The organism is Flavobacterium frigidimaris (genome assembly GCF_002217275.1).
Lineage (GTDB): Bacteria > Bacteroidota > Bacteroidia > Flavobacteriales > Flavobacteriaceae > Flavobacterium > Flavobacterium aquidurense.
Map to the genome: position 1 here is coordinate 57,672 of NZ_MUGV01000017.1, position 57,671 is coordinate 115,342.

The following is a 57,671-nucleotide window of genomic DNA, read 5'->3' on the forward strand; positions in this document are numbered from 1 at the left end:
TTTCAGTATTATCCTAAATAGTTTCTCTGATTATGAAATTCTAAAGAAATTACTTAAAGTTAAGCTTCAAATAAAGTTGCTATTTTTCTATTTTAAAGCTAATTATATAAAAAAACATTATAATTATTTTTTATCGCAACACTGTCTTGTTAAAGTAAAATCTATTTTAAATTATTCTCCACGAATCATCTCAATATGCGGAATATCATCTTCTAAATACATTTCGCTTGTCTGAACAAATCCATGGCTTTCATAGAATTTTTTCAAATACAGTTGTGCACCAATTGTGATTTTATCCTTTCCGAAATTTGCTTTTATTCCGGCGATAGCTTCACGCATTAAATCATGTCCCCATTTTTTATCACGGTAATTGGCATCAACAACTACTCTTCCGATAGAAGCATTATCAAAACTAATTCCGGCATCGAATAAACGGGAGTATGCTACTATTTTTCCATCATATTCACCAATTAAGTGCAGCGCTTTCTTGTCTTTGCCATCAATATCCAAATAGACGCAATTTTGCTCCACTACAAAGATCTCGCTTCTCACTTTAAGCAAATCGTATAACTCATGAACCGTTAGTGTCTCAAACGGCTTTATTTTCCATTTTAATTCCATTGTGAACTATTTATTCTAATTTGAAGAGCAAAATTAAATTTAAAATATCACAATTACACTTACATTCAAAAAAAGAAATCCCGATTACGTAAGCAATCAGGATTTATATCTTTAATCTCTAGTTATAAATTAGGATTCTTATTTCCTTGTCATTGTAATTTCCATACTCTTATACTCTTCTCCATTTTTAGTATCATACATTTCCATTTTACGGGTATTTGCATCAACAAATGTATAAACTTCACGATACGGTGTTTTTTTACCATTTAGTGGGCTCACCATATCACCTTTTAAATCTAGTTTTTTGGTGGCTTCGTCGTATTTCCCAATCGCAACCATCATACCGGTGCCCATATTATCAATAAAGGTGGTGGTAAATTCTTTACTGGCATTATTATAAGCCAAAGTTGCTTTTCCTTCAAATGGCTGTCCCATCATAGTTCCCTTATAATCGGTTTCCTGATAACGTCCCCCATATATCATTTTAACATTTGCTGTAGAAGTGGCATTACTAGGTTTTCCATTTGGTTCTTCCCAAAAAGTCATATCGCATTTCCAGGTTCCGGTTTCATCAGCCATCATTTTATGTGCATTTCCTGGCGTAGCATATGCTGTCCATAATTTCATTTGCGTTGCAGAATCTAAAGGCTGCTCAGCAATTGGTTCTTCTGTTTTCACGCTATCCGTAACTGTAACGGCTTCCGTTTCTGGTTTTACTTCTTTTTTACAAGAAACAAAACACAGTACCAACATTGATAATCCTACATAAAAACTTTTCATAATATACTGATTTAATGTTTGTTAAAACAAAAGTATGAAAAATATCGCAAACTATCTTTTATCAATTTTAACAGATTTAATAATAGCTTCTAACTCGAGCATTAAATCTCTTTCCTGATTGGATGGGGAATAACAAAATCCTTCAATTACTAAAATACGTTTGTTGGCTTCATCCACAATTGCATAATTGATAAATGGCCCTGTCATGAAATCGTTTTTCAACTCCCAGGTTCCTTTGGTTTCAAAAGTCTTTTTTCCATCTAAAGAAATAGTCGAAAAATAAGGTGCATAAGCTTCTCCGGTAATCATTTGCGTGTTGGGTTCACGGCCTTTAATGTAAAGTCCGACTGAGTCACGCATTTTGATGATATTGCCCACAATGTCTGAACTTTTGGTCAATTGTTTTATGGGAACCTGATAAATAAGAAGGCTTGTATTACCGCTAATAATCTCTTTTTTCAGCCAAAGAAAATTCTTTTTGTGCAACATATATTCATACCCGGTCGGGATTTGCACATCAATATGAAATTTATTCTTAAGCACCGCAGGGTTTAATAGCGCTTTGCTATTGTCTTGTTGGATTTTTTCGATTTCGGCATCACGAATGAGTTTAATAATTTGCGATCCGTTCATTTCGAGACTACAAATAATATCATCTACTGATTTTCCGTAAATGCGGAATGTATTGTGAGGTAAAGCTTTACTTCGTATGATTTCGAATTTATCTGTAGCTGCTTTTTTTACTACAATAATGCTTCGGCTATCGGTAACAAAACCTTCTAGTAATTTGGCAGGATATTGATTGATTGTAAAAAGTGGTTCTTCCTGAGTAAGGCCCCAAACTGGCGAAGCGAATTTGTTTCTGATGCTATCGCCCACTTCTCCGTACCACAACTGATCGTCTATAATAACTGAAATGGTATTGGTTTTACCCGAAACAGGTTCAGGTTGTTTTTCGGTTTTTAAACACGAAATCAACAGAAACGGGATTAGTACCAATAAAAAATGGGTTTTATTCATTTTATTAATTTATGAAATAAAACCCAAATTTAAATGATTTTTTTTTATCCGTTTATTTTGAGCTTCATTCCCGGTTTTAGATCTTCATTTTTAATACCGTTCCATTTTTTAATATCCGAAATTGTAACTCCGGGATATTTTTTTGAAATACTATATAATGAATCTCCTTTTTTAACGTAATAATCTTCACCCAAACTTTTTGCAGAAATTGTTTTCTTTTTGAAAGAATCAATTGAGGCATTTGAAACAATAGCTGTATTAACTGTAGCCGCTTCTTCAATTGCCGGAATTGCTTTAGAAATTACTAAAGTTTTCCCTAAACCAATATTGTTTGAAGCTAGATTATTAAGCTCTTTTAGATCAGCAATAGTCGTACCGAACTTTTTAGCAATGCTTCCTAAATTGTCTCCAGCCGCTACAACATATTCTTGTCCCTGACCTGCTACTTTATCTTTATCATCAACAGCAGCAATGGCCTCTTCTGATTTTTTATCTATGGCAGGAATAGCTTTAGTGTCTTTTGAAACTTTAAGCGGATCAACATCAGATTTTATTTTTAATGTTCTTCCCAGTGCAACCGAATTTGATTTAAGATTATTCCATTTCTTTAAATCGGTTATGCTAACATTATATTTTTCAGCAATTGCACCTAAATTATCACCTTTTTGAATTTTATATAACTGAATATCCGTATCGATTATTTTGCTTAATTGTGCTTTTGCTTTAGGTGTCACTTTTAGAGCCAAACGACTTGGCATCGTTTTATTTTCTAATTCATGTCTTACATAAGCATAAATCTTGTCTTCGTTGGTTACAAAAGTTGCGATTTTATCTTTCGGTAAACGAATAAAATGATTTTCTCCCTGATAAAAAGGAACAACATTTAATTTATAAGAAGGATTTAAAAGCTGAATTTGAGATTGTGGCATGTCTAACAAATCGGCAATTTGTTTGAATGTCATTTCGCTTTTAACATTAACTGTATCTGTCTCGAAGTTTTTAACGACAGCTCTTTCAGGATTGATTCCGTGTTCTTTATGATATTCAAAAAGATACATTGTTGCATAAAATGCAGGGACATAACCTTGTGTTTCTTTTGGAAGATTGTTACGAATATCCCAGTATTTTGTCTGACCACCAGAACGGCGAATTGCTTTGGTAACATTTCCGGGACCTGAGTTATAAGAAGCCAAAACAAGCTCCCAGTCGCCGAAAATAGTAAACATTTTAGAGAAATAATCTGAAGCTGCGGCAGTAGCTTTCAATGGATCACTGCGTTCATCGACATAAGAATCGATTTTAAGAGCATATTGTTTTCCGGTTCCGTACATAAATTGCCAGAGACCCGTGGCGCCCATTCTAGAAACTGCTTTAGGATTTAAAGCAGATTCTACAATAGCTAAATATTTAATTTCTAAAGGAATATTTTGTTTGGCAAAAGCTTCTTCAAAAATTGGGAAATAATATTCTGATAAAGCCATCAATCGGGAAAACGATTTTTTACGATTCTTAAGAAATGACTTTATTATGTTTTCTAATCCCTGATTGTATTCAATATTAAAAGGAGATTTCTCATTCATTGCCTGCAAGCGCTGTTTTAAAAGCTCTGTTGGCAATTCGGCATCAACATCCTGATCTGTATTTAAGGTTTGAACATCTTTTGAAAATTCATTGTAGATGTCTAAACTCAAACATTCCTTCATCCAAAGGCTGTCTACTTTTGCAGCTACCTCGTCCTTTTTGAAAGAACTCTTTACTGAATCAAGATACGACAGCTTTACTTCTGGTTGTATATCCAGCGAAGTTGTTGCAGTTTCCTGCGCAAACATCGTTATCGAAAAAAGAGCTGTAACCGCTAAGGAGATTTTCTTTATAATCATATAACATTTTTTTAAAATTCTATAAATCAACGAAATATAGAAACCTTACTTTTGCAAACTTAGAGAGATTACCAATGAAAAATATGCAAAAAAATGTTAATTGTGATTTTTTAGTCTAAAATCGCAGCGATTCCAGGTAAAATTTTTCCTTCTAACATTTCAAGCATTGCCCCACCACCAGTAGAAACATAGCTCATTTTGTCTTCAAAACCGAACTGTTTTACAGCGGCAACAGAATCGCCACCACCTACTAATGAAAAAGCACCTTTTTCAGTTGCTTCAGCGATATAATCACCTAAAGCGATCGTTCCTTTTGAAAATGTTTCCATTTCAAAAACACCTAGCGGACCATTCCATAAAATAGTTTTAGATTCTAAAATTACTTTTTTGAAATTTTCCAATGATTTAGGACCTGCATCAAGACCTTGCCATCCATCAGGAATTTCTTTTACATCTACCACTTTTGTATTGGCTGTATTTGAGAAATCATCAGCAGCAATAACATCAACCGGAATATGAATCTGAACCCCTTTTTCTTTAGCCAATCTTAAAATTTCAAGCGCTAATTCCTGTTTATCATCTTCACAAATAGAATCACCAATTTTACCACCAAGTGCTTTAACGAAAGTAAAAGTCATACCTCCACCAATAATCATGTGATCTACTTTATCTAAGATATTTTCGATAACCGTGATTTTTGAGGAAACTTTAGAACCTCCAAGAACAGCAGTAACTGGTTTCTCGCTATTTTTAAGAACTTTATTTAAACTTTCGATTTCTTTTGCCAATAATGTTCCGAAACATTTTTCAGTTGGAAAAAATTGTGCAATAATTGTTGTTGAAGCGTGTGCTCTGTGAGCCGTTCCGAAAGCATCATTTACATAAATATCTCCAAGAGACGCTAATTCTTTTGCAAAAGCAACATCTCCAGCTTCTTCTTCAGCATGAAAACGTAAATTCTCAAGTAATAAAACTTCACCTGGCTTTAAAGCTGCTGCTGCAGTTTGAGCTGGTTCTCCAACACAATCAGTAGCAAACTTAACTTCAACACCTAAAATTTCAGAAGCTGTTTTTAAAATATGTTTTAATGAATATTTCTCTTCAGCACCTTTTGGTCTTCCTAAATGCGACATCAAAATTACACTTCCGCCCTGCGCTAAGATCGCATCAATTGTTGGTTTTGCAGCTTCGATACGAGTTGCATCCGTTACATTAAAATTTTCATCCAATGGCACATTGAAGTCAACACGGATGATTGCTTTTTTATTTTTAAAATCGAAATCGTTTAAAGTTTTCATTTGATAATTTTTTAATTTTTTGAAAGAAAAACAAATATAGAACTTTTAAAGTAGTATTAAATTTGAAATATGTAAAAATAACCTATCAATAACAACGAAAACGATGTAAATTATGAAAAAAAACAAATTTATAATTAAAAAAGATAAAAATGGTTGCTTATACCATTATGAGTTAAAAGATACTGCAGTAAAAATCTTCTTTAATTTTATACGAAATAAAAATGAAAACCCAGACTGCAGTACTTTCAATTATTTAAGTTTTAGTCGTGAACAGGGCCTTGTGTACAAGGACAGTTACTGATAGCCTGTAAGAAATCGAATCCGATAGTAACTACGTGCGTACCGGTATTGTAGTTTCCAAGATCATTGAACATTACCTGGTACGAATATCCGAAGTAGAATTTAGACTTCATGAAACCCGCCATAGGTCCAACTGATAATGGTTTAGGAAACTGGTCGTTTAAGAAACGGTATGAAACTCCAATCCAGTAATAATCTTCGTAACGGTTGTAACGTCTGTATTTGAAGTTAAAATCGGTTGTAGAACGTTTATCACTTGCAAAATATTGGTAGTAAATTGATGGTTCATATTCAATACGGCTATTTTCTCCGTCCTTAAAAACCATTCCGGTATACACCTGATAATTAGAAAGTAAATTAGGTTCTACTCCACGATATTTATCGGTATTTTTCTTTAAAACGTTATTCGCATTAAAACTCACATAGAAATTCTTGTTACGATACAAGGCACTAATATCAAAGTTATTATTAGCTGTATAACGATTATCTGTCACAGCCGGATCTAAAATAGGATGCTCAATCGTATTATTAAATTCATCAACATCAATTCGGAAACTATTGAAGTTATACGAAAGTCCGAAGGATAAATATTGTTTCGAATAATAATCTAAAATGATATGGTGCGCAAATGAAACCTTTGCACCAGTTTGTCTAGTGTAACCGTTTTTATCATTATAAAGCGAGATTCCCACCCCGGAACGATCCAGGACTCTAAAATCAGCATAAAGTGACTGATTTTCGGGAGCATCTTTGATTCCGACCCATTGAGTAAGACCGTTGGCACGAATCCTAAGGTTGTCTCCAATACCCGCATAGGCTGGTGAGAGCACAAAAGGGTTATCAGCTAAATACTGGGTAAACACTGGTAGGTTTAACTCTTGGCTGTAACTTGTTGTTACAGCCATGAGTACTAAGGATAAAAATAATTTTTTCATTGTAATAATTTTTTTAGACAACATAATAAGGGGCATTATTTTGTTATCTGTATAAAGTGAAATGTCCAACAAACTCTCTTGCATCTTTCTCGTCATTTAGTTTAAGAACATACCAGTAATCACCAGAAGGCAATTCTTCACCGTTGTATCTTCCATCCCATTTTTGACCATAGTGATATTTAGCAATTACACGACCGTATCTGTCGAAGATTGAGAAATCAAGGTTGTTGTAAATATTTGTACAACCAGGACCCCACGTATCGTAAACACCATCTCCGTTTGGAGTAAAGTAATTGTCTAAACAAACATCAATGTAAACCATTGGAACTGTAATTGTTGCCGTACAACCATTCTGATCTCTAACTACAACTACATAATCTCCAGATTTGTAGATTTTATAAGTATTAGAAGATGTAAACGGTTCTCCGTTGAAACTGTATTCGTAAGCTGGAGCTCCACCTGTTCCTGTAACAGAAATTACATTCATTTCAGGTTGTCCTGCAGATAATTTAATTCCAAGTGGCGTGTATGCTTTAATTTCAAAACTAGCAGTTGGCATTTCACAACCATTTGTATGTCTAGCAGTCACATAGTGATTACCAGGAGCAAGATTTGTAAAGATATTACCTGCTTGGTAAGTACCTGCTCCGTCAAGAGCATAATCTACATCAGCAAGATTCGTGATACTAGCATCTATAGTAATAGTAACCATGTTAGCTTGTGTATTGTTAACACATTCATATGATACCTCTGCAGTTGGATTCATATCTACCGGCTTCGGTACATCAACGTCTAATTCCTGAGGACAGTTTCCATTATCTTTCACGAACACCGTATGGATACCTCCTGCAAGATTTTCAAATGTATGTTGTGTTCCGGTAACCAATTGGTAAGTACCATTAAGATTATCTAAACTAACCATATATGGTGGTGTACCACCGGCAAAGTCAATTGTAAATGCACCATTAAGGTCTCCAACACACTCTTCAGGCATAGTCATTCCAGGCGTTTCAACAATTGAAAGTGGTGCGCTTGGTTGTTTTACCTCAACTAATTCCGTATCATAACATCCATGTTCATCAGTTGCTATCACTGTGTAGAAACCAGCTTTTAATTTCTCAAAAATGTTGCTGTCGAAGTATTGATCGTTTCTTGGTGAAATAGAGTATTTATAACTTCCTGTTCCACCTTTACCGATTACTACTATTTGTCCATCATTTCCACCAAAACATTTAACTGCAGTTGGAATAAATTCAGCTGAGAATACTTCTTTCGGCTGATCAATCTTAACAGACTCAGGTAAAGTTTCACAATCACCACTTTTCACAACTACCTTATAATCACCCGCTAAAAGATCAGAAAATCTACCGTCTGACTGTGGTCCTTTTAGTATGTTTCCAGCACCATCTTGCAAGATGTATTGATAGTTTCCTAATCCGCCTGAAGCTTTCGCAACAATTACTCCACTTAGATCTTCACGACATAATACTACAGCGTTTGTTACATCTAAATTAGCTAACAATGGCTCAACAGCACTTATTGTGATTTCATTAGAAACAAAATCAACACATCCGTTTGCATCCTTAACATAGTATTTGTATGCACCGGGAGCAACATCAAACGAAACAGAAGTTGTAAATGGAACCGTTGAATATGTTACGTTATCACTACTATAAGTGTATGGAGGCGTACCGCCAATAGCACTTAAAGTAAGCTGAGTATCAGTACGACATGTTCGTTTTCTAGACTCTATCAAACTTGGTTTAACTTCAGAAGGTTCCTTAATTGTTATTGGAGCTGACACTCCACTACAATTGTATCCATCAGTTACAGTTACCGTATAAGTACCTGCACCTAAACCAGCAAATGAAGGTGTAGACTGAGGTCCTGTTGATCTTACGGGAGTAACTGAAGTAGTATTTAAAGTATATAAATAATTACTACCCTGTCCACCTGTTACTAAAGTCGCAGTAATAGTCGCGCCCAAATCTCCATTACATAATAATAATGTTTTGTCTGATAGAGCTGTAACCGCAATTGGTGTTGGAACTACTAATCTAACCTGATCAGTATCAATACAACCACCAGCATCTTTAACAGAAACTGTATACAATCCTGCTTTTAATCCTGAGAATATGTTTTGAGTAGAAAAATCTACTGTCACCGGACCATCTAATTTATATAAATAATCGCCAGACCATCCGCCTTGAGCGCTTATTCTGATCTCTCCATCATCATTACCTGATACACAAGTAATGTCTTTTTTAGAAGCTTTAATTTCTAATTCTGTAGCTGGACCAGCAATTCTAAATTCTGTTTTAACCTCACAGAAAGGAGAATCAAGTAATGTCGCAACAACTGTATACTTACCTCTTTTTAGATTCGAAAGTTTTAATTCTGTTGTTGTCGTTGCTCCGCTTTGAACTGTTCCAGATTCATGAGTAATAACATAACTAAATCTACCTGCTTCGTCTTTTGGAGTTGTAATATTATCGACTAATGTCAATGTTATTGCTCCATCAGCATCTGTAAAACATGTAATGTTTTTAATGTTTGATGCAACAAACTTAAATGTGTTCGGCTCATTAACAATGTGATATCTTTCAATACTACAACCTGTTAACGGATTAGTAACAACAATTTTATAATTACCTACTTTTAAGTTAGCCCACAATCCGGTTGCACTTGGTGTTAACGGATACGGATTACCATCTGTTCCAACTATAGTATAAGTTAGCGTTGGCAATGTTCCGCTTGTTGCAATTGCAGTTACCTGAATAGCTTCGTCATCTTTACAATTAATTGATGTAACATCAATTTTAAGATCAGCAATACCAACATAAGGATCAATTGTAACTGTAGCGTATGAACCTTGACAACCTGAAGTATCATAAACATTAATTATATAATCACCACCTAAATAATCTGTTTCAGTAAAACTGTTTCTAGTATCATTTTGAACCTGAATACCATCTCTGATAAATTCATATCTAATATAGCTATTAGAACCTCCTGTTACAGAACCCGGCGCTATAGTAATAGTTGCATTTAAGGCAGTATTAGTATCTGTAGCACAAGTGTATTGTGTTGTATTAGGTTTTGCAACTACAATTGGAGCAGGCTGCGCTACTACTATCGATGGAGCAGTACCAATACATCCTCTTCCTGAAGTTACCGTTACCGTATAAGTACCAAATGGTAAATCATTGAAAATTGGGGATTTTTGCTTCGCTCTAACTACTGGTCCAGAAAGACTATACCAGTAAATTGGATTATCATTTGATGTAGCGATTTCGACAGAAATACTTCCATCAGCATAACCGTTACAAGATGTTGGAGTTGCTGTTGCAACAATTCCTGTAACTGGTCTCGGAACTTCGATTTCTATAGAAGTTTGTAATTCACATGTTGGCGATGTTCCCGTATCTCTTACCTTAAAGATATAAGTTCCCGGAGCTAATCCGCCAAATACTGGGCTTAAGCTTATGGTATTCCAGTTATCTCTTGTGTAAACATAACTTGGAGGAGTAGTCGCAGAACCACCACCAGCATATAATGTAATTACACCATCAGCAGCTGTACAAGTAGACATTGTAGTTACTTCTCCACGCAATGTTAAAGGATCTAACACTTTCACCGGAGTCGTTGCTTTAACTTCACACTTGTTTTTATCTCTTACAGTAACGGTATAATCACCAGCTGAGAACACTGTAAAGAAATTATCAGCCTGAAATTGTATACCATCTAAACTATATTCCAGAGGACCTACTCCGTTCGCTGCAACATCAATTCTATATCCAGCTGTACTGTAACATTGACTAGCAACCGTTACATTCGTAATAACCGGCATAGGATCAAGTGAAACATTTACTGTTACATGCGCAGGACAATCATTTTTATCTTTTACATAAACATCCCAAGCGTCAAATAATGGAGCTGTTGTAGCAGTTACAATTGTTTTGCTAAGGTCTGCTTTGTAATCTCCAGGTAGTGGAGCTGTACCAGCAGGAACAAATGCGAATGTAAATCCGCCGCTGCCACCTTTAATTGTAGCAGGATCGACTGTGATTACCGCGCCAGCATTTCTACAATTTTGATTTACTACAGTCGCATCAAAATCTATTAAATCTATTACATCAGGTTGTGTAATAATAACATTATCTGAATCTATAGTACAGAATGGATAATTCGTCTCAGTAACACTTACTGTATAAGCAGTTCCAGCTACTAAACCTGTTGGAATAGTAAATGGATTAATTGTCGCAGAATCTCCACTTCCAGGAACAGTCAATAAAGGAATTCCAGCATTGTAAATTTGGTAGGTATAAGGTCCTTTATAATCTGTAATACTAATTGTAATTTTTCCATCCGCATTTCCAAAACAGCTTACCATTTCAGAAGGAGATGCAATCACTTTAGCAGTATTAAATAACGGAACTGTATAAGCATCAGAAATAATGAAACAGCCTGTATTTAAGTCATTTATTTTTAAATGATATATATGACCTGCTAATGGAGCAATATAAGTGAATGAATTTCCAGTAACTGTCGTTGCAGGAAGACCAAAAGCACCACCATCAACAGAAACCTGATAATTGAAATTATAAGGAGTTGAACCACCTTTAATTTGAACATTAATTTCTTCACCTGAATTGCCACAAGCAATTTGTGTAACTCTTGTTAATGTAGGAGTCTTCAATGTTGGGAAAGGATCAACCGTGATTTGATCACTGTCAATACAGCCATTTGCATCTCTAACGTAATACGTTAAAGTTTGTGGCGACTCGTTATCTATAACATTAAATTTATTAGTCGTTTTCCAATGCGTTCCATCTTCACTATAAGTGTAATCGCCCAATGCACCTGAACCTGCGCCTCCAACACCCGTTACGGTAACTACAGTTGCATTTAAAGTATTTGCAGGGCTCGCACAAGTAAACGCACCTGCGGTAGCAGTTGCAACCACTAACGAAGGATCATTAATAGTAACCGTAGTTGGAGCACCACAGTCTCTTCCAGACGTAACATTCACAGCATAAGTACCCGCAATTAAACCGGTAAATAAAGGTGTGTCTTGCGTAACCAAAGGACCAGCCGTTGGCAACGTACGCTGAATTGAGTACGTATATTTAGGATCAGCAGTCGATGTTAACGTAAATAAGATCGAACCGTTGCTTATATTTCCTTGTGACGGAGCACAATAAGCTGACGTAGGCGCTGCTGTAAATACAACCGGAGCTGGTGCGGTCATTACGATTGCCGGTATTGGGTATGAACAATCTCTTGAATCATATACTGTAAATACATAGCTTCCTGGATTTGCTGCAAGCACTGGATAATCAACGAAAGAGAAACCTGCTCCAAATGGAATTTTAGCAGATGTAACACCATTATAAGTTACAGTATAACTGTAATCAGGGTAACCTCCAAGAGCGCTAACTCTAATAGTTCCGTTGACAGTACCTGTACAGAAAATGTCTTTTTTATTCTCAACCGAAGCAAAAAGCTGCGATTTGATTTCAGTACTAGTTGCAGCCGATTCACAACCATATTGATCTCTAACTTTTACCAAATACGTTTTCGGAGTTAATTTATCGAATGTATTTGATGTATGCCATGTATCTCCGTTATCAATAGAATATTCAAACGTTACTGGGAAAGTAGATGTACTAGCTGCAGTAATTACTAAAGTCGTTGAATTTGTATTGTAATAACAATAATCAGATGTAGTTGCAATTGTTAAAGTTGGTTTAGGAGCAACAAGCAATTCAAATGAATCTGTTACCGTTACCGTACAACTGTTAGCATCTTTTACCGAAACATCATACTTTCCTGGCTGAATAAGGTTTTTGAAAATCCCATCAGTATTAGTTATTGTAGTATTGTCGGGTTGTGTTAAAGTATACGTATAGTCACCCCATCCTCCAGCTGCTGTTAAAGTAACTGCACCAAATGTAGTACAACCTAAAGGTGTAACTACAGATGTAGCTAAAACTAAAGCTGCAGGCGGCGCTGCGATTGTAAATGTTATTAATTTATGACAATCCGTTTCACTATCGAATACCTCGATATCATGTGGTCCTGCAGCTAATCCAGTTAAATTAATTATTGGATTAGTGTGAGTACCAGCAACTGTTGCGCCATCCACTTCATAACGATACGTTCCTATACCTGTACCAAATCCTGATACATAGAAACTTGCTTTTCCATCAGCTGCAGTTGAACAAGTAATACCAACTGTAGACTCTTCTTTAATATCAATATTGATATAATTGTCAATTCTAAGGTTTTTTTGAACAGTACATTTATTAGCATCTGTTACCTGAAATACATAATCAACATCTGGCAACAATCCTGCGAATGTGTCAGTACCATTATCTTCAAATGTTGGAGAAATTTTTTGGTAAGAAACTGTTCCAGCACCACCAATAACTAAGGAAATAGTAGCTGTTGTAGTTGCTCTAGTACAAGTAATTGCAAGTCCTGGTGTAAGGGTAAATCCTTTTGGAGGAGTTAATGGTGCAATGGTAACTGAACTAAACACTTCACAACCATTTGAATCTTGAATTCCGTATGGAATAACCTTACCTGCATCAGCCTCGTTAACTGTATAAGTAGGGTTGAAATCAAAAGCACTGTTGTTAAAGCTAAATTTATATGGAGCTGTGCCGCTTCCAGCAAGAGCTACTAAAGTAACCGTCGCAGATTGAGGAGCATTTGCCGGACCACAGCTAAGTGGTACAATAATCGGAGCGTCTATTGCTAAAGCAGAAGGCGTTCCTAAAGTTCCAGAACCTGACACTTCGCAACCTAAAGCATTTCTAACTTTGTAGGTGTATGGACCAGCTACAACAGGATAAAGCGTTTGATCTGTAAATAATGAACCGTTAAACGAATATTTAAAAGGTCCTTCACCGCTAGTTACACCTATTTCTACAGAACCAAGTTCAGCAACACCATTACAAAGCGGCTGAATTTCGATAGGGGTAGCAAGAACAGTAGGTACAATTGCATCAACCGTTACCGGTGCAGTAACAATTGAACATGTATTTACATCTGTAATTCTGAATTGATAAGTATCTGCATCAGCTTCCGCAACGGTATATGTAATCGTAGTCACACCTGCTGCTACAGTAGTAGTTGCTGGAGTAAACGCAACATAGGAGCCGGCTGTACCTTTTTTAACTTCATAACTGTAAGCTGGTGTACCTTTTTCAATTGTTATTGTTATGGTAGCATCTGTCACGGCATTTAAAGGATTACAATTTAATACTTTAGTTACTTTCGCACTTGCAATAGGTGTTGGAGTAATTGTAATATTATCTGTATCCTGACAGTCGTTAGAATCTTTAATTATAACATTTACAGGGCCAGAATTTAATCCTGTAATTGTATAAGGGAATGGTATTGCGCCTGTAATTTTTGTCCAATTACTACCGTTTACACTAATGTAATAAGGCGCAACACCCTGAGTTGTCATTGAAACTTCAACTTCAAATGCACCTTCAGCAGCACATTTGTTTACAATCACTAATTTATCGATTACAGGAACTGGATCAGGATCAACTGTAACAGTAGTAAAATTAATACAATCGTAAGCGTCCTTCACCCAAACGTAATAAGAACCTGCTTCAACATTAAATATATTTGCATTATTTGCACTCCACGCAGCAGTTACTAAAGGTGGTGTAGCCGATTGATTAATAATATACTTGAATGGACCTGTTCCTCCATTTGGAGTTGCAACTACCTGACCAGCATTGTTTTTACAATTGTCATTTTTAGTAGATTTTGCACTTACTGTAAGAGCAACAGATGATTCCGTTACAACAAAAGGAAGTGATGCCGATGTACAACCCAGGCTTGAACCATCAACCTCTGTGAATTTCACATAATAAGTACCTGTTTTCAAACCTAATACTTTAACAGGAACTGTAGTCGGCATTGTAATTGTACCTGTTACTCCAGTAGAAAGATCAGAATTATCAAAGAATATTTCATACTGCACCTGAGTCGCAGTTGTACCACTTAAGCTAATATTTACCCCTCCTGTTTTAGTTCCTTTACAAGCTACCGGAACAGAGGTCGCTACACTAGCTAAAGAAGTTAAAGGATCAATTGGACCATTCGCTTTTTGAAAATAATAACAATTAGTTGTTGGGTCATATACCACAAAAGTATAAGTAACCCCAGGTGTTAGTCCTTTGAAAGTATGTCTCATCGGGAAACCTGTATCAGGAGGTAATAAACTAGTTGTGAAAGGTGCTGTTGGCAGATTATAAATACCAAACTCATAAAGTGGAATTGCAGGAACAACAAGCGGTTTAACTTCAACAATAATTGTAGCGCCATCTGCACAAGTTACAATTGGTGTCGACAAATCAATGTCTAGTTCATTTGGCGGAGCAAGAATTTTAACATCATCTTTAAAATTACTACAGCCGTTAACATCAGAAACTGTCAATACAAAATCTCCATAACTTAAATTATCAAATTTATATGGTGTAATTCCATTCTGACCTGTAACAATAATACTACCTGTAACTGCATTTCTTAATTCATATGTATAAGGACCAACCCCAGTGGTAACGGCACTAACCGTAAGAGAACCTAAAGATGGGCCAGGACATAACATGTCTACAGTAGTATATGCAAACTGAATTTGAGCCGGTTCTGTCACCTTAGCGTAAGCTACATCGGATTGGCAGCCTTTACTATCAGTAATAGTATATGGATAACCTAAACCTGTAGAAGCGGCTAAATTAGAAAATGTCGCGTTAGTCGTTGGGGTACCATTATTAAAAGTATACGTAAAAGGTCCTTCTCCGGCTGTTGGAATAATTGTTACAACACCATCAGCAGATTGATAACAGCTTAAATTAGTAACATCAGCATTAGCCGCTGGTTTTATTGGATTTGTAACTTCAAAAACTACTGTAGATTCAGCCTCACAATCATCTGAGATCACATTAAAGTAATAACTTCCAGGCGCTGATGTATAAAATTCATTTGTACCTGCTGGCAATATAGGAGTAAAAGTTCCAACTGTACCCAGCCTATATCCGTAAGTGTAGGTACTATTACCACCGCCAGCTGATAAGACAACTTTTGCATTTATAGTTGCAGGTAATGTAGCAGTACAGGTTACATCTTTAATTGGTGTAACAGTAAGCGTTAATTGGTTATTTACATGTAAAGTCTTTTTGGCTTCACAACCGTTATTGTCTTTTACACTTAAAACATAATCTCCAGGAGCTGAAATGGTTTTAATTGGATTAGTATTATAAACACCGTCAATTCCATATTGAATTGTGCTGCCGACATATACTGTACCATCTATGGTTACTGTAATTGGAGTACCACCAGCTTTAAAACAAGTCACTGCCGGATCCACAATTGTCGGCACATCATCTCTAACAATTGTAGCAGTTGTTGTAGCCGGACAGCCATTAGCATCTCTTACATACACATCATAAACTAAACCGTCAACAAGAGTATTTTTAGGGAATGTTTTTGCAGTAGTATAGTCTGTTGGGTAAACTGGTGCTGGTGTTGTTCCCCCTTTAACTACAGCATAGTATAACGTTCCTGTCCCGCCATTAGCGTCCACAGTAATTGTTGTATTATTTCTATCACAAAATACTTTAGGGCCTGTTGCGCTAACAATGTTAACCGCATTTGGATTTGCAAGGACTATAGTTTCGTGAGCTTCACATTTTGTCAGGGTGTTTGTAACACTAAATGTATAGGAATCTGATTTTAATCCTGAGTAAGTAATTACATCACCTGATTTAGAAACACCAGTTGTAATTGTGCCAGTAGCAGCACCTACTAAGCTATAAGTATAACCAGTAGTTCCGTTAGTGTTTCCAGAAACTGTAAAAATAAGTCTACCATCAGATAAACCAGCACATGATACAGGCTTATCAATTTTACCAACTTCCTGAATAGAAACTACAGGATCAATTGTTTTGCTGCCTTTTACAGTACATCCGTTATCATCTGTAATGGTAAAATTATAAGTACCCGCTACTAAACCATTAAAAGTATAAGTATTAGCGTTTACATTTGTTGCAACTAGTCCTCCTGTTGGTGCAGCAGTGGCTGTATAACTTGTAATTTCATATTTCAATGGCAATTTACCGCCAGTAACATCAACTTTTAAATTCCCAGTTGTAACATCACACGTAATAACTGGATTAGAAAAAGCTAAAGCCGATGGAGGAGTTAGTGCAGCAACAGTTGCTGAACTTCCTACTGTACAACCATTCGCATCTGTAACTGTAATGTTTACAAGCCCTGGAGCATTAATCGTAAATGTATTAGAAGCCGTTAAGGTTATTGTTGTTAATGGATTTCCAGTATTATAGGTATATCTGTAAGGTCCTCCAACTGTAAAAGGAGTTCCTCCTGTAGCCACAACTGTAATAACAGCAGCTTGAGAAGCATTATTAGCGCCACATTTCAAGTCTTTTGTAACTGTCGCAGAGGTTACTGTCAATGCAGCAGCTGGTCCATTTACCGTTATTGGTTTGTTGACAGCACATTTTGTGTTAGTATCTCTAACATAAATAGTGTAAGAACCTGCGCCTATTCCTAAAAATTCATTAGACGCCTGCCAAGCAGTTCCATCTTTACTGTATTCGTAAGTTCCAGAAGCTGGAGTAGCAGTTACCGTAATTTTTCCTGTTAGTGCTCCAAAACATTTAACGTGAATAGGATCAGCAGTAAAATCTGGTGTTACTTTAACCGCAACATTTTCTGTGAATCCGGTTTTACAACCTTTGCTGTCTAAAATTTCAAACACATAAGATCCAGAAGTTGATGCAGGATAAGTAAACGTACTTACTCCCGTTCCAACTGCTGTGTAAGCTGTAGGGAAACCAGCTCCGTTTATATTTACTCTATATCTGTAATCAGGATATCCGTCACCAATTGTAACTGAGATAACAGCATCTTGACTCGAGCTGCAATCTAATTTTTTAGTTATTTTATGATCTGTAACTACTACCGGATTAGCAACTACTTGTTTGGTTAATTGTATTGAACATCCCGTAGAAATATCTTTTACTGTAACGATATATTCTCCAGGAATCAATCCTGTAAAAGTTCCGTTGTTTTTAAATGTACCATTGTTGATGCTGTACATATAATTTGTCTGCATATTTGGAGTCACTGTAATCGTTGCTCCTGCACCGCCTGCACATAAATCAGTTGCGGACGCATCTATAGACGCCACTGGATCAACTTTTGGAGCGATTGTAAATGTTGTGCTAATTTCACAGCCATTTAAATCTTTAACCAAAACACTATAATCACCAGCATTTAAATTACTGAAAAGTTTAGTAGTTTGCTTGATCGCTATTCCGGCTATCGGAGATGTTTGTGTTACTGTATAGTTATAAGTTCCCCAACCGCCCGAAACATTGATCGTTGCTGTTCCTTTATTATCACAAGTTACAGGTGTTAATACAAAAGCATCAAATTTCAATACTGAAAGTGGTGCAGCAATAGTAACTGGTTCAGTATCGAAACAAGTTGTTGCAGTATTTGTAACGGTTATGGTATGCGTTCCTGCCGCTAAATTTGGTATAGTAATATCAAATGAAGTTCCAGCATTAGGAGATGTTCCTGTTCCGCTTGGTCCTGTTGTTCCAACTTTATAAGAATAAGCGACGTTATTACCCATTCCTGTAACTGTAAATACAGCACTTCCATCAGTAGAACCTAAACATGAAATATTATTAGAAGATTTCACTGTTACTGTAATAACAGGCAATGCTTTTATTTCAAGTGTTTTTTCGTAAACACATTTGTTAGCATCTCTTACTTCAAAAGTATAAGTAATTCCAGCCGCTAATCCATTAAAAGTATTGCTTGTTTGATATGTCGTTGTACCTGGAGGTACAGGAAGTTTTATTCTGTATTCTAAACCAGCTGTTGGCACAGGATCTCCTGCTGCATTAACAACATTCGTAATTACTGCATTCGCAGTATTACTTGGGCAAGTAACAGCCGTAGGCGTAATATCCATTCCTTTTGGAGGATTCGGTGCTACAATTGTTCCCGCAGCTACTGTTTTAGAACAGCTTTTGCTGTCTGTAATAGTAACCGTGTAAGTTCCTGGAACTGTTAAGCCGCTAAATATACCTGTAGTGTTTGTTGCAACAATAGCTGTAGTGCTAACTGTTGTGTTTTTTAAGTCATAAGTAAATCCTCCAGTATTTCCACCAGCTGTTACTTTTGAAGTAATTGTTGCTGCATTTGAAGTACAATCGTAAGGAGTTGTAATTGAAGCATTAGCTACAATATCTGCCGGCTGAAATACTTGGAATGTGTACTCTTTAGTACATTCTGTAGCATCTTTTACAATAAATGTATAAGTTGTTCCCGCAACAGATCCTGCTAAAGGACCATAATGAGTTGTACTCGTAAATGCACCTGTTTTATTAAACTGGTATGTAAATGGTGCAGTACCGTTTCCTGCAGTAATATCAACATAACCATTTCCTGCATTAAAACAAGTTACATTTTCGGCTTTAAACGTTGCTGTTGGCTCCTCTTTTGCATTAACTGTTTTTTCTATTTTAATTGGACAGTCGTTTATGTCTTTAATTTCAAAAACATAAGTGGCTGCGGTCGCTGCCGGATAAGTAAAACTTGGTCCTGCAGTAGTACCGTTACTCACTAATACAGCATTTGTTGCTTTATTTGTTACTGTGTACGTATATGGAGCTGTACCACCATCAATCTTAACTTCGATAGTTGCATTTGCAGCAATTCCGGTTTTACAAGTTAATGGAGCTGTGACGTTAGCTGTAGCTGTAATTGCTTTATCAATTTTTTGACTTACCGCTATAGCCTCACAATTGTTGCTATCCGTAATTAAAAAGTCATATGTTGCTGGCGCAGCTGCAATATAAGTAAAGTTAGGCCCATCAAAAGGTGTACTAGAAGCACTATATGTAACACCTCCATTTGTACTTACCTGATAGGTGTATTTACCTACTCCACCTGTAATTTTTATAGTGATTTTAGCATTTGTACCAAAACATAATCCAGAGTCTTTAACTACTTCTGCTGTAGGTTTTACAGGATCTAAAATAATCAAATCAGTATCTCTGGCATCTTTACATCCATTTGCATCAACTCCAGATACAATATAGGTTCCCGGAGGAATATCTTTTAAGATTCCATCACTTGGAAAAGTTTTACTAAACGTTGAATTTACATCTTTAATTGTTAAAGTGTAAGAACCTGTTCCTCCAACAGCTGTTGCTGTAACAGTCGCACCAACTTTACATGTTGCTGTTGTAGCATTAGCATCTACTACAAATGCATCAGGTGTTGTAACTATAGTTGGTATAGTAAAATTACAAGAAGCAGCACTATTATCATATTTAACTCTAATATCATAAGTTCCGGCTGCTTTATCTGTAAATACAACAGGAGAAGTAGTCGATTTTACCCACGTAGGAGTTGTAGCTGAACCGTTTAAAGTATACCAGAATCCGTTTGTTGTATCAAAGTTTTTAGCGACAATACTGAAGGTACCGTTTGCATCATCTTTACATTTAACTCCATTTAGATTCGTTACCTCTGCTGTAAATGCTTGTCCGCTTTGAACTTTTAGATTTAAAGTTTTATCCTGCAAACATGATTTTGGCAACTGACGTACCCAAATATCGTCGATCACTAAATCGTTTCCATTAAATACTTCACTTCCGGAACGTACCACAAAAGTTAAATTAGTGTTTGCTCCAGGATTCAATTTAATACTAATCGGAACCCATTTTTTTCTATCAGGATGGTTCAAACCAGGCGCAATTTCACCTGTATCATCTCTCGCTACTACTTTACCATTAGAATCAATTAATTCAATTCTAATAATTGGAGCAGCACTATCATAAGAAGGCATTAATAAATTACCTATATAAAAGTCGACAATAACGTCTTGATTAGGTATAACATCTACAATTGGTTTACTGTATAAAATACCATATTTTCCAGCTGCGTTACCAACGTTTACTAATAAATATCTACCATTAGGATCTCCCGTGTTATCTAAGTTATTAGGGTTTGTTGTATGATCTTTAAAGTGGAACCATGCGCCGCTATTATTTGACAGCTTATCATCTCCTCTCCAGAAAAAACTAGCAACGGAGTAGGCATTATCTTCTACAGATTGACTTGGTGTTCCATCAGGGAATTTACATAGATATGGTGGATCAACTCTTTGATCATTAAAACAGTATGCTGAAGCAATTCCAGGAGCTGTCGTTGGAGGTCCGCTTCCAAAATCCTCTTTTAGTAAATTACTATAAGTTGGAGCAGATACTAAATTGTACTCTACTTTAATTTTATAATCTCCAACAGGAATATCTTTAAAGATATTAGACGGAGAATTTGTATTTAAAGTATAAATGTAATTAGCAGGATTTGCCGGATCCGGTTTACCTAAATAGTACGAATAGTTATAATTTGGACTTGCATCGGCATTAACCGTTACTGTAGCTGTCCCTTCTCCTTTACAATTATAAGATAAGACAGGATCACTAAATGTAGGATCAGCCGGTTTTTCGTCTAAAATAATACCTGACATTGGGAAAATACATCCCGCAGCATCTTTAATATATAATGTAAGTGGAGTTGTGCTTGGGTTTATGTAAGCAAAATTATCTGTAATATAAGTGTCTCCTCCATCAAAACTATATCTGTATAAATTTGGTGCAGGAAAAGGTACACCTCCCTGAGGATTGGTAATTCTAACCATTCCTTGTTTAGTATTCCCTGTAGGGCCGCAACCTGATAATTCAGCTACACCTGCAGAAGCAGTTAGCGTAGCTCCAGGCCCTGTGATCTTAATTATTTGTTCCGGGTCAGTACATTCTACTCCATTTATTGCATATTTTACTGTAACCTTATAATCTCCAACAGCTAAACCTGTTGTAGGTAAAGAGGTATACGCACCACCGGCAACTCCGGCAACACTATAAGAAACGGTATAACCAGAATCTGCAGGAGTAACTGTCATCGAAATTTCTCCTTCTTTTGCATTGTAACAACTTAAATTTTTCGAATTTATAGTAACCGTTGGTTTAGCAATAGGATTTACAGAAAATGTTGGAATTGTATAGGTACAGTCATTACTGTCAGCAACTATAATGCTGTAGCTACCACCTGGACTTTTAACTGTAATTTTATCATCAGAAGAAACATATGGCTGCCCATTTACAGAATAAAAATAAGGTGACGTACCACCTTTAGGGTTTATTGTAATTTCTCCATCCTCACATGCGGTTAATGATTTTACATCATAAGTCGCTGTAAGTGGATCCGGTGCAACTATCTGTATATTACTATCATTACTACAGCCATCAGCTGTTGTTACCGTAAGTACATAATCGCCCGCAAGTAAATCGAATTTTGCGGTATTTTGAGAAATTGGTCCAACGCTTTGTACTGTTGTACTACCTTGTTTGATAACAAAAGTATAATTTGGATTTACATTATTTGCGGCAACGTCAACACTACCCTTAGCACCTGCACAAAGAGGTTGTTTTATTACTGTCTTAACATCAATATCTCTTTTTCTGATAAGAATGTTTTCAACTGTAAAATCACATGGAAAAGTAGTTACATTAGTTTGTCTAACATGTACAGTGTAAGAACCAGGAGTACTTATTGGAAATACATTACCTGGCTGATAGGCACCGATAGTTCCATTTGGATCCTTACTGATTGCGTACTCATATCCGTCTGGAACACCTTCAACAGTAATACTACCGTTTGTTGAACAAATAATATCGGTGTGCTTTTCTGTTGGAGTTAAAGGATTTTTATAAACATCAAAATAAAAACGATTGAAACAAACTCCGCCTTTATAGGTAACCGTTAATCTGTATTTTCCTTTTTCACTTGCACTATAATCAGATCCTGTTCCTACTTGCTCCCATTTACAAAATTCATTCGGGTTTCCGGTACTTGTCAATGCTTCATTCGGACAGTTTTTTCCTGTCGTTACGGTACAGCTACCTTCAACGAAACGCTCCCATACTATATTGGACGCATCTGTGATACTTGTTTTTATTTCTTTTTTAGCATTACCACCACACAAATAAATGTTTGGAAACGGTTTTCCGTTGTCAGCACACGTTACAACCTCACTGGCGAATGGTATCACAGGATTTGTACTTGTACTTTTAAAACGAGTTACCACAAAAGATTGTGAGATAGATCTACATGGTGCTTTTGCTAAGTTATACACATAATATGTTCCTTCTTTGGTCACATTAAATGGATTTCCTTCACCAATTTTATTTGTCATTTTAGCATCACTATACCACGTGTACGTTTCATATCCTTTTGCTGGAATAAGATCAACACTATCTGTACATAAAGTTACGTTCTCTGTATATTGACAACCATCTACACCTACTAAAAAGTTTGTGGCTTTTGGTGTTACAGCACATCCGTCAGTTGAATTAACACTTCCTTGCGGAGCTGTTTCATCGATTGAAAAATTGGCGTTTTCTTTACCTTTGTAAGTAGCAAAGGCCTGGTTATCGATACTGTTAGAACAAGCATCACTTAACGAACGACAATCAGGAACAACCTGAACTTTAAAAGCAATAGTGCTTACAGTAGGATTATTCTTTGTTATTAATTTAGGATCTGTTACCTCAAAAACAATTTTTCTTGTAATAGGATCATAAGGTGTCTTAACTATTATTCCTGCTGGTAGAGGAAGTAAGTCTTTTGACTGATCAAAAATTACGTTTATTGGCAACTGGTCCGTAATAAATAATGAAGTTGCATCATCATTACCTTTATTTTGAATACTAATTTCATAACGCAGCTGCTGACCAAGTGTCACATTCTTTCCTCCGATATCGTTTCCGTCTGTGTCTTTTACAATTTTTGTCAGCGCAATTTGAGGAGCTATAACTTCTACGTTAAAAGCATTGAAATAAACACCATAACCATCGCCACTGGTCGTTAATTGTAAATCAGCTTTTTTATCGCCATTATTAATAATAGCATTATTGGCGTTATTCAAATTGATAATACCTGCATCAAAACCAAGTGTATTTGTACTGGCTGGTCTTCTTGCAAGATTGTTTCCTGAAAGATCATTGATTACACTGCAAAAGAAATTGTTTGTTTTGCGCTCGGTAGTATAAACCGGTTTAAGATTTACGGAATAAGTATCTCCTGTTGTACCTGCATCTCCTTCTAAAGCGGCAAAAGCTAATTTTACTTTTACATTCCCTGATGGAATGGTTTTAAAACCTGAAACAGAATAAGTCAAAGGCTTGCCACCAGCTTGAATCCAGCTAAATCCGTCGTAAGCTGTAATGTATTTTGCGCTAGAGTTTGGATCTTCGTAAATAACAAATAAAGACCATCCTGCTGCATATCCACCATTACTCAATTTACCGCGAGCAGAATTAATATTTGCTACCGTATATTCTCCTTCAGGATTTTTTGAAGCTTTTAGCAGGTCTGTTACATTAGAATAATAAGCATAGGGTACTTGATCTCCATTTGTATTCTTAGGAGTACCATCGTAATAATCATAAATTAACGTTCCTGCAATTTTATTATAAGTTGTTTCGTTGGCGAGCTTAAACTTTATATTACCTAACTCACTTCGCTTTACTGTGTTGTTATCTAGAGAAGCTTGCGTATAAACACCTGACCAATACAATCCCGCATACACAATTTTGTAACAAGCTCTGCTCGCATTAGGAACCGATAAAGATGCAGCACTTGAACTAAAAGTATCGGGATCATTATCAATATCAATATATTGCATGTTCTCCGCGTTATTATCTGTAGTTCCGGTAAAAGCATCGTTCGGAGTCTCCTTTGTTGTGGCGTTAACTCTATTAACAATGTTATTACCGACGAGCATCATATCTCCTCTAATACTTGTCTCAAACCTTGGTGTAAAATTTACAAAGGTTTGTTGTCCAAGCATAAAATAACTTTGTAATAAAAACAAAGTCAATAAAATCAATCTTAGGTTAGTAGGCTTTCTCATAATCTTTTTTTTGTTTACTTACATTTTATTCTTTAAGGGGCATTATTGAATAAAACACTTCGTATGCTATAACATTTATTATTATTACGTCCTCCCAAAAAAGAGGACCGACTTTCACTCTATTAATTCTCAACTTTTACAATTGCCATTTTTCCATTATATGGCTTGTTTCCTTTTGCTTCTAATGCCTTAGTTGCTTCAGATAAACCATCAAATTTCTCGTAGTAGATATAATATTTACTTGTCGCGATATTGTAAAAGAAATTCACATCTGAACGTCCTGCAGCAACTGCTTTTGTAAGGAATTCATCTCTTTTTTCAACACTGCTATGAACGGCAATAATCATATAATATCCGTTATCAGAATTTTTAATATTCTTGATGATCTGCATATTGGACTGGTCTTCACCAAAATCAAAATCGCTTGCTGTTAATGGTGTACTACTTACTTTTGTAGTTTCTTTTATACGTTTAAGAGCCGCAAGATCCTGAGCATATCTTCCCTGGTCATTTTCGTATGCTGCACGTTTAATTCTACGTTTTTTCTCGATCTCAGTTTCCGCTTTAATACGTTCTAAATTCGCCAGTAATGCCGCACTATCTTGTTCCATTTGTAATTGAGACGCTTTTAATTGGTTTATCTTTTCAAGATAAGCTTTGTTTAAAGCATCATTTTTATTTGGAACTTTTCTTAATCTTTCGTTATATAAATTGGTAAGCTTTGCAAGCTCCTCTTTTGATGTTCTGTTTGCATCAGCAAGTTGTACTTTGAAAGCCTCTAACTGACTGTTTTCTGCAGCAACACTTTTAAACGGCTTCGGTTCTCTGTAGATTCCTTTTTCACTTAAATCATTTTCTTCTCTAAGATCATCCAGGTCTTTTTGCTTTTTGGCTACTGTTGTTGTAAACTGTGCATAAAGCTCTTTTTGCGACGTAATAGCTGCTTCAATAGCTTTAGATAAAGCCTCGATCTCTTTTGCCGAATCATCTTTTGGTGTTGCTGCCAATTTTGCTGCTGCATCTGCATCGGCCTTCGCTTTTGCATCAGCTGCTAATTTGGCTTTTAACTCAGTTTCTTCAGCAAGTCTTGCTTGTAATGCTTCTGCATCGGCTTTAGCTTTAGCATCTGCTGCTAATTTTGCCTGACGTGCTTCCTCATCTGCTTTAATTTTAGCGTCTGCTGCTAATTTAGCTTGTAGGACGTCGGCATCAGCTTTTGCTTTAGCATCAGCAGCTAATTTTGCTTGTAATGCTATTGCATCGGCTTTCGCTTTTTCGTCTGCAGCAAGTTTTGCTTTAAGAGCATCTGCGTCGGCTTTTGCTTTGGCATCTGCAGCTAGTTTAGCGTCTGCAGCTTGCTTCGCTTGTAATGCTTCAGCATCTGCTTTGGCTTTTGCATCGGCAGCAAGTTTTGCTTTCACAGCATCTGCGTCAGCTTTTGCTTTAGCATCTGCAGCTAGTTTAGCTTGTAATGCTTCTGCATCAACTTTCGCTTTGGTATCGGCGGCAAGTTTAGCCAGACGAGCTTCTTCCGCTAATTGTAATTGTTTAGCTTCGGCTTCAGCTGCCAGTTTAGCAGTGGCTTCGGCATCCGCTTTTACTTTAGCATCCGCTAATAATTTTGCTTGTAATGCTACCATATCTGCTTTTGCTTTCGCATCGGCAGCTAATTTTGCTTGTTGTGCTTCTGCATCAGCTTTTGCTTTCGCATCGGCAGCTAATTTTGCTTGTTGTGCTTCCGCATCCGCTTTTGCTTTCGCATCTGCAGCTAATTTTGCTTGTAATGCTTCTGCATCCGCTTTGGCTTTAGCATCTGCAGCTAATTTTGCCTGTAATGCTTCTGCGTCCGCTTTTGCTTTAGCATCTGCAGCTAACTTAGCTTGTAATGCTGCTGCGTCCACTTTTGCTTTGGCGTCTGCTGCTAGTTTAGCTTGTAATGCTTCTGCATCCGCTTTTGCTTTAGCATCGGCAGCTAATTTTGCCAGGCGCGCATCTTCTTCTTCTTGTAATTTTTTAGCTTCTGCATCGGCTTTCGCTTTAGCTGTTGCTTCTGCATCGGCTTTTACTCTTGCATCAGCAATTAGTTTTGCTTGTAACGCCTCCATATCTGCTTTAGCTTTGGCGTCTGCAGCTAATTTTGCTTGTAATGCTTCTGCATCGGCTTTGGCTTTGGTGTCGGCAGCCAATTTTGCTTGTTGTGCTTCTGCATCGGCTTTTGCTTTAGCATCAGCAGCTAATTTTGCTTGTAATGCTTCCGCATCAGCTTTTGCTTTAGCGTCTGCAGCTAATTTTGCTTGTTGCGCTTCAGCATCCGCTTTTGCTTTAGCAGCTGCAGCTAATTTTACCTGTTGCGCTTCTGCATCCGCTTTTGCTTTAGCGTCAGCAACGAGTTTTGCCTGTAATGCTTCTGCGTCAGCTTTTGCCTTAGCATCGGCAGCTAGTTTTGCCTGTAATATATCTGCATCAGCTTTTGCTTTAGCATCGGCAGCCAATTTTATTTTCAATGCTTCTGCATCCGCTTTTGCTTTTGCTTCAGTAGCAATTAATGCTTGTCTTGCTTCTGCATCCGCTTTCGCTTTGGCATCAGCAGCTAATTTTTCTTTTAGTGCAGCTTCCTCAGCAGCTTTTGCTTTGGCATCTGCAGCTAATTTTGCTTTATTTGCAGCATCAATATTTGCTTTCGTTTTTGAGTCCGCAGCCGCTTTTGCTTTTGCATCTGCAGCTAGTTTTGCCTGATATGCATCTGAGTCTGCTTTTGCTTTTGCATCGGCAGCTAAGATTGATTGTAAATCGGCAGCTTCAGCTTTTGCTTTTGCATCGGCTTTCCTCTTCGCTTCAGCAGCATCTGCTTTTGTTTTTGCATCAGCAATTAATTTTGCTTGTAATGCTTCTGCATCAACCTTCGCTTTTTCAGCTGTTAGCTCTGCTTGTGTTTTTTGTGCAACTGCAGGCTCGCTTGCCGCTTTTGCTTTAGCAGCATTTTCAGCATCTGCTTTCGCTTTTGCATCTGCAGCTAATTTTAATTTTAATGCCTCAGCATCCGCTTTAGATTTGTCCGCAGCTAACTGTGCTGCTGTTTTTTGTGGCTCTTGTTTAGCAGCGGCCACTTTTGCTTTTGCGGCTTCAGCATCGGCTTTTGATTTGTCTGCAGCTAGTTTTATTCTTAATGCTTCAGCATCTGCTTTAGATTTGTCTGCAGCTAATTGTGCTGCTGTTTTTTGTTCTCCTGTTGCTGTTTTGCTTGCGTTTAATGTTTGTGCTCTCGCAGCAGCAGCAGCATCAACTCTTGCTTTATTATCTGCAGCTAATTTTATTCTGCGTGCTTCAGCATCGGCTCTGGCTTTATCAGCCGTCAATTGAGCTTGTGTTTTTTGTTCTGTTGAAACTGCTTTGTTCGCATTTGCTGTTTGTGCTCTCGCAGCAGCAGCAGCATCGGCTTTCGCTTTAGCATCTGCAGCTAATTTTAATTTTTGTGTTTCTGCAGCGTCAACTTTTGCCTTATTATCAGCTAATAATTTTAGTCTTGCAGATTCAGCGTCTGCTTTCGCTTTTTCAGCAGCAGCTAACCTTACTTGTTGTGCTTCTGCATCTGCTTTGGCCTTAGCTTCAGCAGCTAGTTTTGCTTTTTCAGCACCATCAACTCTGGTAACTGGTGCAGTAGTTGTCTTTTTAGCTATTACAGCTTTTGGCTTAGATGGATCGATAAGTGAACCTTCATCGTCATCTCCGTAATAGTAATTTTTGCTTTTGAATTTATAAGCAATTACGAATTCGTGTGAAGCACCTAAATTCGTGAAATTACCCATTCCTCTTTCATAGTTATATTCAATAGCAATACTTGGTGAAATGTTTACACCAAGTCCCGCTGATACTCCGTACAAAGTATTATATCCAGCCTGTGCCCAAACTCCTTGTGGAATTGCCAACATGGCAAGACCAGAAATAACGGTTTTATCTTTTTTAATTTCTGTTTTTACAATACCCGAAAATTTACTTCTGTCAAAAAAGCCATAACTATCAAGATATCCGGTATACATCGCATGAAGTTCAATCGCTCTTTCAGGATCCTCTTTTATCATTCCCCCACCGAAATTATACAGTACAAGATTGTTTACAGATAGTCCAAAATCAAGAAAAGCAGTACCGTAGTTAATACCAGGATTTACAGTAAGCATTGTATTGGAAGGATACTCTCCATTTAAAATATTTGGGTCGTCAGAAATAATCTTTCCTTTGTCTAAACCACTTTGATAAGCACCTACATTTAAACCAAAAGTTAAATTACTGTCTTGGTCTAATACGATATTATGAGCAAAATTGACAACTCCGCCAAAAACGGTCATTAGACCATAGTTTTGTTGAAACAACCCTATAGCAAAAGCTTCATTCTCTCTGAAACGTCCTGAGTAATTAAACAAATAAGTATTTGGAGCATCATCAAAGCCAACATATTGTCTTTTATTATAAAAACTTACATATGGGTTTGATTCACGAACAAAACTGAATGTTGGGTTGATTAAATATCTATTAAACTTTAATGAATTTCTGATAGGTAATGAAAACGAAACAACTCCATTCTCAGTAGTTTCCTGGGAATAGAGTGCATTTGAAAAACCGTAAAATAAAGTTATGAATAGTAGGATTTTCTTCATATTATTTTATCACAGTTATTGATCCTTTTCTTTCACCTGTGTCTGATTGAATGACATAGTAATAAACTGGATTTACATTTTTAAAATCTTTAATAAACGAATTGACTTGAGGGTCATAATTACTTCCAACATCATCGAACATAATTTCTCCGTTTGAACTAACAATGATCACTTTTGTACTTGCGTTTTTGTATGCATCCGGGATGTTCCAATATGGGTAACTGCCACTTAAGCTTACTATATTCGGAATTACCGTTGCTGGAGGGGCTGGTCCAGTAACTTTAAAAGAAAATTCTTTTGTAGCAATACAGCCTGCGGCCTGCGAAATTTTAACTTTATAATCACCTACTGCGGCTACCAGATAAGTATTTGTTTTTGCGCCGTCAATAAGTTTGTCATTTAAAAACCATTCATATGACGGACTTGTAGCATCTGTAGTAACACTAACACTTACCGTTTCTCCTTGCTCTAGTTCTACCGTATCTGCAACATCAATGCTGGCATTAAATCCATTACTGCTTAGGTTAATAGTTCCTGTAGCTTTACATCCTCCAAAATCAACTTCTACTGTATAAACTCCAGATTCAGTAGCTTTTACAGTACGAGTGTCACCATACGGAGCGCCATCTTTTTTCCAGGCGTATGTATTACCGCTCGTTGCTGTTAGAACAGTACCCTCGCCAGTTGCGCAAAAAGGATTACCTAAACTTGAATCGATAGTTACAGCTGAACCTGAACTTGAAGAAGTAACATTAACACGATTTGAGCTAAAATTTACATCAGAACATTGACCATAATCAATTTCTGCATAATACTTGCCAGTCGTACTAACCAATAACGAGCTACCACTTTGTCCTGCAATCAGAACATCGTCTTTATACCATTTATATTTAATATTCGGATAATTTGCAGGTGATGACTCCTTTACTTCAGGAGTAAGATTATCAACTGTTAAGGTAAAACTCCCTCCGGAACATAGCGTCGCAGTATCTTTATTTTTATTAATTAAAAACGAAGACACATAGTCTTTATAAAAGGCTGAAAAAGAGGATAAACCAGAGAAATTTTGTGCTCTTGGACTATTAATTCCGTTACTACTTACTATTCTTAAACTATAAGTATTAGAACCTTTTAATGTTGTAGGAATCGCGAATTTAATTGTTTGTTCAGTACTTGATAACGGAATAACTGCAAGTGTTGTGGTGGCTGTTGGATTAGTAAAACTACCAAATTCATCAGACAATTGAACTGAAAAAGTAACATTTGAAGCAAAATTTAAATATGAAAAAGTCGCTAGATATTCATTGTATTTAGTGCCATCAACAATATCTCCGGCACAAATATCTTTAAAAGGTAATTGCTGGGGAGATATTGATGATTGCGCATATAAATTTACTTCTGAAAGAAAAAGAAGTGTTAAGATTATAATGCAATTAAAAAAAGATAAAGTAGTTTTTTGAATCATATAGTACGAGTTCTTGCTAAGTCTATATCTTCAAAAAACAGAATATCAATAAATGTTTCAGAAAAGTCATATTTATAATTCTCAATAATGTCTTTTGCAAGAACAGAATAAGAAGCCGTTATTGATGAGTTTTCCTGAAATTTTGTAGTAGTCTGACTGTTCGTTACAGCTGCCATAGAAAGGCTATCCTTGGGGATGGATAGCCCTGCTATTAACTGATTAGAATTATCATCTAATTTGCTGAAACGTTTATCAGCTATATCATTATTTTGGTTTGAAATAATTGACGCAGTTTTGTCACATTTTGCAGCAAAAGAAACAGTTTTGTTTGCTTCAGTACTTTGTGCATGTAAACTTAACGCAATAGGAGAAACCAAAAATATTGTATAAATAAAATACTTTTTTATAGTTGGGGCCATTATGTTTTGATCTTTATTTAGTCCGGTGTAAGACGATACATAAATTGTGTCTGGGGACTTTATTAATAAAATTTACGCTGTAAAATAAAAATCGAAATCAATTATTTGTTGCCGCTCGACGCTGTGATTTTTCCTAATTGTAATCTGAAATCCGGCTTTTTAGCATTGAAAATATCAATGAATGTTTCTTTGTTATCACTTTGTGACATAACATTGAAAAACACAGGGTTTCCGTACCAGCTTTCTAAATCTTCATTGTTAGAATTGTATTCTGTAAAGATGTTTCCATTACATAGGTTAAAATACATTTCTTCAATTTTGATTTTCTTAAGATTAGCATCGTTAATCTCTGTTTTACTGTCTAATAAAACAGCAGGATTAAATCCAGAGATTACGCTTCTTTTCATTTCTAGTGAAGCAGTTTCAGCAACATAAATTGCCTCTTTTACCAAACCAGCCTGAATATCAGCTTTGATGTTTTCACTGTCGTTAAGCATTGTAATGTTTGTAGCTACAACTAAAGTTTGTTTTTTAGTAAAATCAGTTTCATTTTTCTTTTCGAATGATTTTACTTCCATGCAACGAGATCCGTCTTTATTACTTGATAAATAAGAAGATCTTACTGCCAATGAGTTATATAAACGACATTGTACACCTTGAGTAAATTTGTAATCGTCATTAATTGATTTATAAGAAACTAATTTTGTAGCGTTTAAGTCACCACCAAAGAAAGCAAATGAGTCACCACCAGAGTAGCTAACCATAACGTTTTCTAATATTGTTTTGTTTCCAACTGCTGCAAGAGTTAATCCGTTGAAAGTATCAGCTCCTTTTACTTTTTTTCCAGCAAATTCGATTCTTACATATCTCAAAATTCCTGAGTTTCCAGCAGCATTGTCACCACCATAAGTAGTAAGTGTTGGATCAAGATCTAAGTTATATGAACCTACATTTCCAAATTTATTGATTGGAGCATCACCAAGAATTACAACTCCACCCCAGTCTCCAGCTTTTTTCTGGCTGCGGTTTGATGTAAACACAATTGGATCTGTTTCTAAACCGTCTGCAACAAGTTGTGCACCTTTTGTAACTACCAATGTTCCTTTTGTTTCGAAATCACCAATAATTAAAGTTCCTGGTTCGATTGTTAAAACAGCATTGTTTGTTACATAAACGTTTCCTTGCAAAACATAAATATTCCTCTTCAGCAATTTAGTGTTAACAGAAATATTTCCTGCTAAAATTTGGTTTGCTTCTCCATACTCTACTTTGTTAGGCTTAAATTCGGTCCAGTTATTCAACCAATTAGTGTAGCCCATAATTCCTTTCTCTTGTTGAGCACTCATAGCAGTAACTGTCAAAAGCACGCAGATCATTTGAGTAATTTTTTTCATGATAAGGGGGTATTACGGTTAATAATAAATTTGGGTATGCGTAAATGAAAAAACTCATCTCGAGCTTTCTGATAATTTTCAGAACACATCAAGAACGAGTTGTTTTTTTTATCTCTTTCAAAATGACGTTGTGAAGTCTCGTTCATCTACGTAAACATTCTAAAAAAGGTTTTAAAAAATATTTGTTTTATTACATTTCATTCAAATCGTTGAACTCATGTAGTGATTTCAATGTGCTTTCGTAAAATAAAATCGCTGCAATCAGATTTCCTTTATCTGAATAAGGCATCATTTTTCTCTGAAATTCTACTGTTGTATCTAAGAAAGTTGTTGTACCAATAGCTTGGTTGTCTAACACTTTTTTGTGTTCAGAGTCGTCTGGAATACCTAAGTCTGCCATTGTAACACCCGGTTTAGTAACCAAAGCGATGTAAGGGAGCGTTTTTACTAAAACTTTAATACGCTCAATGTACAATTCCAAAAGTTCTCCTTTTTGCATACCACTTAATTCTTTTTGGTCATGGTATTTGCGAATAAGAGCGGTTGTACTAATAATACTTCTTGGAGCATTTTTTGCCTGTGCTGAAATAGCGCCAGTTGTCAAGAAAAAAAGTGCACTTAATAAAATAATTTTCCCTTTCATAGATTCGTATTTATAATTGGTTGTTATGAAAACAAAAATATATAAATTAACTTAAATTGCAACTTTATTGATTTGTTTTTTCAAAAAAAAACCTTAAAAAAACCTTAAAAACCAGTTCTATGTCGAGAAAATGTGCGTTTTAACGGGGTTTTTGTTAAAATTGTTAAAATTAATCCTGTAAGATACTACGTAATAAAAAATTAGTTTACAACAAAATTATAGCCAAAAAAAACCATTGATTACCACTTTTTCAAAAAAACTATTAACAAAATATTCTTAATATCTCTCTCAATTAATCCCTTTATTAACAAAAGCTGACATCAAAAACGAAAAAAATTAAGTTAAAAACCTTTATAAAAAACAGAAATAAAAAGTGCCCTTATAAACTTTTTCCCGAAAATTTTTGACTACATCATTTTCTTCTATCTTTGCTTCATGCAATTTTCACAAATTTTAGGTCAGGATTACATCAAAAGTCACTTGATAAAAAGTGCTGCATCAGGACGAATTCCGCATGCACAATTATTCATCGGACCAGAAGGAAGTGGTACATTATCTACCGCCATTGCTTACGCGCAATATATTTTATGCAACAACAGCGGTAATGAAAACGAAAACGGAAATGATTCGTGCAATCTGAAGTTTCAAAACATTTCGCATCCCGATTTGCATTTTATCTATCCGACAGTTACTACCGAGGATGTAAAAACAAAACCTAAGAGTTTAGATTTCATTCAGGACTGGCGAACTTTTATTCAGGAAATGCCTTATGGAGGTTTGTTTGATTGGTATAAAATGTTAGGCGTTCAGAACAAACAGGGAGAAATTCGTGTTGAAGATGCGCAGGAAGTTTTAAAATCGCTTTCGCTGAAATCTTATGAAGGCGGCTATAAAATCATGATCATCTGGATGGCGGATAAAATGAATATCGCCGCTTCAAATAAATTACTGAAACTCCTCGAAGAACCGTCAGATAAAACAATTTTTATTCTGATTTCAGAAAATGAAGAAGACATTATCCAAACCATCCGATCTCGTTGTCAGGTAATTCACTTTAATGGTTTACCCGAAAAAGTAATAACAGAAGCATTAGTTTCTCAGCAAAACACAGATTCAAACCTGGCCAAAAAAATAGCACATCAGGCCCAGGGAAATTTCAATAAAGCGCTTTCTTTACTAAAAGAAGATGATTCAGAGTATCCCTTTGAGCAATGGTTTGTCAATTGGGTTCGGGCCGCTTTTAGGGCAAAAGGAAATGCAGCTGCGATTCAGGATTTAATTACCTGGAGTGAAGAAATTGCAGGTCTGGGCCGCGAAAGCCAGAAAAAATTCATTCAGTTTTGTATTGAAATGTTCAGACAGGCACTTTTGTTAAATTATGAAGCTCCAAGTTTGGTTTATATTGAACCAAGAGTCGACAAATTCAAACTAGAAAATTTTGCGCCTTTTGTAAATGGCAATAACATTCACGATATTTTCAAAGAACTTTCAGATGCGATGTATCACATTGAAAGAAACGGAAATGCAAAAATAATTTTAACTGATTTATCTATCAAACTGACTCGTTTAATTCATAAAAAATAGTTTCCAAATGAATAATGTTGCCTCCATTTTACTGTTAGCTTTTTTAGCCTTAACTTTTTTGCAATCAGGTTATGAGAAAATTTTTTACTGGAAAGATAATGTTGAATGGCTAAAAGGACATTTTGCCAAAACACCCTTAAAAAATCAAGTGCCTCTTGCATTAGCACATCTTTTAGTTTTAGAATTAATTTCAGGAATTTTATGTGTAGTCGGAGCAATACAATTATTAACAAACAGTGGTAGAGAATTTGGTTTTTATGGCGCAATTTTTTCCTGCATTTCTTTGTTAATGATGCTTTTTGGTCAGCGTTTGGCCAAAGATTATGACGGTGCGAGAACCATTGTAATCTATTTTATTCCAGCTGTTATGGCTGTTTATTGGTTGAATTAAAAAACAGGCCACAGATTACACAAATTTTCACAGATTTTTTTCTAATCGTTTTAATCTGTGTAATCTGTGGCAAAAAAATGTTCGCTTTAAGCGGATAGCAAAAAATAAATTTTATATTAAAAAAATGAATCCAAAACATCCTTCAGAATCGCTGACTATATTAACTGATTTAGTTTTACCGAGCGAAACAAATCCTTTAAACAACCTTTTTGGTGGTGAATTATTAGCCCGTATGGATCGCGCTGCAAGTATTGCGGCACGCAGACATTCACGCCGAATTGTCGTAACAGCTTCTGTAAATCACGTTGCTTTTAACAGAGCCATTCCACTTGGAGCGGTAGTCACTATTGAAGCAAAAGTCTCCAGATCTTTTAAAAGTTCTATGGAAGTTTTTATTGATGTTTGGGTAGAAGACCGTGAATCCGGAAGCAGAACCAAGGCCAACGAAGCCATTTATACTTTTGTTGCAGTAGACGATAGCGGAAGACCTGTTGAAGTACCCGCAATTATACCTGAAACAGAATTAGAAATTCAGCGTTTCGATGCTGCACTTCGTCGCAAACAACTGAGCTTATTACTTGCCGGAAAAATAAAACCTTCTGAAGCCACAGAATTAAAGGCTTTATTTATATAGTGCATTTTGATACAATTTGGAACAATCAAACTTCAAAAAAAGAAGTATTTTTACAAAATTACAAGCCTGATACAAATCTAAATCAGTACGTTATTAAATTTCTGATTTGTTTTGAGAATGAAAGAATTATAAAAAGTTAGATGAAAGAAAAAGAAAAAAAAGAGATGAGTTCAGAGAAAGAAGCCAAATTAAAAGCGTTACAACTTACGCTTGACAAACTAGATAAGACCTACGGGAAAGGTACCGTAATGAAAATGGGCGACAAGGCCATTGTAGAAGTTGAGACAATTTCTTCAGGTTCTCTTGGTGTTGATTTAGCGCTTGGAGTTAACGGTTATCCAAAAGGAAGAATTATCGAAATTTACGGACCGGAATCTTCTGGTAAAACAACTTTAACTTTACATGCAATTGCCGAAGCTCAAAAAGCGGGTGGAATTGCTGCTTTTATAGATGCAGAACATGCTTTTGATAGAAATTATGCCGAGAAATTAGGTGTTGATATCGAAAACCTGATCATTTCTCAACCAGACAATGGTGAACAAGCTTTAGAAATTGCCGAAAACTTAATTCGTTCAGGAGCAATAGATATCGTGGTTATTGACTCGGTTGCCGCTTTGACACCAAAAAGTGAAATTGAAGGCGAAATGGGAGATTCTAAAATGGGTCTTCACGCCCGTTTGATGTCTCAGGCTTTGAGAAAATTAACAGGGACAATCAGCAAAACAAACTGTACTGTTTTCTTCATCAACCAGTTGAGAGAGAAAATTGGAGTTATGTTTGGAAATCCTGAAACTACAACGGGTGGTAACGCCTTAAAATTCTACGCTTCAGTACGTTTAGATATTCGTCGTTCTTCTCAAATTAAAGACGGAGAAAACGTAATTGGAAACAGAACCAAAGTAAAGGTTGTAAAAAACAAAGTAGCTCCGCCTTTTAAAACTGCCGAATTCGATATTATGTACGGAGAAGGTGTTTCTAAAACAGGAGAAATTCTTGACTTAGCGGTTGAATTTGAAATCGTTAAAAAAGCAGGATCATGGTTCAGCTACGGAGATACTAAATTGGGTCAGGGTCGTGATGCTGTAAAAGCATTAATCAAAGATAATCCAGAATTAGCTGATGAATTAGAAGCTAAAATTAAAGCCCATATCAAAGAATTAGCAAACGCTTAAATCTTATATAAGTCTTTTTAAAACAAGACTTTACACTCTAACCCGCCAAGTTTTAAAACTCGGCGGGTTTTTTTATTCTACAAATAGTATCAAAATCGACGCAACCTTTTCAAAACAATTTCATCTTATAAAAGACATAAGATTTGGTATTTGCCATAAGTACCCAATTTGAAGGTTTTTAGAATAAATTTGGTTCATTGTTTTTAATAAAAATCCGTTAGTTTGTTTGGTGCTAGCGGGTTTTTATTGTTTTTAAAAAAATAATTTTATTTCAACGCAACCATTTTCATTTTTTGCCATCTATAATATTGTAACGTTAACTTGAGTTTTAACCAAACTCTTTATTATCAACTCTTAAGATTTTTTAACATGAAAGAGAAACTAGAAGTGTTGTTGAATAAAAACCGAAAAAAAACCAGATTGAAATTTAAAAAAGTATTACGCTTTATTTCAGAAAAAATTATCCACAGATAAATTTTTGAATATAAAATGGGGGGTTTTAATTCAAAAGAAAAGCCGACTAATTCGTGCAATTAGTCGGCTTTTATATTTTAAAAATTACGCCTTGTTTTTTACTTGATGAAACTCCAGTAAACCATTGTAAATAACTTGTCTCACATGGTCCCGAAGTTCTTTCCTTTTTTCACCAGTTAATCCTTTGGTTGCTATAAAAGGGAATATTTTTACCCGCATTTTTCCGGGACTTCCGCTCAAAAAAGTATAGGAGAATCTTTCCTTGTTGTCCGGATAAACAATCGGAACAATTGGAATTTGATGTTCTATTGCCAATCGGAAAGCACCGTCCTTAAACTCATCCAGCAACACACTTTCGTCATCCGGAACTCCGCCTTCGGGAAAAATGCAAATACTAAGTCCTTGATTTAGTCTATCCTGCGCTCTTTTAAAAACTTCATTTTTACTTCTTGAAGAATTTCTATCCACCAAAATACAAGTTCTTTTATAGAAAAATCCAAAGAGCGGAATCTTAACCAATTCTTTCTTTCCAACAAAAACAAACGGATTTCTAACCACTGCCAAAGTCAGCATAATATCTGTCATCGAAGTATGATTGGCAACAATCATATAACTTTTTCCTTTTTCCAGTTTCTGCTGGCGTTCGACTAAGTAATAGAAACCCATCCCAAAAAGGATAAATTTAGCCCAAATGCGGGCCATTTTAAAGAAATAGGGGTATCCGCTTTCGGTTATAATAGAAATAAGCAAAAACGGCAACATAATCAATATCGGAATGGCCATTACAACGTAAAACCAAATGCGCCACAAAACCCAAAAAACAATCTTAATTCCTTTCATAGCTTCAAATGTAAGAAAACAGAAATGAATATTAATAAAGAATTAGCTGCGTGGAATTTTTTTTTTTACCACAAAGGGCTCAAAGTTTTTTCGCAAAGAGACGAAGTGATGTTGCTTACGATAATTGCATGCAATAAGAACACAAAGCTTCATCTTTAGTATCTGGATCTTTAGCAGGTTTCAGAAAAAACTGGTCGGTTTTATAGTAAAAGCTTAAAAAAATAAGAAAATATTTATTAATTTAGATCCTTTTTATTATGACAGAAAACGAAATATCAACTATTATAATTGGTCTTGCAATTGAAATTCACAAAAAGCTTGGGCCTGGCCTACTAGAGAATGCTTATCAAGAATGCCTGTTTTATAAAATTAAACAACGTGGCTTACGTGTTGAAAAAGAAAAAGCAATGCCTTTAATTTTTGAAGAAGTTCAACTTGATTGTGGCTATCGTATTGATATGCTGGTAGAAAATAAATTTATAATTGAAATAAAAAGCGTAGAGTCCTTAACCGTAAATCATCTGGCGCAAACTTTAACTTATTTAAAACTTGGAAATTATAAACTTGGTCTTCTTATAAATTTTAATGAAGCTTTACTAAAAAATGGCATCAGAAGAGTTGTAAATAACCTATAGATAAAGCTTTGAGAACTTCAAAAACCTTCTTAAACTTTGTGAACTTTGCGAAAAAACTTTGCGCCTTTGCGGTAAAAAAACACTGCTAAAAAAATTGCGCAGTTTGCAGTAAAAAAACGAACTTTGCGTTTAGAAATAAAAAACTAGAATGGCAAAAATACTAACTGGTGTTCAGAGTACTGGCACGCCACACTTGGGAAATTTATTAGGGGCAATTATTCCTGCAATTGAATTATCGAATAATCCTGCAAACGAATCTTTTTTGTTTATCGCTGATTTACATTCGATTACGCAAATTAAAGATGGTAAAACATTAAGAGAAAATACCTATAGCACCGCAGCGGCCTGGCTTGCCTGTGGTTTAAATCCAGATAAAGTTACTTTTTACAGACAATCTGATGTGACGCAAACAGCCGAATTAACCTGGTATTTAAGTTGCTTTTTTCCGTTTCAAAGATTGACTTTAGCACATTCTTTCAAAGATAAAGCAGATCGTTTAGACGATGTTAACGCAGGACTTTTTACGTATCCGATGTTAATGGCTGCAGATATTTTATTGTATGATGCTGAATTTGTACCGGTTGGAAAAGACCAATTACAGCATTTAGAAATCACGCGTGATGTTGCTTCCCGTTTTAACCATCAAATGGGCGAAACTTTTGTAATTCCTGAGGCTAAAATTCAGGAAGACAGTATGTTGATTCCGGGGACGAATGGTGGAAAAATGAGTAAATCGGCCAATAATATTATCAATATTTTCCTTGACGATAAAACTTTACGCAAGCAGGTAATGAGTATCGAAACGGATAGTACACCACTTGAAGAACCAAAAAATCCAGATACTTGTAATGCTTTTGCCATTTATTCTCTTTTAGCGAATGAATCTCAAATCGCTGAAATGAGAGCCAATTATTTAGGAGGAAATTACGGTTACGGTCATGCCAAACAAGCTTTGTTTGAATTGATTACTGAAAAATTTAAAACCGAAAGAGAAAAATACAATTACTATATAAACAACCTTGAAGAAGTGGATGCCTTATTGAAAAAAGGTGCTGAAAAAGCTTCTGTTGTTGCGGATGGTGTTTTGGCAAAAGTTCGAGAGGTTCTTGGATTTGGAAAATAATTTTTTGCCACAAATTACACAAATTTTCACACTAATTAATTTGTGAAAATTTGTGTATTCGTGGCAAATTTTTTTAAATTATATCGCCTCAAAAAGTTTCCCCGGTAAAGGCCGAATAACGCCTTTAAGTTCCATATTCAAAAGCATTCCTGAGATTTTATAAATTGGGAAATCGCATTTTAGTGCAATAATATCCAGCAGTTCCTTTCCGTTGCTGAGCAGGAAATCATAAATTTTTTGCTCCTCCACTTCTAATTCTACGAACAATTGCTTTTGTACTGGTTTTGACTTTTTTTCAATGTCCCAGTTCAACACATATACCAAATCAGCAGCGCTTGTCAGAACGTTTGCTTTTTGTGTTTTGATCAAATCATTACAACCCTGGCTATATTTGTCTGTAACACGTCCGGGAACGGCAAAAACGTCGCGGTTATAATCATTGGCTAAATTGGCAGTAATTAAAGATCCGCCCCTATCCGCAGATTCGATTACTATTGTAGCTTCAGTCATTCCTGCCACAATTCTGTTTCGGCGCACAAATTTCTCCTTATCAGGATTTGATGAGCTCCAGAATTCGGTTATAAATCCGCCATTTTCTTCCATTCTGGCACTATATTTTTTATGCGTTTTGGGATAAATCTGATTCAGTCCATGCGCTAAAACGCCAATCGTTTGCAAACTATGATCCATCGCCAATTGATGTGCTACAATATCAACACCGTAAGCAAATCCACTCACAATTACAGGATCAAGAGGCGCTAAATCTTCAATAAATTTTTTGCAAAATTCCATTCCATATGAGGTAATCTGCCGGGTTCCCACAATACTGATTAATCTTTTGTTTTTTAAATTAATATTTCCAGAAGTAAAAATTAAAACAGGTGAATCGATACAATGTTTAAGACGATCAGGGTAACTTTCATCCTGAAAAAAAGAAACGTTTATTGCATTCAATTTAATAAATTCTAATTCCTTATTGGCCTTTTCAAAAACCGTCTTGTCTTTTAAATTCCGCAACAAAACCGAGCCAACACCATCAATACCTGCAATTTGATGGTTTTTTACTTTGAAAATAGCTTCCGGGTTTCCAAAATGCGTCAATAGTTTTTTGGCCATAATATCACCAATGCCCTCCACTTTTAATAAGGCTAATAAATAAAATAATTCCTGGTCTGACATGGCTTCGAAAAAGATTATTGAAAGGATAAAAAATATCTTTTAAAAACAAATTATTTTGAAATTAAAAGAAGCGCAAATATATAAATTAGAAGTAAATTCTTATAAAAAATTAAAGATTAAAGATTTCGCACCACTTTTGATAAAAAGCTAATTTTATCTAACTAACTGAAAAAGAATTGTCTATAAAATTATCGTAATTGTTAATAAAAATTGTGAATAAAATTTTGATAACTATATTGGATGTATAACTTTGTTACTATGAAAATCGAAACTTATATAGCACAGTTATTGTATCGTTATCAGTGTGTAACGGTTCCAGGGTTTGGAGCATTTTTAACCGAAATTCAATCGGCTCAGCTTAATTCAGGTACAAATTCGTTTTCTCCACCGAGAAAAACGGTCGCATTTAACAGTCTTTTGAAAAACAATGATGGCTTGTTGGCAAATCATATTGCATTAACAGAAAAAACATCATATGGATTTGCTGTAAGTGCTATTGCTTTTGAAGTTTTAAGCTGGAAGAAGACCTTAGAGGAATCTGGTGTTTTAACTATCAAAAACATCGGTGAAATTCGTCTAAACGCCGATAATAATATGGTTTTCACTCCAAGTGATCAAACTAATTATCTAACGAGTTCTTTCGGTCTTAGTCCGTTCGTCGCTCCTATGGTAAAAAGAGAACTTTTTGAGAAAAAATTACAGGAAATCGAAGAATCGAAAGTATACGAATTACACGATTCTGAAGAGGAATCAAGATCTTCAAATCCATTCCTGAAATACGCAGCAATTTTTGTTTTAGGTCTTGGAATTACAGGAAGTATCGGTTATCCTTTATATCAAAATCAGATAACTACAAAAACGCTTGTGGTAGAAAATGCTGTTCAGAAAAAAGTTCAAAACAAAATTCAGGAAGCTACATTTTTTATTGAAAACCCACTACCTGCTGTGACCTTATCTGTAGATTCAGCAAAAACTGAGGTTGTAAAAGTGATGCCTTATCATATCATGGCCGGTGCTTTTAGAAGTGAGCAAAATGCAAGGAAAGCTTATAACCAATTGATTAAAGATGGTTATGAAGCCAGAATGCTTGGTGAAAACAAACATGGTTTATTCCCGGTTTTATACGGAAGTTATGCTACAATGGCCGAAGCTGAAAAAGCACAAAAAGAAATACAAAAAGGTGAAAATCCAGATGCCTGGATTCTAGTCGAAAATCTATAAAACTTAAAAAGCCTAATCTTAAAAAATTAGGCTTTTTTTATATTCTATCTGTATTCTACCTGTTTCATGAGAAACAGTTTTTTTATTTAGAAATGATCTTAGCCGTTTGTGAAAGAATCACTTTACTACCCTGATAAATAGTTAATTTCGCCGGAGGTGCGTTTTTTTCGCCAGCTACTATAAAGGCGCATTCATAAGTATAATTTTCCTTCTTAAATTCATACTGATGATTTCCTCCACTTCCTTCTACCACTAAATTTCCTCTGTAAATTATCAAATCCGGTTTTTCACTCATTGCTTTCTCAATTGGCCAGGAAGCGTATCTATAATTTTCATTTCCCAAATTGTCAATTCTTATTCTGAATTTAGCCGTTTCCAGCACACAAATCGGCTTTTGAAAAAAGGCTATACTAGAATCCAATTCCTTTTTTTGAGCATCAATAAGTTTCTTTTTATGATCAATCTCTGCCTGCGATTGGTAATTTATACTCGTCAAGCGTCCATCAAAATCCATCCAGACATTTCCCTTATTCAGCATAATTCCACGCCAACCCATATCAGACCAGTCTTTTGCGGGATCTGATTTTATTATTTCATTTTTTAAAGTTGAATCGAAAATTTCATCATAACGTTTGATAAAGTCAAATTTATCGACTACATCAGGTATTGGATATTCTCTCTTTAAAGGATAAGAAACCATCTCTGCGATAGCCTCTTTCTTATCGCTTTTAATAGTATCTATAAAGCTTTTGACACATTTTTGATACTCCGGTTTTACCGTTTGTGCTGAAACGAAACTGCCAAAAAACAGCACTAAAACCAGAAACAGATTTACTTTTTTCATATTAAAAACACTTTAATTGATTATTAATCTGATTATTAAGTTCCAAATATAAAAGTAATTAATTTATGCTTTCGCTAAAAACTTTTAGGTTATAACGCATTAATTCATATCATTATTATTCTAATAAAAACCAAAAAACCTGTTCCACATGAAACAGGTTTTTTGTTATTTGGTCACTATTTTTGCATTCTGATTTAAGATCTCTTTTCCATTCTGAGAGATTGATAAATAAGCCGGTGGAGAATCAGATGTTCCGATAACAATAATGTAACATTCATAGAGATAAGTATCTTTTTTGAATTCGTAATGACTGTTTCCTCCACTTCCATCTGAGATCCATTTTCCATTAGTTAGAATTAAATCGGGTTTTTCGCTCATTGGCTTTTTAACAGACCACGAAGCATATCTGTACTTATCGTTTCCTAAATCATCAATTCTGATTCTGAATTTAGAGGTTTCCAAAACATAAACCGGAGCTTTAAAAGTAGCGATTGATGGGTGTAGTTTTCCTTTTTCGCTGGCAATCAATTTAGTTTTGAGATCTTTCTCCGCCTGTGATTGATAATTAATCGTTATAATTTTTCCGGTTGTATCCATCCAAATATCTCCCTGGGCAAGCATAATTCCCTGATAACCCATTTCGGTCCAATCCTTTGCAGGATTTGATTTTATGATTTCGCTTTTCAAAGTTGCATCGAAGATTTGATCATAACGCTTTATAAAATCTGCTTTATTTTTAACTGCAGGAATTGGATATTCTCTTCCAAGCGGAAAAGAAATAAGCGCCGATACTCCTTCTTTGTTGTTGCTTTTTACATTGGCAATAAAGCTTTTAACGAATTTTTGATAGGCTGGTTTTAAATCCTGACCAGAAATATTTTGAATGCACAGAGCAATAAATATAACGTAAATTATCTTTCTCATACTTTTCTATTTTACATAATGTTTAAATGATTAATTCCATTTTCAAACACTAAGTTACAAAATAGAAAATCAATTGATGCTGGCTTTGAACATTTTAAGTTCATCCCAGGTAAATTCGTCACCGTGTTTTTCTTTCAAACCGTTCAGGGATTCTTCCTGATAAAACTCAAAAGCCTCACGTAACGCCAGGATTTTATCGTATGGCAAGACATCAGAAATATCAACTTTCTTAGCCTGAATCAATTTAATCAAATGCATTTCAACAGTTTGTACGGTTAGCTTTCGAATTCTCGCAATATCCTGAATTGAGTTTTTCTCCAGCCATAAATCATGCGTTTCTTCAACTGTAGTTTTCTTACTCGCTATTGGTTCATTTTTATCTAATTTTCTCGCTTTATAACGCACTGCAGGTTCATCGACTTTAAAAATATCAGTATTCGACATATTAAATTCCTCGCGGATCTTAGAAACCTTGTCAGTTTTATAGTTTTTAATCGCTGTAGAGGTCAATTTCTCTTTACAGATGGTTTCGCCCGCAACAACAATTTCTATTAGCAATTTGGCCTTCATTAAGCGCAAAACCGCTTTGGTTTGCAAATCGTCTAAAAGAGCCAGTTCTTCATAGAATTCTTTAACCTTCTTAAATTTCTGGATTTCAGCCATTTTATGCAAAAGATCCGTAACCAGCTTATCCATCGATTTAAAAAAATAATCATAGGCTGCCACTACCCTTTCCTGTACAAAAATTAAATCGACTGTTTCTTTACTGAAAATTTTGTTCAATTGCTGAATGAATTTCTGCGAAGGATCAACGAGCGAATCGATTATTTCTAAACGTTTGTGCGCCCAAACAGAATGTTTTGCTTTTTCTGAATTAACCGCATTTTCATTGTAACTAAAACGATGATTTCGCCATTCCTGTGCTAAATCTGTCCAATTAAAACTGTTAATCAAATAGTTATGAATAAAATTCTTAGTTTCAAAGTGCAATGAATTTTTCAGGACTTCTTCTGTCGCTTTATTCAAAGCATAGTCCATTACATCCTGATCATTCGAAATGCCATTCATTTGTAACGGAGAAAGCAAAATAAGACCATTTAAAGACGTTAAACGCGATAATGCTACATAGGCCTGCCCGGGAACAAAAACTTGCGATACGTCAAGCGCAGCTTTCTCAAAAGTCAGTCCCTGGCTTTTATGCACCGTGATGGCCCACGCCAATTTTAGTGGATAATGTGCAAATGTGCCCAAAACTTCTTCTTCTATCTCTTTTGTGAGCTCATTTACTTTGTAACGAATGTTTTTCCATTCGTACTTCTCCACTTCTATGGTTTTGTTCTCTTCCGGAAAATGAACAAAAATTTCTTCGGGAGAAAGGGATTTGATAACACCCATTTTTCCGTTGAAATAGCGTTTTTCAAAAGACAAATCATTCTTGACAAACATAACTTGCGCTCCAATCTTCAGCTTCAGGTTTTCTTCCACCGGAAAAATTTTCTCGGGAAAATCTCCCACTACAAAAGGCTGATAAGCATACTCATTTCCAGCTAAATCGCCAATCGCCTGCTCGTTCATCGAATCAGCTTTCGCGTTATGTGTGGTCAAGGTTATATAACCCGGATTGTTTTTTAAGTCGAAGTCCGGTTTTACATATTCATTTAAAATCTGAATATCCTGTGGTGTAATCTGATTGTTTCGAAGATTATTCAAAACCGAAATAAATTTATCATCACTCTGACGATAAATCTTAGATAATTCAATGTATAAAGGCGGATTTTGCTGAATTACATGCGAATGAAAAAAGAATTTTCCTTTGTAATAATTTCTCAATGTTCGCCATTCTTCATCGCGAATTACAGGAGGCAATTGCAATAAATCTCCAATAAAAAGTACCTGAACACCTCCAAAAGCACGTGTATTTCGGCGTACTGTCTGCATCATAAAGTCAATCGCGTCAAGCAAATCGGCACGTAACATACTCACTTCATCAATAATCAGCAACTCCATGTTTTTGATTACGTTACGCTTTAAATTATTCATTTTGAAATGCCTGCGTAATGATTCTTTATTCTCAAATTTTACCGTTTCAGTAAACTGTGAACTCTCTTCATAAGTTGGTAAAAAAGCCGAAAATGGCAATTGAAACATCGAATGAATAGTCACACCGCCTGCATTTAGTGCGGCAATACCAGTTGGGGCCACAACAACAGTATTTTTGTGTGTAGTCGCAATGATTTCGCGCAAAAGAGTCGTCTTTCCTGTTCCGGCTTTACCAGTCAGAAAGATAGATTTTTGCGTTTGATTAATGAATTGTAAGGTGTAAGCAGCAGCTTCTGAAACGTTTTGCATTGGGCGTATATTGAATTACCAAAAGTATCGCCTTTTTATAAAAGAAAAAACCTAAATCTTTGCAGATTTAGGTTTTTAAATTACTTAGTTTGTTTGGTATTATTTTTTAGCTTCTTCTTTAGCCGGAGCTTCCGTTTTAGGCTCAGCTTTATATTTATCGTTCAAAGCTTTAATGATATCTTTTGTGATGTCATATTTCTCTTCAGCATATAAAATTGATGCTGCATCTCCTGTACCGTAGATATAAGAATAACCGTTTTTCTTACCGTAATCTTTGATGAATTTTTTAACTCCGCTGATTAGAGAATCCATTTCGACACCGCTTTCTTGTTGCAATTGTTGAGATAATGCTTGTTGAGCATAACCCAATTGTTGCTCTCTTTTTTGCAATTCAGCACCTCTTTGTTGCGCCCACGCCTGTCCATTAGCTTGTGCCTGACCTTGAAAACTAGCAGCGTCTTGTTTAAAACGAGTAATTTCGGCTTGTAGCTGTCTTCCTTTTTCTTCTGCCTGAGCTTTGTATTTTGCTTCAAGATCTTTTGCTTCAGTGTACTCCTTCATTAAAACCGAAGTATCAACGTAAGCTGTTTTTACTTCCTTAACCTCTGTTGCTTTATTACACGAAACAACCAAAATTGAAAGTGCGATAATTACTAATGCTTTTTTCATTTTCTAAATTTCTATTTTTTTTAATGTATTGAAGACAAAAATATAAAAAAATAAATAGCACCAACATAAAGTTTAAAAAATGCTATAATTTTATGATATTGTTTTTATTTATGGAAAGAAAAATGTCAATAATTCGACACTATTAAAACCGGCTTTAATAGCTTTCATTAGAAACGTTTTCTCAAAAAAGATATAAATTCCCCTAGTTAAAGGTAAAAAAACAGCAGAAACACGCTTAAATTGCGTTTTACCTGTTTTTTATAACGTAAATGTGGGATGAATACTCTTTTGTACTGCTCGCTTTTAAATTTGATTTTAATCCGACGAAAAAAGCCTTGATATAATTCATTTTTCCGGTTTTATATTTTTCAGATAATAAACTCACATAAAAAGAATCAAATTTCATCGGAAGCACTTTTTCTAACTTCATATCTTCTTTTTCAAAAAGCGACTGAATAGCTTTTTTTGAAAAATGCCAAAAATGAATTGGAACATCATAAGCTGCCCAAAATGCAGCATAATGTTTTGCGTCGTACGATTTAAAATTTGGAACCGCAACAATTAATGTTCCAGTTGGTTTTAGCAAACGCTTCAATTCCTTAATTTGAAGTTCTAAATTCGGAACGTGTTCTAAAACATGCCACATTGTAATTACGTCAAAAGAATTATTTTCTAGTGCGTCAATTTCGTTCACAAAAGAAATTCCTTTTTGGATCGCAATATTTTTTGCCCGCTCACTTGGTTCCACTCCAACCGTTTCCCAACCGTCATTTTTTGCTGTTAACAAAAAATCTCCGGTTCCGGCACCAATATCCAAAATCCTTCCTTTATGAGGCTGTTGAGAATTGATTAAATTCAGTTTATTCTTCAGCGCAATATTTTTTACAAAATGATACGCTTTTTCAAATAACGAACGTTTGTTATCGGTGTGCGAAATATAATCTTCACTTTCGTAATATCTTCCAAGATTTTCTAAAGCAGGTTGAGGAGATGTAATTAACATGTCTAAAGTTTCATCATGATACAACTCGAAAATTTCTTTTGAAACTGAATGGTCTTTTACAGTAAGAAAATGTTTTTTGTTTAAAACGTCCATTTTATAATTAGTAGGTATTTGGTTTATTTTTAGGGTTTATTTTTTTATATGTTCTTTAGTGTCCAATTTATTTTTACACCCGACATCTTTTCATTTTCAATTCTTATTGCTGTCAAAATTGTAAAACCGTTTTTCATATAAAACGGCATTGGAGATCGATAATATTTTGCATTCTGTTTCACTTCATCTTCATGATCAATAACCCAACCATTCAAACTAGTATTGTTCTTTTTTAATTCATTTATCAAAAGAGAACCATTTCCTTTGCCTTGTATCTGATGGTCCAAAATTATAGCAAACCAATCTTCGCCTTCTCTCAAAAAAGTAAATGCCCAGCCATTAATTTTATTTGAATCATCAAACAGCAAATAATGTTTTGTATTTGAAAGTCCGTTTAAGTACAATTCAAAATCTTCGCTATCTTCTAAATGCAATCTCGTTGGATACTCTTCGTTCCAAAGTTCACGCAAAACTTCTTTTTCTTCCAAAGACAGAATTTCCTTTTCTACAATCTTCATATAACGAAATTTTAGATTTACAGAATTTAGATTTTAGATTACTGAAATAGTTTCACGTGGAACAATTAGTTTTTGTTCCAAGTTTTTCTTGTTTCAAGTTTCACATTAAATCCTCAAACTAAAACTCCCTCCCAGTTTCGCGTTCCAACAACCTGAAATCTGAAATAGATCAAGACGCACTAAAGTGCGTCTCTACCTTTATCTTCCCATATAAATCAAAAGCACAGAAATATCACTCGGAGAAACTCCGCTGATTCTTGAAGCTTGTGAAATGGTTACAGGACGAATTCTGCTCAATTTTTGTTTTGCTTCAATTGACATCGATTTGATTTTATCATAATCGAAATTCTCCGGAATTTTCACTTCTTCTAAACGAGTTAGTTTATCAGCGTTATTTCTTTCCTTTTCGATATAACCGGAATATTTGACCTGGATTTCGGCTTGCTCCAAAATTTCCTGATCAACATCATTTGCTTCTATATATTCTTTTACTTTATCAAACTTCATCATGTCCTCCAAATCAATTTGCGGACGAGAGAATACTTTGAACATTTTATCACCTTGTGTAATTGGAGCAGTTTCTTTTGCTTCTAAAATTGGATTCGTTTCCGCAACCGAAACACTTGTTTCTTTGAAGAACGCAACCATCTTTTCAGATTCGTTTAATTTCTTTTCCATTCTGCGCAAACGAGCTTCAGATGCCAAACCAATTTCACGTGACATTGGTGTCAATCTGAAATCGGCATTATCCTGACGCAACAATGTTCTGTATTCTGCTCTAGACGTAAACATACGATAAGGTTCTTCTGTTCCTTTCGTAATTAAGTCGTCAATCAATACTCCAATATAAGCTTCATCACGTTTTAAAATTAACGGCGCTTTTTCGTGCACTTTTAAATGCGCATTTATTCCGGCCATCAATCCTTGAGAAGCTGCCTCTTCATATCCTGTCGTTCCATTAATCTGTCCGGCAAAATACAAACCTTCGACTAACTTCGTTTCCAAAGTATGTTTTAATTGTGTCGGCGGAAAATAGTCGTATTCGATTGCATAACCTGGACGAAAGAATTTCACTTTCTCAAATCCTGCAACTGAACTTAAAGCTTTAAATTGAATATCCTCCGGAAGCGAAGTCGAAAATCCGTTCACATAAACTTCACAAGTATTCCATCCTTCCGGTTCAACAAAAAGTTGGTGACGCTCCTTATCAGCGAAACGATTTATTTTATCTTCTATCGACGGACAATATCTCGGCCCAAGACTTTTGATTCTTCCGTTGAACATTGGCGAACGATCAAAACCTTCTCTCAAAATATCATGAACATCCAAAGACGTATATGTCATGTGACAAGATCTTTGATGTGTCAATGGAGTTGTCAAATCAGAATAAGAAAACTTATCCGGCTTAGCATCTCCTTTTTCTTCGTTCATTTTCGAATAATCTAAAGAACGACCATCAACACGTGGCGGCGTTCCAGTTTTCATTCTTCCAGATTCAAAACCTGCTTTAACCAAATCTTCTGTTATTCCGGTCGCGGCACTTTCACCCGCTCTTCCTCCTCCGAATTGTTTTTCTCCAATATGAATCAAACCATTCAAAAAAGTTCCGTTTGTCAAGACAACAGATTTAGATCGAATCTCCACTCCCAAAGAAGTTCTAATTCCTTTTATCTTTCCGTCTTCGATAATCAAACCTTTTACCATCTCTTGGTAGAAATCCAAATTTGGAGTTCCCTCCAACATCATTCTCCATTCTTCGGCAAAACGCATTCGATCACTCTGAACTCTCGGTGACCACATTGCAGGTCCTTTCGATTTATTCAACATTTTAAACTGAATTGCGGTTCGGTCTGAAACAATTCCAGAGTACCCTCCAAGCGCATCAATCTCACGCACAATTTGTCCTTTTGCAATTCCACCCATCGCCGGGTTGCAAGACATCTGTGCAATGTTCTGTAGGCTCATTGTAACCAATAAGGTTTTCGATCCCAAATTTGCGGCCGCTGCCGCGGCTTCAGATCCAGCATGACCTGCACCAACCACTATAACATCGTATTCTTCTAAAAACATTTTATTTTCTATTCTCTGGGAAACCGGTTAAGTTGGCTCTCAGAATTAAATTCTTTATTCTTTTGTTCCACGTGGAACGTATTAAAAGTTTCAAGTTTCAGGTTTCAAGTTTCAGGTTCCCGCTTTACAGAAAGTTCCACGTGGAACATCCGCAGATTTTTTCTCCAAAACTTCAATTCAAAACTTCATTTTCAAATGTTCCACGTGAAACGTTTAAAATTTCATTTTCAAAATTAAACGTGTTTCACATGGAACGTTCAGGTATCTTTATTGTTAAAATCAAACATGTTTCACATGGAACAACTAACTCGTTTTAATAAGTTGAAACTTGAAACCGAAAAAACCTGAAACAAAACCCCTCTATTGTTCCACGTGAAACATTGCGATTTTTTCATCTTCTTTTGAGCGCATCAACTCAGCGTCTTTATCTGATTTATCTTTATAACCACAGTAATGTAATATACCGTGCGCCAAAACACGTTTTAATTCTTCTTCAAAAGAAACATTAAAATCTTTTGCATTGTCTTCAACTCTTTCAACAGAAACAAATATATCTCCGTTTAGTTCGTTGCCAACTGTGTAATCAAAACTGATAATATCTGTTAGCGTATCGTGATCCAGATATTCTACATTTATCTTATGAAGATATTCGTCGTCACAAAAAATGTAATTTATCTCTCCTTCGTTTTTATTCTCAGAAACGATTACAGCACTTAACCAATCAGAAAAGGCTTGTTCATTATCTAATGTGAATTGGGTTTCGTAATTAAAATTGATCATTTTGTATTAAAATATTCTTGAACCTTTTGATTAAAATTCGAGCGCAAAGGTAGTGATTGTCTGTTTAAAATCTCTACACTGTTTAAATATTCCAAAAGCGAACTTGGTAAAGCATTCGAACGATTAGAAAATTCAGCTTTGTTTGTTTCAGATTGACGCTTCGTATCTTGACCTTGTTGCTGAACTGCGTTGTTTAATTTTAATAATTCCTGCTGAATATTTAAAATTCTTTGAAGGTTTTCATTCTTAAAACCTTTGTTCAAAAGTTGCTTTTCAGATTGTTTCATTTGGTCAATTACAGATTTCCCCTGAGAATCTAAACCCTGTTTTGCTAATTCCTTTTGCAAAGCTTCACGAAGTTTTACCTGCTCTTTATAGATTTCCATAATTGCTTCAGCGTCTCCTTCTCCATCATTACCTTCTTTATTCTCATTTCCCTTTCCACCAGATTGATTTCCTTTTCCATCTTTACCTTTACCATCTTTACCCTGACCTTGTTGTTTGCCTTCTCCATTTTGACCTTGACCTTGTTGCCCTTCTCCAGGTTTATTTCCTTCTTTCATTCCCTGCTTCATTTTATCACCCAGACCTTTTTGTTTTTGAATTATATCCGGTAGTTGCATTCCTTGTCCGTCTCCTGGTTTTGGTTTTCCAGATCCAGGTTTAGACATTGACATCTGCATGTTGTTTAATAAATCACTTAAAAAGTCAGCTAATTTATTGGCAGATGAAACTGCATATTGCTGATGCGAAACTCCTTTTGGAACCTGAACGTCGGTCAAAGATTCAATAGCTTTATCAACATTATATTGTACGTTGCCAATTTCCTTTGTTACATCTTCAGCTACTTTTGGGTTTCTTAATGACAAAGCAAACAAACTATCATCAACATGTTTGAATTGTTGTTTCAAATTCTGCTGTACTTTAATGTTTTTCGTATAAGCCGAAGAACCTAATTTCATCGATTTAAATTGTTTCATTACATCTTCCTGCGATAAAGAATAAGCTAAAAGATTATCCAGAACCTGACGAAGCATTGCAACATCTTCTTCCAATTGTTCCTGATCACCACCTTCCATACTCGACTGCATTTGTTGTGCTATGCTTTTCATTTTTTGAGCAGCACTTTTTTGTTTTGGCTTAGCCGAAGAAGTATTCTTTTTTGCTAATTCTTCAGCAGCTTTTTGCAAATCAGAATCAACATCTTTTTCTTTTGAAGCATCAGCAGGAATATCCAATGGTGCTTTTAATGTTTTATTTTCTTCTTTTAAATCCTTTAAATCTTCCTGAATTTTATCAAAAGATTTATTAATTTCGTCTTGTTTGTCTTTTGTGTTTTCACTTTCTTTATTAGAAAGCTTTTCTTGTTGATCTGCCAGCTTATTTAATTTTTCTGCTACCTGATCCGCTTTCTTCTCCACATAAAAACGTTTAGTTAATTCGACTAATTGTTCCAGATTACGAGATTGGTTCTTACTGATCTGTTTGAACTTTTCCATTTTATCAAACAGATCTTCACTATTCAGTTTGTCGTTTAGGTTCTTTAGTTCCTCTAAAAGTTTTTGGTTTTTCTCCAAATCTTTCTCTGCATTATCTAAACGCTTTTGTAAATCTTCAGCCGTTTTGTCTTTCTTTTCGTCTTTGAATTTATCCAAATTCTGGTTCATTTTCTCAGCAAACTGTTTCATCAATTCGTCTTGTTGTTTTTGACGTTTGATAAAATCATTTACTTTTTGCTGATCTTTAAATTCTAAATTATCCTTTTCTTTTCCAGTTTGCTGAATCTTATCGATCTCAGAAATCTGTTTGGTTTGATTCTTCAAAGATTTCTCCAAACTATTTATATTCTGATTTTGCTGTTGCAATTCCATATCCTGAACTTCATCTGTAGTAGCAACTCTGTCTGAAAAAACAGAAGACTTTGTACTCTTAAAATGATGAGGCGCATCATTATCAAAAACCTCAAAATAGTATTCATAAGATACTCCTTCTTCTACAGCAAGATTACTTGGAAAGTTAAAAACGAATTGATCAAATACGGCTTGCTTTACAGGAATGGTTCCACGCTTTGCCGTGTTTGGTTTGTTACGTTCGTAGTATACAATCTGTAATTTTGACAATCCATAATCATCACCCAATCTTCCTAAGACATAATTCTTATCTAACTTTAAACTGTCTGGTGCAGGCGAAACGGTAATCGTTGGATGCTGATCTTTGATAACGGACAGCTGATAATCCAGTTTCTCGTAGTTTTTAACCTTATTATTCGAAGTAAGAATTTGATATTCTGTGTTTTGACTGATATTTTTAGCCAATTTAAACTCATTTTCAGCTTTATTAAACTTAAAAATCGCATTTTCATCTTTCCAAACAATCTCTTGGGTCGATTGTGTATTCATTTTCCAGGTTACTAAAGTTCCTTCTGGTACAATTGCATTTCCAGTTCCCTGAATGGTTTCTGATTTCTTTTTTATATAAGATGGAAAATTCAGCACCATTTCGAAGTTGGCAATGGATGGGACTGTAATCACTTTTAATTCATATTCGTCTGATGAAACCGAATTTCCTTCAAAAGAAAATTGAACATTATCAACTGGTTTTTCAATCTTGAATTCAAACTTTCCTGGCTGAGATGATTCCATAAAATAACTTTCATCTCCTATATGAATCATCACATTCTCCGGAACAACTTTCCCAACCGATTCCATTTTGACAACGAAATCTTTGTTTTGTTCTGTTTGTAAATTCGAATTTAAAACTACAAATTTGAAAGGAGCTGGCGGTAAAAAGGTAGCATTGAAATGTACTACTCTATTTAAACTTTGAGAAATAATATTGCTGTTTCCAGAAATATAAAACACGGCAAAAAGCAAAATTGGAATCAAAGCCAATGGCAAATATTTTTTGTTTGCTTTAAAATTAATAGCATTCCCAAACGGAATTGGTTGCAATGAATTTGCTTTTTGTTCTATCGAAGCCAACATTAATTCTGAACTTTCTGCTGCATTTTCAGAAGATGATAATTGTAAAAAGTTCGTCAGCTTATCGCTTACTTCTGTAAAGTGGTTTCCAATAATTTTAGAAGCCTGATTATAATCAATTCCCTTTTGAAGTTTGAATAACCTGAAAATTGGAAATAAGATAAATCGGAACAAAAGGAAAACTTCTACTCCAATAAACATCCAAAATAAAACGGTTCTTCCTACTGGTTTTAACCAAAGGAAATACTCAATAAAAAGCGTAAATAGAAAATACAATAATCCAAAACCAATAAAAAGAAGTCCTCCTTTTATCAATTCATTTGTGTAATATTTCTTTATAAAAGCTTCTAACTTTTGATATATAGCAGATGTCGTTTTCAAAATAAAATCTCTTTTGATTATAACCCATAAAAGTAGTAATTATAACGATAAGTCTGAAAGTCAAAAGCCGAAAGTCAAAAGTTCAATACGCAACAAAAAACCTTTCAGACTTTCGACTTTTGACTTTTGACTAATGTTGTATCTTTGCATCAAAATTTAAACAAATGTCAAAGCAAGTTCGCGTGCGTTTTGCACCAAGTCCAACAGGACCATTACATATTGGCGGAGTTCGTACTGCCCTATTTAATTATTTATTTGCCAAAAAAAACAATGGTGTTTTCTACTTAAGAATTGAGGATACAGATCAGACTCGTTTTGTTCCTGGTGCCGAAACTTATATTATGGAAGCATTAGAATGGTTAGGAATTGCTCCTGAAGAAACCGTTGGGAAAAATGAAAAATTTGGTCCGTACAGACAAAGTGATCGTAAGGAATTGTACCAACAATATGCTGATCAATTGATCAATTCGGGTTGGGCCTATTATGCTTTTGATACTCCGGAAGCTTTAGATGCTTTAAGAAAAGAACAAGAAGCAGAAGGAAAAACATTTATTTACAACCATACAATTCGTGAAAAGTTAGATACCTCTTTGCTAATTTCTGCAGAAGATGTTGCTAAAAGAATTGCTAATGGAGAACATTATGTAATCCGTTTTAAAACTCCGGTTGATGAAACTTTACATTTAAAAGATATCATTCGTGGTGATGTAAAATTTGAAACCAGTTTACTTGACGATAAAGTATTATTCAAAAGTGATGGTATGCCAACATATCATTTGGCTAATATTGTGGATGATCATTTGATGGAAACTTCACATGTTATTCGTGGAGAAGAATGGTTGCCATCGATGCCACTTCACGTTTTATTGTACAGAGCTTTTGGCTGGGATGCTCCGGAATTTGCACATTTACCTTTGATTCTAAAACCTATTGGAAACGGAAAATTATCAAAAAGAGATGGTGACAAATTAGGTTTTCCTGTGTTTCCATTAGAATGGAAAACAGAAGAAGGTGTTTCTTCTGGTTATAGAGAAAAAGGATTTTTCCCGGAAGCCGTTATAAACTTCCTTGCTTTATTAGGTTGGAATGACGGAACGGATAAAGAATTATTTTCTTTAGAAGAATTAGTAGAATCTTTTGACCTGAACAGGGTTCATAAATCGGGAGCAAAATTTGATCCGGAGAAAAATAAATGGTTCAATCACCAATATTTAATTAAACAAAATGACGCTGATTTAGCGAAAGACTTCACTCCTATTTTAGTTGAAAAAGGTGTTGATATTTCTAAATACGATGTTACAAGAATTGTTTCTTTGATTAAAGAAAGAGCACATTTTGTTTCTGAATTTTGGAATTTAACTGATTTCTTTTTCCAGGCTCCAACATCTTATGATGAAAAAGCAAGTAAAAACTGGAAGGAAGAGACACCTGCTCTAATGCAGGAATTGATTTCGACTCTTGAATATATTGATGGTTTTGATTCTGCAAATATCGAAGCAATCGTAAAAGATTGGTTAACTAAAAATGAAATTGGAATGGGAAAAGTAATGCAGCCTTTCCGTTTGAGTTTGGTTGGCGCTTTAAAAGGTCCTCACCTATTTGACATTGTTGAAATCATCGGAAAAGAAGAAACTATTTCGAGAATTCAGAAAGCGATAGCTACTTTATAAAAACAAAAAAGCTCCCAATTTGGGAGCTTTTTTTTAGTCTTTAAATAAAAGAACTTTATAACTTTCCTTATTATCTGTTTGAACTAACCAAATTCCCTGATCAGAAAAAACAGTATCATAATACAATTTCTTTCCTTCTTTTGATACACCTTTTACATAATTCAAAAGAGTTGGGTTTGCAATCATGGCTACAAAAGTCATTTGAGAGAAAACTTTATTTTTAAAATCATCACTAACATAACTGTTGTTCACAAAAGCTTTACTCTTTAAATTGCTTGTATTATTATTATATTCAATAAAATTAATTTTAGAAATAGTTCCCGTTTCTTTATTTACAATTGCTGAATTAGAAAATTCAGTAAATGAATTGACAGACAAAGTAAAAATTAAATCATTTTTATACTCTAACAGATTTACTTGCAATAAAGAAGTTTGGTGAATTCTTTCGAAAAAATCTTTACTTTCAATCTTGTTTAAAGATTCCCATAATTTTTTTCCGTCTTTGTCAAACTTAAATACATAAAACCCTTTTGGGTTAGCACCACCACCTATTTCTTTTGTAGCTTTTTCGCTAAAAATTCCAAAAACATAAATATCACCACTTTTTCTATCTTCAAAATAGTGATTAACAGACAATGTCCCTAAAGTTACAGTAACAGTAGTGAAAGGATTACCAGGGTTAG

The 57,671-nt window shown here is 35.2% G+C and carries 32 protein-coding genes (1 of these 32 only partly in view); 8 read left to right on the plus strand and 24 right to left on the minus strand.

The genetic code is table 11. The annotated features are described in order from the left end of the window. Positions 1-171 precede the first annotated feature (171 nt). From B0A65_RS10410 to B0A65_RS10465, 12 genes are all read right to left on the minus strand, one after another. Entirely contained in the window at positions 172-621 is a 450-nt protein-coding gene (locus tag B0A65_RS10410; RefSeq protein WP_074660163.1) for a GNAT family N-acetyltransferase, read from the minus strand. A gap of 138 nt (positions 622-759) precedes the next feature. Continuing rightward, positions 760-1,401, minus strand: coding sequence for a DUF1579 domain-containing protein (locus tag B0A65_RS10415; RefSeq protein WP_074660162.1), 642 nt, complete (start codon positions 1,399-1,401; stop codon positions 760-762). A gap of 51 nt (positions 1,402-1,452) precedes the next feature. Then, positions 1,453-2,421, minus strand: a complete 969-nt coding sequence (locus B0A65_RS10420; protein ID WP_074660161.1) for a DUF4837 family protein — start codon at positions 2,419-2,421, stop codon at positions 1,453-1,455. Between the two features lie 44 nt (positions 2,422-2,465). After that, entirely contained in the window at positions 2,466-4,301 is a 1,836-nt protein-coding gene (locus B0A65_RS10425; RefSeq protein ID WP_074660301.1) for a LysM peptidoglycan-binding domain-containing protein, read from the minus strand. 110 nt (positions 4,302-4,411) lie between these two features. After that, complete coding sequence (locus tag B0A65_RS10430) at positions 4,412-5,599, minus strand: phosphoglycerate kinase (protein ID WP_074660160.1); 1,188 nt, start codon at positions 5,597-5,599, stop codon at positions 4,412-4,414. A gap of 260 nt (positions 5,600-5,859) precedes the next feature. Further along, positions 5,860-6,834: a PorP/SprF family type IX secretion system membrane protein gene (locus B0A65_RS10435; protein ID WP_074660300.1), complete on the minus strand. Its 975-nt coding sequence runs from the start codon at positions 6,832-6,834 to the stop codon at positions 5,860-5,862. Between the two features lie 43 nt (positions 6,835-6,877). After that, positions 6,878-24,880: a T9SS type B sorting domain-containing protein gene (locus tag B0A65_RS10440; RefSeq protein WP_083370447.1), complete on the minus strand. Its 18,003-nt coding sequence runs from the start codon at positions 24,878-24,880 to the stop codon at positions 6,878-6,880. A 122-nt stretch (positions 24,881-25,002) separates the two neighbouring features. Continuing rightward, on the minus strand, positions 25,003-29,532 hold the full coding sequence (locus tag B0A65_RS10445; RefSeq protein WP_074660158.1) for a PorP/SprF family type IX secretion system membrane protein: 4,530 nt from the start codon (positions 29,530-29,532) through the stop codon (positions 25,003-25,005). Between the two features lies 1 nt (position 29,533). Beyond that, positions 29,534-30,997 (minus strand): gliding motility protein SprC, encoded by a 1,464-nt coding sequence (gene sprC / locus B0A65_RS10450; RefSeq protein ID WP_074660157.1) that lies wholly within the window; start codon positions 30,995-30,997, stop codon positions 29,534-29,536. Further along, entirely contained in the window at positions 30,994-31,416 is a 423-nt protein-coding gene (locus tag B0A65_RS10455) for a hypothetical protein (RefSeq protein ID WP_074660156.1), read from the minus strand. The genes sprC and B0A65_RS10455 overlap by 4 nt, the downstream gene beginning before the upstream one ends. A gap of 101 nt (positions 31,417-31,517) precedes the next feature. Continuing rightward, the gene (locus B0A65_RS10460) at positions 31,518-32,810 is read right to left on the minus strand and encodes a hypothetical protein (protein ID WP_074660155.1); all 1,293 of its coding nucleotides are present in this window, start codon (positions 32,808-32,810) and stop codon (positions 31,518-31,520) included. 190 nt (positions 32,811-33,000) lie between these two features. Continuing rightward, positions 33,001-33,453, minus strand: coding sequence for a hypothetical protein (locus B0A65_RS10465; RefSeq protein WP_074660154.1), 453 nt, complete (start codon positions 33,451-33,453; stop codon positions 33,001-33,003). Between the two features lie 435 nt (positions 33,454-33,888). Here B0A65_RS10465 and B0A65_RS10470 point away from each other — a divergent pair, with 435 nt between their 5' ends. From B0A65_RS10470 to recA, 4 genes are all read left to right on the plus strand, one after another. After that, positions 33,889-35,037 (plus strand): DNA polymerase III subunit, encoded by a 1,149-nt coding sequence (locus tag B0A65_RS10470; RefSeq protein WP_074660153.1) that lies wholly within the window; start codon positions 33,889-33,891, stop codon positions 35,035-35,037. Between the two features lie 7 nt (positions 35,038-35,044). Beyond that, a complete protein-coding gene (locus B0A65_RS10475) occupies positions 35,045-35,428 on the plus strand; it encodes a DoxX family membrane protein (RefSeq protein ID WP_026982373.1) in 384 nt (127 codons plus the stop codon). A 124-nt stretch (positions 35,429-35,552) separates the two neighbouring features. After that, positions 35,553-36,062 carry an acyl-CoA thioesterase gene (locus tag B0A65_RS10480; RefSeq protein WP_026982374.1) on the plus strand — a complete coding sequence of 170 codons (510 nt, stop codon included), beginning with the start codon at positions 35,553-35,555 and terminating at the stop codon, positions 36,060-36,062. A 164-nt stretch (positions 36,063-36,226) separates the two neighbouring features. Beyond that, the gene (gene recA / locus B0A65_RS10485; RefSeq protein ID WP_089069626.1) at positions 36,227-37,234 is read left to right on the plus strand and encodes a recombinase RecA; all 1,008 of its coding nucleotides are present in this window, start codon (positions 36,227-36,229) and stop codon (positions 37,232-37,234) included. A gap of 558 nt (positions 37,235-37,792) precedes the next feature. Here the strand turns inward: recA and B0A65_RS10490 are convergent. Next, a complete protein-coding gene (locus tag B0A65_RS10490) occupies positions 37,793-38,548 on the minus strand; it encodes a lysophospholipid acyltransferase family protein (protein WP_074660152.1) in 756 nt (251 codons plus the stop codon). Positions 38,549-38,805: 257 nt separating this feature from the next. On the opposite strand from B0A65_RS10490, the gene B0A65_RS10495 reads away from it, so the two are divergent. Both B0A65_RS10495 and trpS read left to right on the plus strand, forming a co-directional pair. Beyond that, on the plus strand, positions 38,806-39,183 hold the full coding sequence (locus B0A65_RS10495) for a GxxExxY protein (protein ID WP_074660151.1): 378 nt from the start codon (positions 38,806-38,808) through the stop codon (positions 39,181-39,183). A 148-nt stretch (positions 39,184-39,331) separates the two neighbouring features. Then, positions 39,332-40,306 carry a tryptophan--tRNA ligase gene (gene trpS, locus B0A65_RS10500; RefSeq protein WP_074660150.1) on the plus strand — a complete coding sequence of 325 codons (975 nt, stop codon included), beginning with the start codon at positions 39,332-39,334 and terminating at the stop codon, positions 40,304-40,306. Between the two features lie 78 nt (positions 40,307-40,384). Here the strand turns inward: trpS and dprA are convergent, their stop codons facing one another. Continuing rightward, entirely contained in the window at positions 40,385-41,485 is a 1,101-nt protein-coding gene (dprA, locus tag B0A65_RS10505; RefSeq protein ID WP_074660149.1) for a DNA-processing protein DprA, read from the minus strand. Between the two features lie 258 nt (positions 41,486-41,743). On the opposite strand from dprA, the gene B0A65_RS10510 reads away from it, so the two are divergent. Then, entirely contained in the window at positions 41,744-42,706 is a 963-nt protein-coding gene (locus B0A65_RS10510; protein WP_074660148.1) for an HU domain-containing protein, read from the plus strand. 82 nt (positions 42,707-42,788) lie between these two features. On the opposite strand, the gene B0A65_RS10515 is transcribed toward B0A65_RS10510, so the two are convergent. From B0A65_RS10515 to B0A65_RS10555, 9 genes are all read right to left on the minus strand, one after another. Further along, positions 42,789-43,550 carry a hypothetical protein gene (locus B0A65_RS10515; RefSeq protein WP_074660147.1) on the minus strand — a complete coding sequence of 254 codons (762 nt, stop codon included), beginning with the start codon at positions 43,548-43,550 and terminating at the stop codon, positions 42,789-42,791. A gap of 165 nt (positions 43,551-43,715) precedes the next feature. Beyond that, positions 43,716-44,474: a hypothetical protein gene (locus B0A65_RS10520; protein WP_074660146.1), complete on the minus strand. Its 759-nt coding sequence runs from the start codon at positions 44,472-44,474 to the stop codon at positions 43,716-43,718. A gap of 69 nt (positions 44,475-44,543) precedes the next feature. Continuing rightward, positions 44,544-46,823, minus strand: a complete 2,280-nt coding sequence (locus B0A65_RS10525; RefSeq protein ID WP_074660145.1) for a helix-turn-helix domain-containing protein — start codon at positions 46,821-46,823, stop codon at positions 44,544-44,546. A 99-nt stretch (positions 46,824-46,922) separates the two neighbouring features. After that, on the minus strand, positions 46,923-47,492 hold the full coding sequence (locus B0A65_RS10530; RefSeq protein ID WP_074660144.1) for an OmpH family outer membrane protein: 570 nt from the start codon (positions 47,490-47,492) through the stop codon (positions 46,923-46,925). Positions 47,493-47,739: 247 nt separating this feature from the next. Then, on the minus strand, positions 47,740-48,588 hold the full coding sequence (locus B0A65_RS10535; protein ID WP_074660143.1) for a class I SAM-dependent methyltransferase: 849 nt from the start codon (positions 48,586-48,588) through the stop codon (positions 47,740-47,742). A gap of 44 nt (positions 48,589-48,632) precedes the next feature. Next, positions 48,633-49,106: an N-acetyltransferase gene (locus tag B0A65_RS10540; protein ID WP_074660142.1), complete on the minus strand. Its 474-nt coding sequence runs from the start codon at positions 49,104-49,106 to the stop codon at positions 48,633-48,635. A 198-nt stretch (positions 49,107-49,304) separates the two neighbouring features. Then, on the minus strand, positions 49,305-51,176 hold the full coding sequence (gene mnmG, locus B0A65_RS10545; RefSeq protein WP_074660141.1) for a tRNA uridine-5-carboxymethylaminomethyl(34) synthesis enzyme MnmG: 1,872 nt from the start codon (positions 51,174-51,176) through the stop codon (positions 49,305-49,307). Between the two features lie 360 nt (positions 51,177-51,536). Continuing rightward, a complete protein-coding gene (gene ybeY, locus B0A65_RS10550; protein ID WP_074660140.1) occupies positions 51,537-51,956 on the minus strand; it encodes an rRNA maturation RNase YbeY in 420 nt (139 codons plus the stop codon). After that, complete coding sequence (locus B0A65_RS10555) at positions 51,953-55,318, minus strand: DUF4175 family protein (RefSeq protein WP_074660139.1); 3,366 nt, start codon at positions 55,316-55,318, stop codon at positions 51,953-51,955. Before B0A65_RS10555 ends, ybeY begins: the two co-directional genes overlap by 4 nt. 164 nt (positions 55,319-55,482) lie before the next feature. Here B0A65_RS10555 and gltX point away from each other — a divergent pair, with 164 nt between their 5' ends. After that, the gene (gene gltX, locus B0A65_RS10560) at positions 55,483-56,988 is read left to right on the plus strand and encodes a glutamate--tRNA ligase (RefSeq protein WP_074660138.1); all 1,506 of its coding nucleotides are present in this window, start codon (positions 55,483-55,485) and stop codon (positions 56,986-56,988) included. A 33-nt stretch (positions 56,989-57,021) separates the two neighbouring features. Here gltX and B0A65_RS10565 read toward each other — a convergent pair whose 3' ends face one another. After that, positions 57,022-57,671: the 3' end of a hypothetical protein gene (locus tag B0A65_RS10565; RefSeq protein ID WP_123890314.1), read on the minus strand. 865 nt of this gene lie beyond the right edge of the window; only the last 650 of its 1,515 coding nucleotides appear in the window; the start codon falls outside the window, past its right edge; it ends in the stop codon at positions 57,022-57,024.

What these genes read in the sequence shown, in the direction of transcription:
- B0A65_RS10480 (WP_026982374.1), top strand. Translation starts at nt 35,553, where the DNA reads ATGAATCCAAAACATCCTTCAGAATCGCTGACTATATTAACTGATTTA.
- B0A65_RS10455 (WP_074660156.1), bottom strand. Translation starts at nt 31,416, where the DNA reads ATGGCCCCAACTATAAAAAAGTATTTTATTTATACAATATTTTTGGTT.
- B0A65_RS10470 (WP_074660153.1), top strand. Translation starts at nt 33,889, where the DNA reads ATGCAATTTTCACAAATTTTAGGTCAGGATTACATCAAAAGTCACTTG.
- B0A65_RS10465 (WP_074660154.1), bottom strand. Translation starts at nt 33,453, where the DNA reads ATGAAAGGGAAAATTATTTTATTAAGTGCACTTTTTTTCTTGACAACT.
- B0A65_RS10525 (WP_074660145.1), bottom strand. Translation starts at nt 46,823, where the DNA reads ATGCAAAACGTTTCAGAAGCTGCTGCTTACACCTTACAATTCATTAAT.
- B0A65_RS10420 (WP_074660161.1), bottom strand. Translation starts at nt 2,421, where the DNA reads ATGAATAAAACCCATTTTTTATTGGTACTAATCCCGTTTCTGTTGATT.
- B0A65_RS10435 (WP_074660300.1), bottom strand. Translation starts at nt 6,834, where the DNA reads ATGAAAAAATTATTTTTATCCTTAGTACTCATGGCTGTAACAACAAGT.
- B0A65_RS10515 (WP_074660147.1), bottom strand. Translation starts at nt 43,550, where the DNA reads ATGAAAAAAGTAAATCTGTTTCTGGTTTTAGTGCTGTTTTTTGGCAGT.
- B0A65_RS10490 (WP_074660152.1), bottom strand. Translation starts at nt 38,548, where the DNA reads ATGAAAGGAATTAAGATTGTTTTTTGGGTTTTGTGGCGCATTTGGTTT.
- B0A65_RS10530 (WP_074660144.1), bottom strand. Translation starts at nt 47,492, where the DNA reads ATGAAAAAAGCATTAGTAATTATCGCACTTTCAATTTTGGTTGTTTCG.
- B0A65_RS10440 (WP_083370447.1), bottom strand. Translation starts at nt 24,880, where the DNA reads ATGAGAAAGCCTACTAACCTAAGATTGATTTTATTGACTTTGTTTTTA.
- B0A65_RS10495 (WP_074660151.1), top strand. Translation starts at nt 38,806, where the DNA reads ATGACAGAAAACGAAATATCAACTATTATAATTGGTCTTGCAATTGAA.
- trpS (WP_074660150.1), top strand. Translation starts at nt 39,332, where the DNA reads ATGGCAAAAATACTAACTGGTGTTCAGAGTACTGGCACGCCACACTTG.
- B0A65_RS10410 (WP_074660163.1), bottom strand. Translation starts at nt 621, where the DNA reads ATGGAATTAAAATGGAAAATAAAGCCGTTTGAGACACTAACGGTTCAT.
- ybeY (WP_074660140.1), bottom strand. Translation starts at nt 51,956, where the DNA reads ATGATCAATTTTAATTACGAAACCCAATTCACATTAGATAATGAACAA.
- dprA (WP_074660149.1), bottom strand. Translation starts at nt 41,485, where the DNA reads ATGTCAGACCAGGAATTATTTTATTTATTAGCCTTATTAAAAGTGGAG.
- B0A65_RS10510 (WP_074660148.1), top strand. Translation starts at nt 41,744, where the DNA reads ATGAAAATCGAAACTTATATAGCACAGTTATTGTATCGTTATCAGTGT.
- B0A65_RS10425 (WP_074660301.1), bottom strand. Translation starts at nt 4,301, where the DNA reads ATGATTATAAAGAAAATCTCCTTAGCGGTTACAGCTCTTTTTTCGATA.
- B0A65_RS10460 (WP_074660155.1), bottom strand. Translation starts at nt 32,810, where the DNA reads ATGAAAAAAATTACTCAAATGATCTGCGTGCTTTTGACAGTTACTGCT.
- B0A65_RS10415 (WP_074660162.1), bottom strand. Translation starts at nt 1,401, where the DNA reads ATGAAAAGTTTTTATGTAGGATTATCAATGTTGGTACTGTGTTTTGTT.
- gltX (WP_074660138.1), top strand. Translation starts at nt 55,483, where the DNA reads ATGTCAAAGCAAGTTCGCGTGCGTTTTGCACCAAGTCCAACAGGACCA.
- B0A65_RS10535 (WP_074660143.1), bottom strand. Translation starts at nt 48,588, where the DNA reads ATGGACGTTTTAAACAAAAAACATTTTCTTACTGTAAAAGACCATTCA.
- B0A65_RS10520 (WP_074660146.1), bottom strand. Translation starts at nt 44,474, where the DNA reads ATGAGAAAGATAATTTACGTTATATTTATTGCTCTGTGCATTCAAAAT.
- recA (WP_089069626.1), top strand. Translation starts at nt 36,227, where the DNA reads ATGAGTTCAGAGAAAGAAGCCAAATTAAAAGCGTTACAACTTACGCTT.
- B0A65_RS10475 (WP_026982373.1), top strand. Translation starts at nt 35,045, where the DNA reads ATGAATAATGTTGCCTCCATTTTACTGTTAGCTTTTTTAGCCTTAACT.
- B0A65_RS10430 (WP_074660160.1), bottom strand. Translation starts at nt 5,599, where the DNA reads ATGAAAACTTTAAACGATTTCGATTTTAAAAATAAAAAAGCAATCATC.
- sprC (WP_074660157.1), bottom strand. Translation starts at nt 30,997, where the DNA reads ATGATTCAAAAAACTACTTTATCTTTTTTTAATTGCATTATAATCTTA.
- mnmG (WP_074660141.1), bottom strand. Translation starts at nt 51,176, where the DNA reads ATGTTTTTAGAAGAATACGATGTTATAGTGGTTGGTGCAGGTCATGCT.
- B0A65_RS10445 (WP_074660158.1), bottom strand. Translation starts at nt 29,532, where the DNA reads ATGAAGAAAATCCTACTATTCATAACTTTATTTTACGGTTTTTCAAAT.
- B0A65_RS10540 (WP_074660142.1), bottom strand. Translation starts at nt 49,106, where the DNA reads ATGAAGATTGTAGAAAAGGAAATTCTGTCTTTGGAAGAAAAAGAAGTT.